General features: G+C 34.8%; 58 protein-coding genes and 1 pseudogene (2 of these 59 only partly in view). 30 read left to right on the top strand and 29 right to left on the bottom strand.

What is annotated here, in order from left to right; all coding sequences use genetic code 11:
• The 6 genes from EAG08_RS14805 to EAG08_RS14780 form a co-directional block, all read right to left on the bottom strand.
• Nucleotides 1-356 carry the beginning of a DUF2207 domain-containing protein gene (locus tag EAG08_RS14805; RefSeq protein ID WP_129536107.1) on the bottom strand. 1,582 nt of this gene lie to the left of the window's left edge, so the window shows 356 of its 1,938 coding nt (coding positions 1-356); it begins with the start codon at nucleotides 354-356; its stop codon lies off the left edge, out of view.
• Between the two features lie 90 nt (nucleotides 357-446).
• Nucleotides 447-998 carry a LemA family protein gene (locus EAG08_RS14800; protein WP_129536106.1) on the bottom strand — a complete coding sequence of 184 codons (552 nt, stop codon included), beginning with the start codon at nucleotides 996-998 and terminating at the stop codon, nucleotides 447-449.
• A 106-nt stretch (nucleotides 999-1,104) separates the two neighbouring features.
• On the bottom strand, nucleotides 1,105-1,419 hold the full coding sequence (locus EAG08_RS14795) for an NIL domain-containing protein (protein WP_228446590.1): 315 nt from the start codon (nucleotides 1,417-1,419) through the stop codon (nucleotides 1,105-1,107).
• Nucleotides 1,420-1,577: 158 nt separating this feature from the next.
• Nucleotides 1,578-2,024, bottom strand: a complete 447-nt coding sequence (locus tag EAG08_RS14790; RefSeq protein WP_262696843.1) for a YiiX/YebB-like N1pC/P60 family cysteine hydrolase — start codon at nucleotides 2,022-2,024, stop codon at nucleotides 1,578-1,580.
• A 183-nt stretch (nucleotides 2,025-2,207) separates the two neighbouring features.
• On the bottom strand, nucleotides 2,208-2,663 hold the full coding sequence (locus EAG08_RS14785) for a DUF1801 domain-containing protein (RefSeq protein ID WP_129536105.1): 456 nt from the start codon (nucleotides 2,661-2,663) through the stop codon (nucleotides 2,208-2,210).
• Nucleotides 2,664-2,763: 100 nt separating this feature from the next.
• Entirely contained in the window at nucleotides 2,764-5,196 is a 2,433-nt protein-coding gene (locus EAG08_RS14780; RefSeq protein WP_129536104.1) for a T9SS type A sorting domain-containing protein, read from the bottom strand.
• 282 nt (nucleotides 5,197-5,478) lie between these two features.
• On the opposite strand from EAG08_RS14780, the gene EAG08_RS14775 reads away from it, so the two are divergent.
• From EAG08_RS14775 to proC, 4 genes are all read left to right on the top strand, one after another.
• Nucleotides 5,479-6,684, top strand: coding sequence for a pyridoxal phosphate-dependent aminotransferase (locus tag EAG08_RS14775; protein WP_129536103.1), 1,206 nt, complete (start codon nucleotides 5,479-5,481; stop codon nucleotides 6,682-6,684).
• 15 nt (nucleotides 6,685-6,699) lie between these two features.
• On the top strand, nucleotides 6,700-7,179 hold the full coding sequence (locus EAG08_RS14770) for a hypothetical protein (RefSeq protein WP_129536102.1): 480 nt from the start codon (nucleotides 6,700-6,702) through the stop codon (nucleotides 7,177-7,179).
• A 48-nt stretch (nucleotides 7,180-7,227) separates the two neighbouring features.
• Nucleotides 7,228-8,241: a UDP-N-acetylmuramate dehydrogenase gene (gene murB, locus EAG08_RS14765; RefSeq protein ID WP_129536101.1), complete on the top strand. Its 1,014-nt coding sequence runs from the start codon at nucleotides 7,228-7,230 to the stop codon at nucleotides 8,239-8,241.
• Nucleotides 8,242-8,353: 112 nt separating this feature from the next.
• Nucleotides 8,354-9,157, top strand: a complete 804-nt coding sequence (gene proC / locus EAG08_RS14760; protein ID WP_129536100.1) for a pyrroline-5-carboxylate reductase — start codon at nucleotides 8,354-8,356, stop codon at nucleotides 9,155-9,157.
• A 36-nt stretch (nucleotides 9,158-9,193) separates the two neighbouring features.
• Here proC and EAG08_RS14755 read toward each other — a convergent pair whose 3' ends face one another.
• Nucleotides 9,194-9,619: a VanZ family protein gene (locus tag EAG08_RS14755; RefSeq protein WP_317126279.1), complete on the bottom strand. Its 426-nt coding sequence runs from the start codon at nucleotides 9,617-9,619 to the stop codon at nucleotides 9,194-9,196.
• 52 nt (nucleotides 9,620-9,671) lie between these two features.
• Between EAG08_RS14755 and lnt the strand changes: the two genes are divergently transcribed.
• Nucleotides 9,672-11,312 (top strand): apolipoprotein N-acyltransferase, encoded by a 1,641-nt coding sequence (gene lnt, locus EAG08_RS14750; protein ID WP_129536099.1) that lies wholly within the window; start codon nucleotides 9,672-9,674, stop codon nucleotides 11,310-11,312.
• A gap of 116 nt (nucleotides 11,313-11,428) precedes the next feature.
• On the top strand, nucleotides 11,429-13,732 hold the full coding sequence (locus EAG08_RS14745) for a GAF domain-containing protein (RefSeq protein ID WP_129536098.1): 2,304 nt from the start codon (nucleotides 11,429-11,431) through the stop codon (nucleotides 13,730-13,732).
• Nucleotides 13,733-13,811: 79 nt separating this feature from the next.
• On the opposite strand, the gene EAG08_RS14740 is transcribed toward EAG08_RS14745, so the two are convergent.
• Nucleotides 13,812-14,993: a Pycsar system effector family protein gene (locus tag EAG08_RS14740; protein WP_129536097.1), complete on the bottom strand. Its 1,182-nt coding sequence runs from the start codon at nucleotides 14,991-14,993 to the stop codon at nucleotides 13,812-13,814.
• A 26-nt stretch (nucleotides 14,994-15,019) separates the two neighbouring features.
• On the opposite strand from EAG08_RS14740, the gene EAG08_RS14735 reads away from it, so the two are divergent.
• On the top strand, nucleotides 15,020-18,733 hold the full coding sequence (locus EAG08_RS14735; protein ID WP_129536096.1) for a metallophosphoesterase: 3,714 nt from the start codon (nucleotides 15,020-15,022) through the stop codon (nucleotides 18,731-18,733).
• Nucleotides 18,734-18,776: 43 nt separating this feature from the next.
• Here the strand turns inward: EAG08_RS14735 and EAG08_RS14730 are convergent, their stop codons facing one another.
• The 8 genes from EAG08_RS14730 to ruvX all read right to left on the bottom strand — a co-directional run bounded on the left by EAG08_RS14730 (nucleotide 18,777) and on the right by ruvX (nucleotide 24,271).
• Nucleotides 18,777-18,998: a hypothetical protein gene (locus EAG08_RS14730; protein ID WP_129536095.1), complete on the bottom strand. Its 222-nt coding sequence runs from the start codon at nucleotides 18,996-18,998 to the stop codon at nucleotides 18,777-18,779.
• A 165-nt stretch (nucleotides 18,999-19,163) separates the two neighbouring features.
• Complete coding sequence (locus tag EAG08_RS14725) at nucleotides 19,164-19,550, bottom strand: hypothetical protein (protein ID WP_129536094.1); 387 nt, start codon at nucleotides 19,548-19,550, stop codon at nucleotides 19,164-19,166.
• Nucleotides 19,551-19,600: 50 nt separating this feature from the next.
• A complete protein-coding gene (locus EAG08_RS14720) occupies nucleotides 19,601-20,470 on the bottom strand; it encodes a hypothetical protein (protein WP_129536093.1) in 870 nt (289 codons plus the stop codon).
• 4 nt (nucleotides 20,471-20,474) lie between these two features.
• Nucleotides 20,475-21,554 carry an FUSC family protein gene (locus tag EAG08_RS14715; protein ID WP_129536092.1) on the bottom strand — a complete coding sequence of 360 codons (1,080 nt, stop codon included), beginning with the start codon at nucleotides 21,552-21,554 and terminating at the stop codon, nucleotides 20,475-20,477.
• Nucleotides 21,555-22,322, bottom strand: a complete 768-nt coding sequence (gene mazG / locus EAG08_RS14710) for a nucleoside triphosphate pyrophosphohydrolase (protein WP_129536091.1) — start codon at nucleotides 22,320-22,322, stop codon at nucleotides 21,555-21,557.
• A 319-nt stretch (nucleotides 22,323-22,641) separates the two neighbouring features.
• A complete protein-coding gene (locus EAG08_RS14705) occupies nucleotides 22,642-23,205 on the bottom strand; it encodes a DUF5606 domain-containing protein (RefSeq protein WP_129536090.1) in 564 nt (187 codons plus the stop codon).
• Nucleotides 23,206-23,285: 80 nt separating this feature from the next.
• The gene (def, locus tag EAG08_RS14700; protein WP_129536089.1) at nucleotides 23,286-23,858 is read right to left on the bottom strand and encodes a peptide deformylase; all 573 of its coding nucleotides are present in this window, start codon (nucleotides 23,856-23,858) and stop codon (nucleotides 23,286-23,288) included.
• On the bottom strand, nucleotides 23,855-24,271 hold the full coding sequence (gene ruvX, locus EAG08_RS14695) for a Holliday junction resolvase RuvX (protein ID WP_129536088.1): 417 nt from the start codon (nucleotides 24,269-24,271) through the stop codon (nucleotides 23,855-23,857). Before ruvX ends, def begins: the two co-directional genes overlap by 4 nt.
• A 114-nt stretch (nucleotides 24,272-24,385) precedes the next feature.
• Between ruvX and EAG08_RS14690 the strand changes: the two genes are divergently transcribed.
• Together EAG08_RS14690 and EAG08_RS14685 are read left to right on the top strand one after the other, a co-directional pair.
• Nucleotides 24,386-24,862: a SixA phosphatase family protein gene (locus tag EAG08_RS14690; protein WP_129536087.1), complete on the top strand. Its 477-nt coding sequence runs from the start codon at nucleotides 24,386-24,388 to the stop codon at nucleotides 24,860-24,862.
• A 230-nt stretch (nucleotides 24,863-25,092) separates the two neighbouring features.
• Nucleotides 25,093-25,743, top strand: a complete 651-nt coding sequence (locus EAG08_RS14685; RefSeq protein ID WP_228446589.1) for an archaemetzincin — start codon at nucleotides 25,093-25,095, stop codon at nucleotides 25,741-25,743.
• Between the two features lie 46 nt (nucleotides 25,744-25,789).
• Here the strand turns inward: EAG08_RS14685 and EAG08_RS14680 are convergent, their stop codons facing one another.
• The gene (locus EAG08_RS14680) at nucleotides 25,790-27,331 is read right to left on the bottom strand and encodes a serine hydrolase (RefSeq protein ID WP_129536085.1); all 1,542 of its coding nucleotides are present in this window, start codon (nucleotides 27,329-27,331) and stop codon (nucleotides 25,790-25,792) included.
• A gap of 75 nt (nucleotides 27,332-27,406) precedes the next feature.
• On the opposite strand from EAG08_RS14680, the gene EAG08_RS14675 reads away from it, so the two are divergent.
• The 5 genes and pseudogenes from EAG08_RS14675 to EAG08_RS14655 all read left to right on the top strand — a co-directional run bounded on the left by EAG08_RS14675 (nucleotide 27,407) and on the right by EAG08_RS14655 (nucleotide 30,684).
• Entirely contained in the window at nucleotides 27,407-27,904 is a 498-nt protein-coding gene (locus tag EAG08_RS14675; protein ID WP_129536084.1) for a metallophosphoesterase family protein, read from the top strand.
• A gap of 126 nt (nucleotides 27,905-28,030) precedes the next feature.
• Nucleotides 28,031-28,525 carry a Smr/MutS family protein gene (locus EAG08_RS14670; protein ID WP_129536083.1) on the top strand — a complete coding sequence of 165 codons (495 nt, stop codon included), beginning with the start codon at nucleotides 28,031-28,033 and terminating at the stop codon, nucleotides 28,523-28,525.
• 18 nt (nucleotides 28,526-28,543) lie between these two features.
• Nucleotides 28,544-29,259: pseudogene (locus tag EAG08_RS14665) on the top strand (DUF3822 family protein).
• 71 nt (nucleotides 29,260-29,330) lie between these two features.
• The gene (locus EAG08_RS14660; protein ID WP_129536082.1) at nucleotides 29,331-29,927 is read left to right on the top strand and encodes an RsmD family RNA methyltransferase; all 597 of its coding nucleotides are present in this window, start codon (nucleotides 29,331-29,333) and stop codon (nucleotides 29,925-29,927) included.
• 28 nt (nucleotides 29,928-29,955) lie between these two features.
• The gene (locus EAG08_RS14655; RefSeq protein WP_129536081.1) at nucleotides 29,956-30,684 is read left to right on the top strand and encodes a hypothetical protein; all 729 of its coding nucleotides are present in this window, start codon (nucleotides 29,956-29,958) and stop codon (nucleotides 30,682-30,684) included.
• A gap of 31 nt (nucleotides 30,685-30,715) precedes the next feature.
• On the opposite strand, the gene murI is transcribed toward EAG08_RS14655, so the two are convergent.
• The 5 genes from murI to EAG08_RS14630 all read right to left on the bottom strand — a co-directional run bounded on the left by murI (nucleotide 30,716) and on the right by EAG08_RS14630 (nucleotide 35,985).
• Nucleotides 30,716-31,546, bottom strand: coding sequence for a glutamate racemase (gene murI, locus EAG08_RS14650; protein WP_129536080.1), 831 nt, complete (start codon nucleotides 31,544-31,546; stop codon nucleotides 30,716-30,718).
• 65 nt (nucleotides 31,547-31,611) lie between these two features.
• Nucleotides 31,612-32,721 (bottom strand): radical SAM family heme chaperone HemW, encoded by a 1,110-nt coding sequence (hemW, locus tag EAG08_RS14645; protein ID WP_228446878.1) that lies wholly within the window; start codon nucleotides 32,719-32,721, stop codon nucleotides 31,612-31,614.
• Between the two features lie 66 nt (nucleotides 32,722-32,787).
• A complete protein-coding gene (locus EAG08_RS14640; protein ID WP_129536078.1) occupies nucleotides 32,788-33,738 on the bottom strand; it encodes a PorP/SprF family type IX secretion system membrane protein in 951 nt (316 codons plus the stop codon).
• Between the two features lie 51 nt (nucleotides 33,739-33,789).
• Entirely contained in the window at nucleotides 33,790-34,854 is a 1,065-nt protein-coding gene (locus tag EAG08_RS14635; RefSeq protein ID WP_129536077.1) for an RluA family pseudouridine synthase, read from the bottom strand.
• Nucleotides 34,855-34,923: 69 nt separating this feature from the next.
• A complete protein-coding gene (locus tag EAG08_RS14630) occupies nucleotides 34,924-35,985 on the bottom strand; it encodes a PASTA domain-containing protein (protein WP_129536076.1) in 1,062 nt (353 codons plus the stop codon).
• A 154-nt stretch (nucleotides 35,986-36,139) separates the two neighbouring features.
• Here EAG08_RS14630 and EAG08_RS14625 point away from each other — a divergent pair, with 154 nt between their 5' ends.
• From EAG08_RS14625 to EAG08_RS14610, 4 genes are all read left to right on the top strand, one after another.
• Nucleotides 36,140-37,129 (top strand): D-alanine--D-alanine ligase, encoded by a 990-nt coding sequence (locus tag EAG08_RS14625; RefSeq protein WP_129537276.1) that lies wholly within the window; start codon nucleotides 36,140-36,142, stop codon nucleotides 37,127-37,129.
• Nucleotides 37,130-37,202: 73 nt separating this feature from the next.
• Nucleotides 37,203-37,667 carry a pantetheine-phosphate adenylyltransferase gene (coaD, locus tag EAG08_RS14620; protein ID WP_129536075.1) on the top strand — a complete coding sequence of 155 codons (465 nt, stop codon included), beginning with the start codon at nucleotides 37,203-37,205 and terminating at the stop codon, nucleotides 37,665-37,667.
• A 76-nt stretch (nucleotides 37,668-37,743) separates the two neighbouring features.
• Entirely contained in the window at nucleotides 37,744-38,376 is a 633-nt protein-coding gene (locus EAG08_RS14615) for a trimeric intracellular cation channel family protein (protein WP_129536074.1), read from the top strand.
• A gap of 5 nt (nucleotides 38,377-38,381) precedes the next feature.
• Entirely contained in the window at nucleotides 38,382-38,915 is a 534-nt protein-coding gene (locus EAG08_RS14610) for a hypothetical protein (RefSeq protein WP_129536073.1), read from the top strand.
• A 59-nt stretch (nucleotides 38,916-38,974) separates the two neighbouring features.
• On the opposite strand, the gene EAG08_RS14605 is transcribed toward EAG08_RS14610, so the two are convergent.
• Together EAG08_RS14605 and EAG08_RS14600 are read right to left on the bottom strand one after the other, a co-directional pair.
• Nucleotides 38,975-39,538 (bottom strand): DUF2892 domain-containing protein, encoded by a 564-nt coding sequence (locus tag EAG08_RS14605; protein ID WP_129536072.1) that lies wholly within the window; start codon nucleotides 39,536-39,538, stop codon nucleotides 38,975-38,977.
• A gap of 86 nt (nucleotides 39,539-39,624) precedes the next feature.
• Entirely contained in the window at nucleotides 39,625-40,116 is a 492-nt protein-coding gene (locus EAG08_RS14600; protein WP_129536071.1) for a dihydrofolate reductase, read from the bottom strand.
• Nucleotides 40,117-40,265: 149 nt separating this feature from the next.
• Here EAG08_RS14600 and EAG08_RS14595 point away from each other — a divergent pair, with 149 nt between their 5' ends.
• The 6 genes from EAG08_RS14595 to EAG08_RS14570 all read left to right on the top strand — a co-directional run bounded on the left by EAG08_RS14595 (nucleotide 40,266) and on the right by EAG08_RS14570 (nucleotide 45,332).
• Nucleotides 40,266-40,874: a LemA family protein gene (locus EAG08_RS14595; RefSeq protein WP_129536070.1), complete on the top strand. Its 609-nt coding sequence runs from the start codon at nucleotides 40,266-40,268 to the stop codon at nucleotides 40,872-40,874.
• Nucleotides 40,874-41,302 carry a TPM domain-containing protein gene (locus tag EAG08_RS14590; RefSeq protein WP_185145166.1) on the top strand — a complete coding sequence of 143 codons (429 nt, stop codon included), beginning with the start codon at nucleotides 40,874-40,876 and terminating at the stop codon, nucleotides 41,300-41,302. Before EAG08_RS14595 ends, EAG08_RS14590 begins: the two co-directional genes overlap by 1 nt.
• Nucleotides 41,283-42,104 carry a TPM domain-containing protein gene (locus tag EAG08_RS14585; RefSeq protein ID WP_129536068.1) on the top strand — a complete coding sequence of 274 codons (822 nt, stop codon included), beginning with the start codon at nucleotides 41,283-41,285 and terminating at the stop codon, nucleotides 42,102-42,104. The genes EAG08_RS14590 and EAG08_RS14585 overlap by 20 nt, the downstream gene beginning before the upstream one ends.
• A 307-nt stretch (nucleotides 42,105-42,411) precedes the next feature.
• A complete protein-coding gene (locus EAG08_RS14580) occupies nucleotides 42,412-42,813 on the top strand; it encodes an NTF2 fold immunity protein (protein ID WP_129536067.1) in 402 nt (133 codons plus the stop codon).
• Between the two features lie 113 nt (nucleotides 42,814-42,926).
• Nucleotides 42,927-43,439: an NAD(P)H-dependent oxidoreductase gene (locus EAG08_RS14575; RefSeq protein WP_129536066.1), complete on the top strand. Its 513-nt coding sequence runs from the start codon at nucleotides 42,927-42,929 to the stop codon at nucleotides 43,437-43,439.
• Between the two features lie 9 nt (nucleotides 43,440-43,448).
• Complete coding sequence (locus EAG08_RS14570) at nucleotides 43,449-45,332, top strand: monovalent cation:proton antiporter-2 (CPA2) family protein (RefSeq protein ID WP_129536065.1); 1,884 nt, start codon at nucleotides 43,449-43,451, stop codon at nucleotides 45,330-45,332.
• Here EAG08_RS14570 and EAG08_RS14565 read toward each other — a convergent pair whose 3' ends face one another.
• Complete coding sequence (locus tag EAG08_RS14565) at nucleotides 45,333-46,133, bottom strand: head GIN domain-containing protein (protein WP_129536064.1); 801 nt, start codon at nucleotides 46,131-46,133, stop codon at nucleotides 45,333-45,335.
• Nucleotides 46,134-46,414: 281 nt separating this feature from the next.
• Between EAG08_RS14565 and EAG08_RS14560 the strand changes: the two genes are divergently transcribed.
• Together EAG08_RS14560 and EAG08_RS14555 are read left to right on the top strand one after the other, a co-directional pair.
• The gene (locus EAG08_RS14560) at nucleotides 46,415-48,559 is read left to right on the top strand and encodes a M3 family metallopeptidase (protein WP_129536063.1); all 2,145 of its coding nucleotides are present in this window, start codon (nucleotides 46,415-46,417) and stop codon (nucleotides 48,557-48,559) included.
• Nucleotides 48,560-48,837: 278 nt separating this feature from the next.
• The gene (locus tag EAG08_RS14555; RefSeq protein ID WP_129536062.1) at nucleotides 48,838-49,215 is read left to right on the top strand and encodes a YchJ family protein; all 378 of its coding nucleotides are present in this window, start codon (nucleotides 48,838-48,840) and stop codon (nucleotides 49,213-49,215) included.
• A gap of 61 nt (nucleotides 49,216-49,276) precedes the next feature.
• Here EAG08_RS14555 and EAG08_RS14550 read toward each other — a convergent pair whose 3' ends face one another.
• Together EAG08_RS14550 and EAG08_RS14545 are read right to left on the bottom strand one after the other, a co-directional pair.
• Entirely contained in the window at nucleotides 49,277-49,777 is a 501-nt protein-coding gene (locus tag EAG08_RS14550) for a peptidylprolyl isomerase (RefSeq protein ID WP_129536061.1), read from the bottom strand.
• 102 nt (nucleotides 49,778-49,879) lie between these two features.
• The gene (locus EAG08_RS14545; protein ID WP_129536060.1) at nucleotides 49,880-50,131 is read right to left on the bottom strand and encodes a VF530 family DNA-binding protein; all 252 of its coding nucleotides are present in this window, start codon (nucleotides 50,129-50,131) and stop codon (nucleotides 49,880-49,882) included.
• Nucleotides 50,132-50,685: 554 nt separating this feature from the next.
• Here EAG08_RS14545 and EAG08_RS21410 point away from each other — a divergent pair.
• From EAG08_RS21410 to EAG08_RS14530, 4 genes are all read left to right on the top strand, one after another.
• Entirely contained in the window at nucleotides 50,686-50,856 is a 171-nt protein-coding gene (locus tag EAG08_RS21410) for a hypothetical protein (protein WP_164998579.1), read from the top strand.
• Nucleotides 50,853-52,058 (top strand): exonuclease SbcCD subunit D, encoded by a 1,206-nt coding sequence (locus tag EAG08_RS14540; RefSeq protein ID WP_129536059.1) that lies wholly within the window; start codon nucleotides 50,853-50,855, stop codon nucleotides 52,056-52,058. The genes EAG08_RS21410 and EAG08_RS14540 overlap by 4 nt, the downstream gene beginning before the upstream one ends.
• A 2-nt stretch (nucleotides 52,059-52,060) precedes the next feature.
• Complete coding sequence (locus EAG08_RS14535; protein ID WP_129536058.1) at nucleotides 52,061-53,401, top strand: AAA family ATPase; 1,341 nt, start codon at nucleotides 52,061-52,063, stop codon at nucleotides 53,399-53,401.
• Between the two features lie 119 nt (nucleotides 53,402-53,520).
• Nucleotides 53,521-55,098, top strand: coding sequence for an AAA family ATPase (locus EAG08_RS14530; RefSeq protein WP_129536057.1), 1,578 nt, complete (start codon nucleotides 53,521-53,523; stop codon nucleotides 55,096-55,098).
• A 58-nt stretch (nucleotides 55,099-55,156) separates the two neighbouring features.
• Here the strand turns inward: EAG08_RS14530 and EAG08_RS14525 are convergent, their stop codons facing one another.
• Together EAG08_RS14525 and EAG08_RS14520 are read right to left on the bottom strand one after the other, a co-directional pair.
• A complete protein-coding gene (locus tag EAG08_RS14525; protein ID WP_129536056.1) occupies nucleotides 55,157-56,176 on the bottom strand; it encodes an LLM class flavin-dependent oxidoreductase in 1,020 nt (339 codons plus the stop codon).
• 208 nt (nucleotides 56,177-56,384) lie between these two features.
• On the bottom strand, nucleotides 56,385-57,671 hold the 3' portion of the coding sequence (locus EAG08_RS14520) for a S9 family peptidase (protein ID WP_129536055.1). 855 nt of this gene lie beyond the right edge of the window; 1,287 of the gene's 2,142 nt are visible here — the last part of the coding sequence; the start codon falls outside the window, past its right edge — the gene reads right to left on this strand; the stop codon is at nucleotides 56,385-56,387.

The raw sequence follows: 57,671 nt of genomic DNA, 5'->3' as shown, positions 1-57,671 counted from the left end.
TTTCCGAAATAAATTTTCAGAAAGCCATCTTCATATTCTTCATGATAATCTTCATCAACACTATTTTTCTTTACAGAAATAATGTTGTACTGTACTTTCTGAGTCGTATTATTAATATTTCTGGTTAGCGGAAGTGAACGAAAGATGCCTCGTTTTATTTTATCTCCCAGACTGTGAACCTTTATCTTCTCAGTAACCGTGATGTTCGCATTTTTATCAACATCAATATCAGCGTGAAAATTCATAATCCTTTCCCGTCCGTCGATAATAGACAATTGATCTGTTCGGATCGGCTCTTCCTGAGCAAAATTTAAACTAAAAAATAAAAGGAAAAGTAACTGTAAGAAATTTTTCATACATAGATTTTATTATTTGGTGGGTCGTATGGTATCGCCATTCCTGATTGGTATTTATGAATCTAAACCAAGTCAAAGCGATTTCATTTCTTAAAATTTTACTGTCGGAACTTCTCTGTCTGCAATATTTTCAAGCTCAAAGAATTTGGCTTTTTCAAATTTGTACATGTTGGCAATCACGTTGCTTGGGAAAGACTCTACCAACGTATTGTTTTCTCTTGCCGTTCCGTTGTAGTATCTTCTTGATTTTTCGATATCATTTTCAATAGAACTCAATTCTGCTTGCAATTGCTGGAAGTTGGTATTCGCTTTCAAATCCGGATATTGTTCGGCTACTGCAAATAAATTTACCATTGCCTGGTTCAGATTTTTTTCTGCCGCTTCCTTACCTTCTACAGAATCTGCTCCAACAGCCAAATTTCTTGCTCTTGTAACGTTTTCAAGAGTTTCACGTTCGTGAGTTGCATATCCTTTTACCGTTTCAACCAAATTCGGAATCAGATCGTGACGTTTTTTAAGCATGACATCGATACTGCTCCATGCTTCCTGAACGAGATTTTTTAGTTTTACGAGACGGTTATAAATGGAAACTCCGTAAAGGACAATCAATACAAGAACTCCGATGATAATAAGTGCAACCATAATTTTGTAATTTATTTTAAAATAAAAATAAACTTTTTATCGGAGAATTGAATAAAAAAAGCGCTCAATAAATTGAACGCCCCTCAAACTATATGGACTTACAGCTTTATGAATACTTTCTGCAGGTATAATCGACAGTGGTATTCAGAAGTTTATTTTTATTCAGGAAAAATTCTAATTGCTCAGATTCTTCGTTGGTTGCATTAACGTGTAACTGAAATGAACCAAAATTTGCTCCGTTCATATACTCCACATTTGCGCTCAGTACTTTGTAGCAGATCCCCATTTGTTGGTAGATTGCATTCAAAAGATGGTCAAACTTCATTTTCCCATTCAGTTCTACTTCGATGATCAAATCTTTTTGATAAGGTGTACATTTTTTGGCAAAGCCTGCAAATTTGGCGCAATCATAACTAAACAATTTTTGATTAAACAATACTTTCTGAATTACATATTTTGAAATATTTATCTGTTAATTCTTTGACAAAAGTATAAAAAAATATTAGTCTACCAAATTAGTAGAGTAATATTTTTTAATTTTAACCTAAAAAAAGAAAAGCATTGCAACTCCTCTTCTATTTATAGTTCTTTAATATGTTGTATTTTATCTGAAGCGGCCAATCCGTTGGGATTACACCCGGGTTCACCTTCCGGAACTTTGAGATTTTTTTTAGTATAAAACTCCTCCCAAAATGCATTGGTTTTTCCGGTTTTGGGATCAACGAAAGTCATAGGTTCTAATTTAAAAATATGATTCTCTCTAAATGACCTTTCAATATAATCTGAACAGTAATAAGAATTTTCGTCTAATATATAATTGAAATTATAAGGCTTACCCAACATAGCATTTGCTTTCTCGATTGCGTCAGGGATTGTATTCTGAAACTCCGGCTTCAATCTGTACACCATCACTTTTTGTCCGTCGTTTGCCTGATCTTTTAGAAATTCATCTAAATTTTGCTTCTGAGAACCACCTTTTGGAGCAGCATGAAGTACGAAAACTCCGGTTTTATCTTTTTGTAAAATTCCGATATGATCGAAGGATGCGTTTTTTTGTTTTGAGTGACGTTATTAATTGCCCCCGATAGTCCGCTTTCTTTTGCGGTGACGAAAAGTAAATCTCCATTCTTCAAACCTGAAGTATGAGAATTTTTACAACTTAAAACAAAAAGAAGAATTACAAAAAGGGAAATAACTTTTAGTAAAGATCTATTTTTTAAAATTGGTTTCATAAATATTGATCCATTCATCTACAGTCATTTTATTACTCAGCTCAGCGATTAATTCAAAAGGAATTTCATCCATCTTCTTAAAACGGATGCATGATTTCCCCATATCCAGCTTTCTCTTTGAATGTTTTGGAAATTCTGCTACAAACCAATCAAGAAGATCAGGTTTTGCATAAATCCCCATGTGATAAAGGGCTATGAAATTCTTCTGCGAAGCCAATCCCATAAAAGGCAGCGGCGAACCCGGCGTACAATGATAACCCGCAGGAAAAGTTTCTAAAGGCACATCCCAGCCAACCATACCGTAGCTGACACCTTTGGTAAAACCATTTGGCAGATTTTCAGTGATGGTATCAAATAGCTTTGTGAAAACCTCCTGCCTTTCTTCAGGAATTTTGGATATATAGTCTTCTACAGACGAAGCAGGAATTTGCATTGCTTTTAAGTTTAAGCTTCAAAATAACAAAAATTTGAGCACATAAAAAAGCAGCCATACTTTCGTACAGCTGCTAAAAAAATAATTCAAAAAAAATAGTTTACTTTTTGATGGCTTTCACTGTATTCTGAGAACCGTCTTTGAAATACATTGTAATCAAATATAGTCCAGAATTTAGTGTACTTAAATTGATTTCCTTAGTAGGATTTTCAATTACTTTTAATGTTCTTCCAGCTACATCAGTCACTTTAACTGTTTTAATATCTTTAAATTCTGAGATATTAACTGTGTCATTGAATGGATTCGGATAAACTTTGATATCTTTTTTAACAGTAGAAACTTCTGAAGTTGCTAAAGTGGCATCATAAGCAGAAATTCTAAACTGTCCGTTTGTAGAATTTGAATAATTCCAAACACCAATCAACAACGTAGCTCCGGGAGTTTGCCCCGTTAAGGAAACAAAAGAGAAATTTCCGTCTGTTGAGCTATCATCATCACAGCCAACCTGCGTTAAGCTACCACAAGATCCTGTATAGACACCTACCACTGTATCTGAAACAGAAGACCCCGAAACAGACTGCGTCTCTATCGTAAGAGTTCCACTTGCTGGAACGACTACAGAATACCAAGTATCATTGTAACCTGTACCCTGGCAAGTGTGAGTAGCAGTAGTATCTGAAGTAGATGATGCCCCTACAGTTGTTGCAACCACCGGATTATTTCCGAATGTTGCTCCAGGAGTAATAATTACAGGTGCAGAGCATTCATCATTTATAGCTTTAGTGCTAACAGTAGAGCCTATCCAAATACTCACATCAGTGGTTGTACATTTTGATCTTACCCATAAGTAATATGTTGTACTAGGGGAAGGAAGAGATATTATAACAGAAGTTCCTGAAATAGATGTTCCACTCCCCGTAGGTGCAGTATTGGTAGTTGTATAAGCATACTCATATCCACTTGCAGGAGCAGAAGAAGGCGCAGCCCAGCTTAATGTAGCAGAGTTTGCTGTAACAATAGAAGTTGTAACAGCTGTCGGAGGGAAACATGATGGAACAGCCTCCCAAACTACATCATCCCAATAATAACCTTTTCCATCTGCAGTATTACGTACTGCCAATCTTGCATTCGCAGGAACTGAAGACGGAACAATCACAGTATATTCAGGATTAGTACTTGTATAGTTTGTGTTTGCAATACTTAATGCCTGTATCAGAACGAAAGTACTTGCATCTGTAGGATTTGTAACATAGCCTACATTCAAAGTGCCTGTAGCAGCACTAACTCTTGCTTTTAATTTCAACCAATGAGTACCTGCATTAATATTACTAAATTCGGGTAAAACAACCGTACTTGGCGTTTGAGAAGAAGTATTTGTTTGATAAATATTTCTTGTTCCTGAAGCAGGTGTAGTTCCGCTAATCGACATTGTACCATTAACAAAATTTCTTACCCAACAATCCGGAAGCGTTGTACCTGTACCATAAGAATCGAAATTCTCAGACAGAGAAGTCACAGGACCACAAGCAGTCTTGAATGTTCCTGAAAACGACCAAACACTTTGACCTGTCGCATTGCTGCAATTAGTTTTTACCCAATAATAATATATGGTATTAGAGGCAAGGCCAGCAATAGGTGTAGATGTTCCGGTTATATTATTCAATTGAGGTGTTGTAGCTGAAGTAGGCGTTGTAGCACTGGTACTGTAATACACCCCATAAGAGGCAGCTTGTGTACTTGCAGAGGCAGCCCATGCCACAGTAGCGCCAGTAGATGTGATCGCTGGAGGAGCTTGAAGCACTGGAGGAGCACAATCTGAATAAGCATCTGCAGAGAAAGCAAAAACATTAGGAAACCCGTTGGTAGTAGAAGTTTTTGTTATCGTAACACTTTGAATCAACTTTGTCTGATTAGCTGCATCAATACTAATAGCAGCCTGATACATTCTTGGATTTGTACCACCTGCTGCATCCAAAGCATCAGTAATTCTACTTATCCTTCCCAATCCTGTAATTGCAAAATCTGCTCCACCATACCAATCCGGAACTGCAATTCCGGCAGCCTGCTGATTGGTTCCGTCACTGAAATTAACTGTAACAGTGAGAGTGGAAGCAGCACTACCGCTGGTAGAAAGCATATACAGTTTTGTAGCAGCTTTAGGAACCGTAAAAGCTAAAGTACCCGTAAGATTAGTATTGGAAAGTCTCAGTGAATTGGATGCACTTAAATTCCCCAATTGGTAACTTAATCCTGGTGTCGATGCCACAACTGAATTAATAATTCCATCCGTAGGAACTCCATAAGTAATAGCAGTAGATCCTGATGTCAATTTAAAATCTCTAGCTACGAAGACAAAAGAATCTCCATCTAAAATTGTACTTGTAGAATTTAGAGAAGGGCCAACTCCATTGGCTATTACATCTTCGTTATAACCTGATGATACTGGCATTGTCTGATAATTTTGAGCTATAAGACCCGAAGAGGACATCGCAAGCGCTAAACTAGCGAATCCAAAAAATAGATTTATTTTCATATTATTAATTTAAACTTCGCTAATTTAAAAATAAATCACAATAAAACAATTTAAATTAAACAAATCACAAAATATTAATTTATTTTAACATAAATAAAACAAATTAAATAACTGGTAAAAATAACAAAACAACACCAAAATAAACAAATAAAAAAGTTTAATTAACAAATAAAAGTAAAACTTTAAACATTATTTAATATTAAATTAAAATATTACATTCCAGCATTTGCATTTTACTTATTAAGAATTTAATCTTATTTTTGTGCATACAAATTTTAAACAATGCCGAATATCTCAAACAGAGCACAACAGATGCCACCTTCACCGGTAAGAAAACTGGTTCCATTCGCCCTTCAGGCAAAACAAAGAGGAACAAAAGTTTATCACTTAAATATCGGGCAACCCGATATCGAAACTCCGGAAACCGCTCTTAACGCTTTAAAAAATATTGATTTAAAAGTATTAGAATACGCTTTATCAGAGGGAAACATTGAGTACAGAAAAGCATTGACAGAGTATTACCACTCTTTAGATTTTACAGATTTAACGCCAGACAACTTCATTGTAACCAATGGCGGATCTGAAGCTTTGAATTTTGCAATTTCCACATTATGTGACGATGGTGACGAAGTGATTATTCCGGAGCCTTATTATGCAAACTATAATGGTTTCACAAGCACTTTTAACGTAAATGTGGTTGCAGTACCTTCTACAATCGACACAGGATTTGCATTACCTCCGATTGAAGAGTTTGAGAAAAAAATCACCGCAAAAACGAGAGCAATCGTTATTTGTAATCCCGGAAATCCAACCGGATATCTATATACAAGAGAAGAACTTCAGCAATTGGCAGATATTGCTTTAAAATATGATATCGTCATTATTTCAGATGAAGTTTACAGAGAATATGTTTATGATGGGAAACAGCAAATTTCTATGTTGGCTTTTCCTGAATTAAGTGACAACTGTATTATCATCGATTCAGAATCTAAGCGTTACTCAATGTGTGGAGTAAGAATCGGATGCTTATTGACTCGTTCTAAAAAAATTCATGATGCCGCAATGCTTTTTGCACAGGCGAGATTGAGCCCTGTACTTTTAGGACAAATCGCTGCAACTGCCGCTCACCAAAATGACGGAGCCTACATCAGAGCGGTAAGAGAAGAATACACTCACAGAAGAAACGTTTTGGTAGATTTATTAAACGCAATTCCGGGTGTGATTTGCCCGAAACCTAAAGGTGCTTTTTATTGTGTAGCAGAACTTCCGGTGGATGATACAGAAATATTCGCTCAGTGGTTATTAGAAAAATATTCTTTAAATAACGAAACCATCATGGTTGCACCAGCTGGCGGATTTTACAGCAATCCTGAATTAGGAAAAAAACAGGTAAGAATCGCTTACGTTCTTAAAGAACAGGATTTAAGAAAAAGTGTTGCGATATTGCAGGCTGCGTTAGAAAATTACAATTCAGACAAACGTCACTAACAAACTACAAATATTATGTCAACAGTAAAAACAAGCGCTTTAAGAGTAATCTTATCCATGTTTTTACTGTTGACATTTTTTTCTTGCAGCGAAAAAAGTTTTGAAAATAAACCCTCATCAAAAGATACTGAAGAAATTACCTTCATCAGCCTATCAAATGTTGGCGGAGAATTAGGAAACTACAGCAGCTACAAAATCACTCAAGATTCTATTCATTTTGAGGGTGGAATGACAGCCAATCAAAAACATAATGAATGGCACAGAGCAATTACTCCTCAAATCTGGAAGAACCTGATTTCTTCTATTAAAATCAAAGACTTGGGCTTAATTGAAAGTTCGCCCAGCATTCAACCAATTGACGGAATTGATGAAACTTTTCAGATTAAGACCACAAAAAAGTCTCATGTTTTTGTGAATGCTTACAGCGATACCCATTACAGACAATTTGAAGAATTCAAAATCAAATTAGAAAACCTTTCACCTGAGCAACCATAAATTTACAATCTATATTTTAGCTTAATAATTCTAAATATTTTCTTTTCAATGCACGAAAATTTTTCTTTAAAACCTTACAACACTTTCGGTGTAGAAGCAAACGCCAGATATTTTGCAGAAGTAAATTCTATAGAAGAATTAACACAAACCCTTAAGCAAGCAAAAAATCAAACACTTCCAATTCTTTTCCTCGGAGGTGGAAGCAATATTTTGTTAACGAAAAATTTTGAAGGATTAGCAATTCAGCTTCATTTAAAAGGAATTTCGGAAGAAATCACCAACGAGAATGAAGTTTTAGTAACCGCACAAGCTGGCGAAAACTGGCATGAATTCGTGCAATTTTGTTTAAATAAAAATTATGGCGGATTAGAAAACCTTTCTTTGATTCCAGGAAACGTAGGAACTTCACCGATGCAAAATATCGGTGCATACGGAACTGAAATAAAAGATGTATTTGTAGAATGTAAAGTTTTAAATTTAGAAACACTTGAAGTCGAAACTTTAAACGCGGAACAGTGCAGATTTGGGTACAGAGATTCTATTTTTAAACAGGAAGGAAAAGGAAAGTATGTGATTTTGGAAGTAAGTTTTAAGCTTACAAAAGAAAACCATTTAATTAAAACAGAATACGGCGCTATACAATCTGAATTACAAAAATTAGGTATTGAAAACCCTACCATTCAGGATATTTCAATAGCCATCATCAATATCAGACAAAGCAAATTACCCGACCCGAAAGTCATTGGAAATGCAGGAAGTTTTTTTAAAAACCCAACAATTCCTTTAAATCAATTTGAAGATTTAAAACAAAAATTTGACAACATTCAAGGATATCCGAACGGCAATTCTGTGAAAGTTCCCGCAGGCTGGCTGATCGAACAATGCGGCTGGAAAGGAAAACAAATCGGAAACGTGGCTTCACACAAATTACAATCTTTAGTCATCATCAACGCAACCGGAAACGCAACCGGAAAAGAAATTTTTGATTTTTCTACAATGATTATTGATTCTGTGAAAGATAAGTTTGGGATTGAGCTGGAAAGAGAAGTGAATATTCTTTAAAAAGAAGATTTAAATTTCATTTTAAAAGTCAGAATTCACTATTTTTAATGATTATTAGCCTTCGTGTTTAAAAATACCCGAAAGAATTCAACATTAAAAAAACGACACACAAATGAAAATCGCCATCATTGGAGCCGGAAATATGGGCTTATCTTTTTCTAAATCTTTCCTGAAATACGAATTGATAAAACCCGAAAACCTTCAGCTAATCACGAGAAATCAATCGAAAATCTCCAAAATATCAGAAGAATTTCCAAAATCGAAAATTTCAATTTTTGATGATGTTGAAGAATTAGATGCAGATTTAATTATCATCGCAGTAAAACCACAGGACTTTCAGCAAGTTGCGGAAAATTTTAAATTTAAATTAAAAGAAAACCAGATGATTCTTTCCATCATGGCAGGAATCAAAATCGGGAAAATTCAAAAACTACTCAACCATCAATCGGTTGTAAGAGCAATGCCCAATTCCCCTACTCTTTTGGGAATGGGAATCACAGGCTACACCTCTGCAGAAGGAATTTCTTTCAATGAGTTAATGAACGTCGAAAGGCTTTTAAACAGCACCGGAAGATCCGTCTATCTTGAAAATGAAGATTTATTAGACGGCGTTACCGCACTTTCCGGAAGTGGACCCGCTTATTTCTATTATATCGTTGACGCCATGATCAAAGCCGGAATCCAGATGGGAATTGATGAAAATCTTTCTAAACTTTTCGTGAAGCAAACAATGCTTGGCGCTTATCATTTAATCAATAATTCCGAAAAAAACTTGGAGGAACTCATCAAAGATGTAGCTTCTAAAGGCGGAACCACCGAAGCTGCTTTAAAAACATTTGAAGACAATAATTTCAAAGAGATTTTACAAAAAGGAATTTTAAATGCCGAAAAAAGGGCTAAAGAATTGAATGGATAAGAAGATTTTAGTGTTTTAGCAAAATTAAATCATTAATTATACAACTAAACTTTTAAAACGTAATTCAATAAACCTACAAATCTGCCAACCCAAATAAACTCCAAAAGTATTCAGGATAATATCATCCACCTCAAAAATGCCCAATCTTGAAAAGTATTGAAGAGCTTCTACAATCACAATAGCAGAAACAAACGCTATAACAGTATTTTTCAAATCTTTTACCTGAGGAAATACCCATCCCAAAAAACCAAAAGGAATAAACATTACGACATTCCCTAAAACAACACGAATAATATCCCACCAACGAATTGTATTTTCAATGTAGCTCAATGTTGAAAATAAGGGCTCAATTCTGATCACATTTTCATTATATTGAAATCTTCCCATCCCGAAAAACATCAGATAGAGCAGAAAAATTGTATAGGGTAAAATGATGAATTTATAAAATTTCTTTAACATCATTTGCAAAGTTATTCATTTCAAAAGCATTAAATTTGTGTGTTAAAATAATTTAATGAAATACGTTTTACTTACGCTCATTTCAGCGATGCTTTTGTCCATCTCGTGGCCTACATACGGAATTCCGTTTTTTATATTTTTCGCCCTCGTTCCTCTTTTGATGATGGAACATGGCGTTTCTAAATTTTCCAATTTCAAAAGAAAAAGCTGGGTAGTTTTCGGGCTCTCCTATTTATGTTTTATTATTTGGAACATTGTCACCACAGGCTGGTTGTACGGTTCTAAAAACCCCGACGGAAGCCACTCTATGATGGCTGTTCTGATTCCTATTTTAGCCAATTCATTTTTATATTCTTTGGTCTTTCAATGTTATCATTGGTACAAAAATGCTCAGGGAAGTTATTGGGGATTGGCATTTTTCGTGGCGATTTGGATGAGTTTTGAAAAATTCCACATGAATTGGGAGCTCACATGGCCTTGGCTGAATTTAGGAAATGTTTTTTCAGATTATCCTGAACTAGTTCAATGGTACGACACTTTAGGCGCAACCGGCGGAAGCTTCTGGATTTTATTAATTAATGTTCTGATATTTTATACGATAAGAGTTTTTGAAGCCGGACGAAAAAGAAAAGATTTAATAAGAAACTCTTCGATTGTTGCTTTGCTGATCATTCTTCCGATGATTATTTCTTTGGTTAAATTTAATAATTTTGATGAGAAACCAATTGGCCAGATTAACGTTTTGATGCTGCAGCCCGCACTTGATCCGTACGCAGAAAAATATTCTAAAGACAGCATTACTATCGTCAAGGAACTTCTTGTCCTTGCCGAGCAAAACACCAAAGGAAAAATAGATTATTACATTGCGCCGGAAACTGCAATACCGGGAAGAGGTTCTATCTCTGAAACTGCATTTGAAAAAAGCGTACTTCTGAATGATGTGAAAAGTTTTCTGGCAAAACATCCAGGTTCTGTCTTTACCACTGGAATTTCATCGCATCGATTTTATAAAAGTGATAAAAATTTACCTAAAGAAGCTTATCAGCTGAATCCTCAACTATGGGTTGAAAGCTACAATTCTGCAGTACAGATTATTCCCAATCAAAAAGTAGAAGTTTATCATAAGGGAAAACTAGTTCCTGGTGTTGAAATATTCCCATACATGAGTGTTTTAAAACCGCTTTTAGGTGATGCTATGATTGACCTTGGCGGAACTGTAGCATCTCTCGGAATAGATGAAGAACGAGTAGCTTTTTCAAATCCTTTCAACAAAGGAAAAATCGCTCCGATTATTTGCTATGAAAGTATTTATGGCGAATTTGTAACTGACTATGTAAAAAAAGGAGCGAACTTTTTAGCAATTGTTACCAACGATTCATGGTGGGGCGTTACGGAAGGTCACAAACAGCTTTTATCTTATGCAAAACTGAGAGCGATTGAAACGAGAAGAGAAATCGCAAGATCTGCAAACAGTGGAATTTCCGCACATATCAATGCAAAAGGTGAAATTCTGGAAGATACTTTTTATGGTGACCAAACCGCATTATTTGCTAGGGTGAATCTTTATGACAACGAGACATTCTATGTAAAAGCTGGAGATCTTTTGAGCAGATTTTCATTGTTTTCTTTAGGGTTTCTTTTGTTTTACTTTTTAATTAAACGATTCCAGAAGAAATTAGAAAAAAAGAAAGCTTAGATTTTTTCGAACTCTCAACCTGTGAAATAAATTAATTTTAATTGATAATTCACTCCTGCGAATTCATCTTTTAAAAGACCTTTTTCATACCTTTACCTTCACAATTTTTTCACATTTTGGCAAATCTTTACAAGAAAGAAAGTCCGTTTCAGGTTTTTATATCGTTCAAAAAATATTTGGATGTGCTTGAGCATATCAGATATAACGACCGATTGGAATACCGTGCCAATTATGCAGAATCTTTGATTGAGAAAACCAAAAATTTCAAGGAATTACGAGATGGTTTTCAGGATCTTGCGGTGTTTGAAAAACATAAAGACCTCATAAGACTTTTGCTGGCTGATCTTTTTCCGACAGGTTTGACGAAAAATGAAATTAAAGCCGCCGGAATTCCTTTAACGAATCTTACATTCAATTATACTGAAAGGTTTCAGAATATTCTGAATGACGCGGGAAAAGATTTCGAGATTGAATTCAGAGACATCAGCGATGATGAATATTACGTATTTTGCTGCTGCCTCATTTTGCAGACTTATCTGAAAAGAGACATCAGAGTCACCATTCCTTTTTATTATGATATTCCCGACAAAAACGGGATTATTAAGCATTATAAAATTACAGTCAACTCAGACTTCAGCTACGTTTATCCGGCAGAAGGAACAAAAATTCCTGCGGATGATGTCATCGATATGCTGCTTGAAAATCTGGATGATATTCATCTTTGGAAAAAACATTTCCCGTCAGAATCTTGGATTTTAAACGGATTCAGCATTATTTCCCTAGTCGATTGTACCACAGAAGTTGCTTTATCGGATCTGAAATCTACGCTTATCAAAGTTGATCTTGAAAACCCTTCACCGGACGAAAATCTGAAAGAAATTTTCAAATCCTATTTTGATGTTGCCGAACTCAATTTTGGGTTGATGCTTTTTAACAATAAAAATAAAAGGCTCGAAAAACTACCAATCTATGACAGCGTGTTCACCAATTATCTCTTAGATTTTTGGTTAAACACATTTGATGAAGAGGCTCGCAAAACTACCTTTGAAAACGTCACGTACAACTCAAAACCCGTTGTCATTTCTGATGTTGATAAAATAGATGAAGAAATCAAAAAACTGCCTTCATTTAATATTTTGAAAGATCACCAGATCAACAGCTTCATGGTCATTCCGATTATGAAAGATGGTGAACTGCTGGCTATCATGGAGTTTACTTCACCTACCGCTAACAGTTTGAATGGTTTAAAACTGAAAAAACTCGAGTTTGTAGCAGACATGATTATTTTCTCTTTGAGCAGATTTACTTATGAAAGAAATAATCAGATTGAAGCCATCATTCAGCGAGAATACACCACGATTCACGACAGCGTAATCTGGAAATTCAGAAATGAAGCGGAACGGTATTTCAATGCTTATTTATCTAAAAAAATATATACTTTAAAGGAGATTTCGTTTAAAAATCTTACCCCATTATTCAGTTTTTCAGACATCCGTTCTTCGTCAGACAAACGATTTAATCTGATGCTGGAAGATCTCAATCTGCAAATAGACGGACTTCATGAAGTAATGACCATGCTCAATTCTTCAGACGCCAAAAAACATTTATTGGCACTTGAAGTTTTTGAAAATGAACTCAACAACGAAATAAAAGCTGATACAGAGCAACGTTTTCAGAGAATTCTACGGGAAGAAATTCATCCCTATTTACAAGGTCAGCTTGAGATAAAAAGCGATGAAAATATTAAAGATAAAATCAAAAATTATTTCAGTCAGGTCTTTACACAGAATGATCTGTTTTATGCCAACAGAAAAAATTTAGATGATTCCATTACGCTTCTAAACCGTAAACTGGCGGATATTTTAGACCAAAAACAAGTGATTGCGCAGGAAATTTTCCCGCATTATTTTGAGAGGTTTAAGTCTGATGGTGTCGAACATAATCTTTACATCGGACCCAATATCGCTCCCGACTTAGCCTATTCTACAAAAGTCGTTCACGAACTGAGATACTGGCAGCTGGAAACCATTTGCACGATGGAACATGAATTTCATTTATTCAAAGAAGATCTTCCAATCTCGCTGGATATTGCATCACTGATCTTTGTTTATAATGAAAAAATAGACATCCGTTTCCGAATGGATGAGAAACGTTTTGACGTAGATGGAGCTTTTAATTCTAATTTTGAAATCATTAAAAAGAGACTTGAAAAAGCTCACATTAAAGATTCTACTGAGAGGTTAACCCGTCCAGGAAAAATCACAATTGTTTATTTCGGGATGGAAAATCAACGTGAATATCTTCAATATATCAACAGACTTCAAAAACAAAATGTTCTGAAAGCTGATGTTGAATTTTTAAGAGTTGAAGATCTTCAGGGAATTACCGGGTTGCTGGCGATCAGAGTTTCTTTTGTATGATCTAAATTATTTGTTATATCATCTTTTCGATCTAAAAAAGTTCCCCTTTAAATATACCCAAATTTAGAATTCTCATTAATTACAAACTAAGAAAAGCATACGCAAAAGCAAGTACCGAAGAGATAATTCCTGCCATAAAAATGGTGTAGGTGATAGAAAGCAATTTATATTTTCTGTCTAAAACTTTCCCAAGGAAATACAAATCTTTCACCATAGAATCGTAAATATAATCTCTGTCTTTGATGAGATCATGCATTGAACTCAGATAATGGTCAAATTTCATCTGATGGAAATTTCCGAAGAATAAAAGATTCACTTTTCGGTCTTCAATATCCTGATTGGTAAAAGTAGTTTTCGTCACATTCGGTTTTGTAGAAAGAATGGCAAAAATGATCGTCATAACGCTCGAAATCAACAGGAAAAAAGTTGGGATAATCAAATGTGCATTTTTCGGAGTATCTAATTTCGGAACCAAAACAGACAAACAGACCGAAATGATAATCGCATTTACCGAAAGCAAAATATTTGCCTTGCTATCTGCAATATCACTCAATCTTGTATGATTATTTAAGGTAACTCTGAAAAGCGTGTCTACACTTCTGTCAGACTTTTGGTCTTTATCTTTCTTGGAGTCAGAATTTTCTTTCTTAGGTTTTTCTTCTTTTTCAATTTTATCAATCTTCTTTTCCAATTTTTTTACGTTTTTCAGTTTCAGCGGCTCCCAGTTTTCTTTGGCGTAATCTGTAAAATATTTGTGCTTGTTTTTCAGAAAATCTACATTCATCACGTTCCATTCGTCATTAGAAAAGCACATTCCGCCGGTCAATTCCCATTCTTTACGAAGAGCTTCTGCAGTATCATTATAAAATGGACTTGCAAAGTGACTAAAATCCGCATCTTTCATAATTTGCTCGAGAAAATTTTGAGGCTGATGATATTTTTCGGTAGAAAGAATCAGTTTTGAAACTTCATCAATATATTCTCGTGAAGCATTCTCACGAAGCAGAAATTCTGTTACAATTTCCACTCCTTTTTTCTCATGACCTTCTGCATTACAATCGGTAAAACCAACGTCATGAAACCATAGTGCAAGTAAGATTTTTTCTCTGTCTGACTCAGAAACTTCAGAGTGACTGATAATCTCTTCAGCCTTGTTGACAGCGTATGTGGTATGTATAAAATTATGATAAAAATATACAGAAGATAACTTATCTTTGAATAAGTTTTCAACGTAATCTTTGGCTTTGTTTAAAACGCTCATTTCTGAATTTTTCTTAATGTAAATGTATGAATTTATCCTTTAAATTTGATCGAAAAATATTCTCGGCGAGTGCGAGAGTTATCCTTCTTTCCGGATTTTTGTTTTCGTGTGCAACCTATAACGTACAAAAAGGAAAAAACGTGCATGAAATACAAAATTCTGACATAAGAACTGAAAATGATTTTAAAATTTTCCTCGTTGGTGATGCCGGAAACGCAGATGAACCGCAAGCGCAGCATACTTTAAATTTCATTAAAAATAAATTAGATTCGGCCGATAAAAATTCAATGCTTCTGTTTTTGGGAGATAATATTTATCCGCTGGGAATGCCAAAAGAAAGTGATAAAGGGTATCCTTTGGCCAAACAAAAATTAGAAAATCAATTATCGATTACCAAAAATTTTAAAGGAAAAACACTGGTAATCCCAGGAAATCACGATTGGTATCACGGTGTGGAAGGTTTAAAAGCTCAGGAAGAGTTTGTAAAATCTTATCTGAATGATAAAAAAGCTTTTTTACCTAAAAACTCCTGTCCGATTGACGATATTAATTTAACTAAAGACATCAAACTGATTGTTCTTGATTCTGAATGGGCTCTTATAAATTGGGACAAATATCCGGGGATCAATAAAGGCTGCGACATCAAGACGACAGCCGATTTTTATGCCGAGTTTAAAGATTTAATTACAAAAAATCAGGATAAGAGAATCATTGTGGCCGTACATCATCCCGTCATCAGTTCGGGCGTTCATGCAGGTTTCAATTCTGCAAAATCTCACCTTTCCTCTTTTCAGGGTAAACTTCCAATTCCGGGAGTTGCAAGTTTAATTAATGTTTTGCGAAGTTCTTCCGGAGCGAGTATGGAGGATATTAGCAATGCGCATTATGCAGAGTTTGCCAATAGAATCAAAAGTATTATTCAGGATAAAGAAAATGTGATTCTGGTTTCCGGGCATGACCATAATCTACAATATCATGAAGACAAAAATATCAAGCAAATCATCAGCGGTGCGGGTTCTAAAACCGATCCTTCGACAATTGCTCAAAAAACAGATTTCTCCTATGGAGGAAGCGGATTTGCAGTTTTAAATCTCAGAAAAGATTTAAGTTCGGATGTTGAATATTTTTCGACCAAAAACAATAAACTTGAAAAGCTGACTCAGATTGCAGTTCTTAAAAAACCAGAAGAGTTCCAAAATAATTATCTGGATAATTTACCCGTAACCGTAACATCTACGATTTACTCCGAAAGACAGACTAAAGCAGGAAAATTCTACTCTTGGCTTTGGGGAAATCATTACAGAAAATACTACGCACTTCCGATTGAAGCCAAAACAAAAAATCTTTCAGACATGAATCCCGGATATTCTCCTGTCAGAGAAGGCGGTGGAAATCAGTCGAACAGTCTGCGTCTTAGAACCAACGACGGACAGGAATTTGTGATGCGTGGAATCAAGAAAAGTGCAGTCCGTTTTCTGAATGCTCAGGCTTTCAAGAAAAACAGTTTCGGAAGCGAACTCAACAATACATTTCCGGAAAGATTTTTACTCGATTTTTATACCACAAATCATCCTTTTACAGGTTTTGCGGTTAATAATATGATTGACAAGTTGGATATTTTCCACAGCAATCCTGAATTATATTACATTCCAAAACAAAAATCTTTAGGACGATACAATCAAAATTACGGTGACGAACTGTATATGATTGAAGAACGTTTTTCTTCAGATCCGAAAACTTTGCAGTCATTGGATAATGCATTAGACATCGTTTCAACTTCAGATGTTCTGAAAAATATGCGAAAAGATGGTAAATATTCAGTAGATCAGGATCTTTACATCAGAGCAAGAATTTTTGACATGCTGATCGGTGATTGGGACAGACACGAAGATCAATGGAAATGGGCAGAATACAAAGTTGGTGATAAAGTGATTTACAAACCAATTCCGCGTGACAGAGATCAGGCATTTAGCAATTACGATGGGGCAGCTTTTAAAGTCTTGATGAATATTCCTGCAATCCGTCACATGAAAACATTTAAAGACGATATAAAAAGCGTACGATGGATGAACATGGAGCCTTATCCTATGGATTTAATTTTCCTGAAAAATGCGAATCAGGAAGACTGGACGGCTCAGGCAAAATACATTCAGAAACATTTATCAGATACCGATATCGACCGTGCATTTGATAATTTACCTAAAGAAGTTCAGGACGAAACCATTACAGATATTCAAAGAAAACTGAAGCTGAGAAAAGGCAAATTGGAAGATTATGCAACGAGATATTTTGATGTTTTGCAGGAAAAAATTCCTTTAACGGGAACGGTAAACAAAGATAAATTTGTAATCACAAAAACAGGAAATTCTGTTGAAGTAAAACAATATCAATTAGACAAAAACAAAGGTGAAGAGCTGGTTTTTGAAAAGAAATATGACGATACCAAAACCAAAGAACTTTGGATCTACGGTTTGGAAGAAGATGATATTTACGAAGTTTCAGGAGAAGGAACATCGAAAATAAACATCCGATTAATTGGTGGTTACAATCATGACACCTACAATGTAGAAAATGGAAGTAAGGTAAAGATTTATGATTTTAAATCACAGAAAAATACCTACAACGCAAAATCCGCAACTAAACATATCAGCAATGATTATGACGTCAACACCTACAACTGGAAGCACCCGAAATACAATTTCTTTGCAGGTTATCCAATGGCCAATTTCAATCCTGATGACGGCGTGATTCTAGGAATTGTAGCAAACTATACAGTCAATAATTTCATCCGTGACCCTTTCACCCAAAAACATAGTTTAAGCGCTAATTTTTATACTGCAACTGGCGGATTTAATGTTGGTTATAAAGGAATTTTCAAGAAGGCAATCGCTGGTTGGGATGCAGGAATAGACGCCACCTACACCACTCCGTTTTTTGCAAGAACATTCTTTGGTTTGGGTAATGAGAGTTTGAATGATGCTGATGAAGACAACCGAGACTACAACCGAGTGCGAATTTCTCAGTTTAAATTTGCGCCATCCATTTCAAAAACGAGCTGGCTGAATCTGAAACATCAGTTTCAGTTAAATTTTGAACATGCTAAAGTGCAGTTCAATGATGACCGATTCATAGCTGTTTCTCCAGATGTAAATCCTGAAGTTTTTAATGGACAACAATTTGCGGGCGCAAACTATACGTTTAGTTTTAAAAATTTAGACAATAAAGCCTTCCCTACTTTAGGTTTGGAAATGATTTTAAATGCAGGCTGGAAAGCCAATCTATCAGAATTTAATCAAAACTTCGCCAACTTCAACGGAACTTTAAATCTATTCCACAGAATTGATAAGCGAGGAAAATTTGTATTTGCCAACTCGAGCAACGCAATGATTATTAACAATAATAATTTTGAATTCTACCAAGCTGCAGCCATCGGCGGAAACAACGGAATGCGTGCTTACAGAAATGAAAGGTTTGCAGGGAAATCATATTTCGCCAATAATTCTGAAATCCGCTGGAATTTCGGAAGAGTAAAAAACAATATCGTTCCTACGAACTTGGGAATTTTAGTCGGCTACGATTTAGGAAGAGTCTGGAAAGACGGTGAACAATCCGACAAATGGCATCAAGGAGTCGGTGCAGGTTTCTGGATGAACATTCTGGAAACGTTCTCTGCGAGAGTGGATTATTTTACCGGGGAAGATGGCGGAAGGATTTCCGGTGGTGTGGGGTTGAGTTTTTAGAGTTCAGTACAATTTATGCTCTAATTAGTAATCAGAATTTATATTAATTAATAATCACTTGGCCATTGGAATCATAATTATAAGTCCATTCACTACTACCATTTCCTGGAACTGATTGTGGATTTTGAAGATATTCAATAGTGTAAGACATTTTTCTGTAATTGTTTGCCGACAAACTTTTGACAAAAAAATTTTCATTCATCAGATATAATTTTTTATACGGATTTTTAGCAGTATCAAAATTAGAATAATATATTGTTGTCAATTTGTTACTTACATTACTTGATTTTTCTAACTTCTCACTTTTTATGAGATTTTTGGCAGAATTAAAATAGTAAGTATCATAAGTATCCCAAGAGTACCTTTTTGTATGAACTAAGATTTTATCTGCCTCATAAGAAAAATTTTTCTCTGCAATCAGTTCATTATACTAGCTGTACATTTCAGACTTTTTCAATCTATCATTATCAAACGTGTTAATGACTTTTTTAATATCACCATCAGTCTCAGAATGTTCAATAATAACTTGATTAGCCGAATAAGATAATGTTGAATACGGGCTATTAGAAAACATTTCAATTCCATTATACTGTTTTACCAGTTTTCCGTTCATTCTCTTTAGCTTTCCATTTTCATAAAAGAATTCATAATACCAATTAGAGTTTAAACTCCCTACTGTTGGCAACTCTGCATAATATGTAAGAATCTTGTTGGGTTCTAATAATGCTGAATCATTGAACTGATTTTCTGAAGAGTCATCATTTCCACTACAAGAAGTTAAGCAGAGAATAAATAAAATATAAAGGTATTTTTGCATAAAATTGTCAATTGGATGCAAAGATATTATTTTAAATAACTTAAAAAAGTTTACAATTTAAAATTATACACATTCCCTCCCGTTTTCTTATCCTTTTCATCAGCAATTAACAACGTTTTATCATCAACAAAAACGACCGCTTCCTTTTGCGAATTATGATTCAATGGTATTTTCTGGACTTTGGCTGTACTAAAATCATTTGCGGTAAATCCGGAAAGTAAGTTGATATTTTTATGATTCAGCAAAGCAATCTGATTTTTTGAATTGATGGTTGCTGAAGTAATTGCTGCATCGCTGTAACCTCCTTCAAGTTTCAATTTACCAACCAATTTCGCTTCAAAATCACCTTCTTTATTAGGAATCTGGAAAACCAGAAAAGTTCCGTCAAAACCTTTGCTTCTGTTTTTGGTGAACAGGTAAAAACTGCCGTCTTTCTCTACAAAAGCTTCACAATCGTACAGTAAATTTGATTTTTTAGGCGGAAACTCAGTCTGTCCTTCGTAATGAAATTTCGTTGTCTGAATAACCTTTGTAGATTTCTGAGAATCAGTTTTTAAATCTAATTTTAAAATGGAAAGATTTTGTCTGTCGTTTTCATTATTTCCGAAATCTCCGATGTAGATATTTCCGGCTGCATCTTTTGTAATATCTTCCCAATCATTGTTTTCAGCGTTTTCCACCAAAACGTCAGCGATTTGCTCGCCCTTTCTGTTCAGCCCGTACACTACATTTTTATTTCCTGCATCTTCGATGGCCCAAATGGTTTTCTGATCCTGCGAAAGAGCAATCCCAGAAACTTCTTTCAGTTTTTTGGGAAGTGAAAATTCTGTTTTCAAATCGTCCTGTGATTGGGTTACTGAATCCTGAGCTTTCGGATTACAACTTAATAACATGAAAGCGAATACAACAAGAATGCGCATAATTTTATTTTTTTAATTTTTTAAACTGAAAAAAAGAATACCTAATATTTTTCTCCAGTTGATTGATGATTTGCTGATGATGTAGAAAAAAACCGGCTGCCAATCCCATCAAACTTCCGATAATCGTATCGAGTAATCTCGCCTCCATGAGATTTTCAACATCATGATGAATAGGACTTCCCGCTTCTATTAAAAGTAAGGTAAGTGGTGTAATAAAGATCACGGCCAAACCATAATTTCTCACAATCATTAATTCTACAATGAACTGTAAAACTACGATAATTCCTATCATTAGAATCTTTTCAGGATCAAAAAGTAGAATCAGCGAAGCTAAACCGAGACCAATAAAAGTTCCGAAAATCCGGTGCATATTTCTTTGGCGTACATGCTCGAAATTCCGTCCCTGAATAATGGCAACGGTGGAAATAGAAATCCAGTACGTATTCTGAAATTTTAAAAGATGACCGACAATTAATGTCAGCATCATGATTAAACCAATAATCGTACTTTCTACAAATTTGGTATATCTTTTTTTCTTAAAAACTCTTCGGGGAACAGTCACCACTTCACTCTTTTCAACAAAAACGGAATAAATAAAAGCCAACGAACATGATAAAATGGCTCCCATTGCGACTAATCCAACTCTCATAGGAATCATTTCCAAATCAAACTGAAAAGTACTTGCCATTGCCGCAAGCATAATGAAGAAAAAATTTCCCGGCGGTGGAATTTTAAAATAAGAAGTAATAAAATGTGACAGAAAAGAAACAATCCCGAAGGACAAAGCCGCCATATAAATATTAAAGCTAAAAAAAAGACTGATGGTAAAGGAAAAAATAATTCCGAAAGCGCAGACCGCCAGATGAATCATTCGCTGACTGATCGGTGCTGTAGTGAAATACAAGATCGTCAACGCACCCAAACTCGACAGACTTCCGTAGTTTGGTTTTCCGGAAAACCAGCCCAGCAAAAGCGGCGTACCAATGCACAAAGCCGCAAGAAACGGAAAATGCCATTTTCTTTCGGTTTTCTTAATTTCAATCAGATATTGAAATCGGTTTTGTGCTGAATGATCGGTTTTCATTTATTCAAAACGTTTTGCTTTTTCCCAGAGAACATCCATTTCTTCCAAAGACATTTCTCCCAATTTTAAATTTTCTTTTAATGCTAAATTTTCCATCTTTTGGAATCTTGAAATGAACTTCAAATTGGTTCTCTCTAACGCAGAATCTGGATTTAAACCAGAAATTCTGGCGTAATTGATTAATGAGAAAAATACATCTCCTAATTCCTGTTCTTTTTTATCTGAATCGGTTTCATCATGAAATTCCTGAATCTCTTCATCGACTTTTTTCCATGCATCTTCCGCATCATGAAATTCAAAACCAATTCCTTTCACTTTATCCTGAATTCTGTACGCTTTTACCATACTCGGTAAACCTTTCGGAACTCCGCCTAAAATAGATTTATTTCCCTCTTTCAGCTTCAGTTTTTCCCAATTCTGTTTTACCTCTTCTTCATCTTTCACTTCGACATCACCATAAATATGAGGATGACGGAAAATCAGTTTTTCATTTAAAGAATTAATAACATCAGCAATATCAAAACTCTGTTTCTCCGACCCTATTTTAGCATAAAAAACCAGATGCAGAAGTACATCACCGAGTTCTTTTTTAATTTCAGTTAAATCTTCCTGCAATAGCGCATCTGAAAGTTCATACGTTTCTTCCAACGTCAAATGACGAAGCGTCTGAAGCGTCTGTTTCTGATCCCACGGACATTTTTCACGAAGGTCATCCATAATATCCAAAAGTCTTCCAAAAGCTTCGAGTTTTTCCTGTCTGGTGTTCATAATTGAGAATTAAAAAGTGGTACAAATTTAAGTAAATCTTTATTAGTTCTTTTGTCTTGAAACAAAAGAACCAAAAGTTCAAGACTTGGAAACTTCCGCTAAAAATTAAAAGTCAATCCTAAAATTCCCAAAACTTGCGCGAATTCTAAATCAATTCTTTAGTTCAAAATTGATATCGCGCTTCAAACAGTGGGAATTTTTTAACGGATTAACTTTTAATTTTCTTAACGCTCCATTTTTCTAAGTCAAATTTTTTAGCCCAAAAACAAAAAACCTCATCATCGCTGATAAGGTTTTGTATAAATTCAGATAAATTAAATTATCCCATTTTTCTGTGTGTACTTTTTGTAGCTGCTTTTGCTCCTGTACTTGCTTTTACTTTTGGAGTTGCAGGCTTGTCAGCTTTTGGAGCTGCTTTTTTCGGAGCTGCTTTATCTGCAGTGATATCACCTTCTGCGCTTTCTCCTTCTACAGTTTCAGGCTCAGCTTTTACGAAGCTTTCTGGAGTAACATATCCTGCTTTGTGAAGGATATTATACCATTGAGCTAATTTTTTGATATCAGAAAAATATACTCTTTCTGTATCGTAGTTTGGAAGTGAAGCTCCCATAAATTCTCTCAACTCATCTTCAGTAGATTTGTGAGAAATTGTTTCTTTGTACTCGTAGTTTTTAGCAATATTTTCAAAAACTTCAAATAAAGGAACTTCTTTATCGAATGTAAACATTGCAATATTATCTAACAAGCTCACTTGACTTGAGTTACCGATGCTTACCTTCTTTTTTGTTGTAACGTCTTCAATAATAAATCCGTTTTTCAATTGCGAAACTAATTTGTAAAGACCTGGTTTACCAGAAATCGAAATTATTTTTTCTAACAGCATAATCTTATTTTTTTTAAATTTTTAGCAATCTGCTCAAGACAAACTGCAGTTTATTATTTATTTACTTATTTTCTATTTTACTATTTTGGAAATCTCATTTTGTAGCTGATCGATACATCACCTTGAGAAATTTTAACCAATTTACCTTTTACCAATTTTTTCTTTAAAGAGCTTAAATGATCGGTAAACAGCGTCCCTTCAATATGATCATACTCATGCTGAATTACGCGGGCTCTAATATCGGAAAAAGTTTCTTTATGCTTAACAAAATTTTCGTCATAATATTCTATAACGATCGTACTTTTTCTTTTGACATCTTCTCGCACATCAGGAATCGAAAGACAGCCTTCATTAAATTTCCACTCTTCCCCCGATTCTTCAAGAATCTGAGCGTTGATGAATACTTTCTTGAAGTCTTTTAACTCTTCAGCAATATCTTCATAATCTTCATCGCCTGCCAAAGGCGAAACATCTACGATAAACAGACGGATGTCTAAACCAATCTGTGGTGCTGCAAGACCTATACCATTGGCACTATTCATCGTATCAAACATATTGTCGATGAGTTCCTGCAAACCAGGATAATCTTGATCTATTTCTTTTCCTACTTTTCTCAAAACAGGATCTCCAAAGGCTCTAATTGGTAAAATCATCTTGTTCTTTGTTCTAAAAAATTTTGCAATATGATGGTTGCACTTACTCTATCTATTAATCCTTTCTCCTGTCTCTGTTTTTTACTTTTTCCGCTTTGGGAGATAAAAAACGAAGCCATTTTTGACGTAAATCTTTCATCCAAACGATGAACCTGAATATCGGGAAACTCTTTACCGAAAAGTTCTATAAATTTCAGAATATCCGTTTCCACCTCAGAAAGATTTCCCCGCAAATCTATGGGAAGACCTACTACAATGTCTTCTACTTTGTTTTCATTGAAATATTTTTTCAAAAATCCCATCAAAAACTTTGTTTCTACAGTCTGCAGTGCACTAGCAATAATCCTCATATCATCGGTCACCGCAATACCACAACGAGCCTTTCCGTAGTCTATCGCAAGGATTTGTCCCATAAGTCTGCAAATTTAAGAAATTTTAATGATTTTATTCATAACGCAGTTTTTTTTATAAAATGATGTTACATTCCATATTTTTTTTTATAATTTTAATATTCCAAATTCAGAACTATGAAGAAACTCATCTTGGTAAGACACGCCAAAAGCGACTGGCCGGAAGAAACCGAAGACTTCGACAGACCATTGGCAGACAAAGGGTTACAAGATGCCTTGAAGATGTCTAAATTCTTAAAGAACAGCAATGTTGCTATCGATTATTTGGTCTCAAGCCCTGCGGTGAGAGCACTGAATACCTGCAAAATTTTTAATCAAACCTACAGGCTCAATTATATTACGAACGAAAAATTATACAATCCTTCTGAAAATAATTTTCAATCGGTGATTTATGATTTGAATGATAATGTCGATTCGGTCGCATTTTTCTCACACAACAACGGAATTTCAAATTTCGCCAATTCTATTTCGGAAGATATTTTTCATTTTCCAACGTGTGGTGTTGCGGGTTTTGAGATTAACTGCGATTCGTGGTCACATTTTGATGGTGCTGATAAGAAACTTTTGTTCTTTTATGAACCGAATAAGCTCTAGCTATCTTAATTTTGAAATTTAAATTTCTATATTTTTCTATTCTGATTTTTATTTTTTCATGTCAAAATAAAGAGAATACTTATTTTCAAAGTATTGCTATAAATGATGTAAAACTATCACGTCCACGCTCTAGCGAATGGAGATATAATCACAAAGAAAAATTTCAGACGTTTGACGATTTTCAAAAATTAAAAAAGATAAAACCTGAAGCAGAAAAAAATATAATTTATTTGCAGCCTATTGGAGAATTTAATGATTTACAAGAAAAGCAAATTGAGCTTACGAAGGAATATTTAAAAATCTATTTTCAGCTGGAAACAAAAATTCTTCCAATTATTTCTAACGAAATCTTCCCAAAAAACGTCCGAAGAATTTCTAAAAATGAGCAGGAGCAAATTCTCGCAGGTTATGTTTTGGACAGTGTTTTAATTAAAAGAAAACCAAAAGATGCAGCTGTTTTAATGGGAATTACAGAAAAAGATTTATTTCCAAAACCTGAATGGAATTATGTTTTCGGACTGGCTTCATATCAAAACGGTGTAGGCGTAACTTCGATGTACAGATTTGCTGATGGAAATTTATCTGAATCTAATTTCAACCAAAGTCTGGAAAGATTAATAAAAATCAGCTCGCACGAGATTAGTCACATGTTTGGAATCAGCCATTGTCTGAACGCAAACTGCGTGATGAACGGTACGAACAGCCTTAGTGAAACGGATGTTCATTTCGCAAGAGCTTGTTCGCTTTGTCAGTACAAACTCAATTCAAGTTTAAAATATGATGATAAAAAACGCCTGCTTGAGTTGAAGAAATTCTTTGAAGCAAATTCTTTTAACGCGGAACTTTCAAGAACAGAAAAAGATTTAAATTTAATTCAATAAAAAAACGGACTAAAGCCCGTTTCCTTGATTTTATTTCTAAAATTAATTATTTTCTTTTCAAATCTAAATCATCAAAATCAAAACTAAAATCTGTAATATCTGAAATTGCTTTCATCTTTGCAGATTCTGCTTTTCCATTTTCATCGTAGCTGAAAATAATATAGGCATCAGCATCATAGCTTCTGTCATCCCATTTGATAATAAATGAATTGTTTGAATAAGGAAGCAGTTCACCTTTCAACCTTGGAGAGTTTTTACAAGAAATTCTGTACGTACTTCCTTGCTGAGCAATTTCTACGTCACCAAACCATACATCATTATATTTCCCAACAAATTGTTCTGCTTTTGGCTGAAGGTTTTTATCTTTTTTAAATGCATCAGATTTCGCAAAGGCTTCTTTCTTTTGTTTTTCGTATTCTGCGTTGGCTTTTGACATTCTTTCACCGTAGGTTTTCAGCCAATTTCTGTCGGCAACGCCTAAATAAGAATCTTTCAATGTATTCGTAATCGTGTTGAAAGCTGCACCAGACTGTTGATTGGTTAAAACAACAATCCCTAATTTCATATCCGGAATTAGAGTAAACTGAGTCACTGTTCCTATCAATCCACCTGTATGCTGAACTTGTTTATGACCTTTTACATCACTTAAAAACCAACCCAATCCGTAACCGTAAAAACCTGTATCATAAGGATTTTTCATCGCAACCGGACTTGCTATCTGCAAATTCCAAAGCTGCTGAATCTGTTTGTCTGAAACCAATTTTTTTCCGTCTTTGGTTGTAAATCCATTTAAAAGAAATTCTGCCCAAGTCGACATGTCTTTGATGTTGCTCATGATACCTCCAGCAGCGTTTGCTGTTTCATTCCAATCGTGAGGAACAGCGATTACTTTTCCGTCTGCTGGTGCGTGAGCATCTATTTTATTAGCAACAGCTTTTGCCCTGTTGTAACTTCCGAAACTTGCATTCATTCCAACAGGTTTCATAATTCTCTGTTCGATAAATTCTGCCCAAGTCAATCCGGAAACTCTGTGAATCACTTCTCCTGCAACGATAAACATCACATTATTATAATCTAAAGTTGTTCTGAAAGGATTTTCAGGTTTTAAATATCTTACGTTATGAACAATGTCGTTAACTGTTAAGCTTCCACCTTCGGGAAAAAACATTAAATCTCCTTGTCCAAGACCTAAACCAGCTCTGTGTGTAACTAAATCTTTTATGGTTACATTTTGAGAAACGTAAGCATCGTTCATCTGAAATTCAGGAATGTATTTTGAAACTTTATCATCCCAGTTCAGTTTTCCTTCATCTGCCAAAATCGCTAAAGCGGTACATGTAAATGCTTTTGAATTGGAAGCAATTCCTACCAAAGTAGTGTCATCCATTGGCTGCTTAGACGTCAAAGACCGTACTCCAAAACCTTTTGAATAAATTATTTTACCGTCTTTGATTACACCAACCGACATTCCCGGAACATCGAAAGTTTTTAAAGTATTTTGAATAAGTTCATCCAATTTTTTTTCTTCAACCTGCGCAAACGAGATAAAAGAGACAAGAACAAAGAATAGAGATAGCTTTTGCTTCATTTTTTTAATTTTTCCAAAGTTAATCAATTCGGGATTATTGAGTAAATTTGCTTTTTAAAGAAATTCTCATCAGCAATGACCAAAATCCTCCTCCTCTCCGATTCCCACTCATACATTGATGACAGAATTTTAGATTATGCAAAACAGGCTGATGAAATTTGGCATTGTGGTGACTTTGGAAGTTTTGAAATTATTGAGCAATTGGAAAAAATAAAACCTTTAAAAGGTGTTTGGGGAAATATTGATGGAGCAAAAATCCGTTCTGAATTTCCGGAAGTGAACCGTTTTCTATGCGAAAAAGTGGAAATTCTGATGATTCACATCGGCGGTTATCCCGGGAAATACACACCGTTAGCACAAAAAGAAATTTCTGAAAAAGCACCGAAGTTATTTATTTCAGGGCATTCTCATATTTTGAAGGCGATGTATGATCAGAAAAACAATCTGTTACATTTGAATCCGGGAGCTTGCGGAAAGCAAGGATGGCATAAAATGAGAACAATGATGCGATTTGTGATTGATGGTGAGGAAATTAAGGATTTAGAAATTATTGAATTGGGTTCAAAGATTTAATTGTATTTGATAAATTTCCGGCATATTTGTCATTCCGGAGGAATCTAAATTTATTTTTTTAAAAAAATAGTGCTGAGATTTCTACAGAATGACAAACTTTAAGTAGATATTTTGTTAGAAAAGATTATGAAAATAGGCGATAAAGTTTCGGTGGTAGATGAAGATTTGAGCGGAGTAATCACTTCTGTGAATGGAAATATCGTAGTTTTCAAGGATGAATATGGTTTTACCTATCAATATCCTAAGGAAAAACTGGTTCCAAAAAATGCTTCTATTTATGAAAACATAAAAGTGGTACAAAAAGCAGAACCAAGAAAAGTAACTTCTAAAAAACACGATAAAAATCCTTTGGTTCTTGACTTACATTTTCATAATTTGGTTAAAAATCCGAATGACTACGACAGTTTCGAGAGATTGTTTATGCAGAAGGAAAAACTCGTTCAGACGATTAATTTCTGCAGAAAAAATCATTTGAAAAGATTGGAAATTGTTCACGGAATCGGAGACGGCGTGCTTCAGAAATTAGTTTTGGACGTGCTTGAAAGTCAAACCGGTCTGGATTTTTACAACAAAGAAATTCTTCACCATCAATCGGGTGCGGTAATGGTAGAATTTCACTAAATTTGCAGCAATTGTTATATGAACGTACTTACTTTACTTTTTACCAAAGACGGGCTGATCTATCAGATTTCCAAGAACAAAAATGTTTTGGAGGAGAAGTCTTATCTCGTGAATGAAGAATCTCCCGCAAATTTCATTGCTGATAAATTGGAGGAAGCTTTGCTGAAACAGAGATACGACGAAGTTTCTGTGATCTCGGCGCTCAATCATTTTACTTTAATGCCGGAAGGTTTTTCTGAGCACGATGCTGGTTACGATTTAATAGCCTTTAACGCGCCTGTTGATAAGGAAAATGAGGAATTGATGCTTTCAGTAAATAAGAAATTTCACGTACAGTTTTACTATACTTTTCCGAAGGAATTTTATAAAAAAATTAAGGATCTTTCGATTCCTGTGAAATTTAATTTTTCGGGGGAGAAGTTTTTAAACTCAATTTATAATAAAAACAATAAAGAAATTCACATCAATCTTTATCATAACCAGTGTGAGTTTTTTGCAATTGCCAATAAGAAAGTGATTTTATACAATAATCTTGATGTCAACTCAGAAGTAGATTTTCTTTATTTCGTTATGTTTACATTAAGTAAGATCGGTTTCGGAATCAACGACACTAACTTTTTGTGTACGGTGAAACGACAGAAAACGAAACATTCATTTCAGAACTTCAGAAGTTTGTGAAGAACATAAAGATTGTTTTTGATAATATTCCGAATAAGAATTTCATTCTAAATTAGATTATAGAAAGCAGATTTTAGGATTTTATCCTTTTTTGCTATCTATTAACTACACCCTAAAATCTAAAAAAATGTACAGAATAATTGCCGGCAAGTGGAAAGCCAAAAAAATAGCAGCTCCCAAAAACTTTGACGTAAGACCGACCACCGATTTTGCGAAAGAGGCTTTGTTCAGCATCATTGAAAACAAATACGATATGCAGGCGAGCTCTGTGCTTGATCTTTTTGCAGGAATCGGCTCGATTACTTTTGAATTTGCTTCAAGAGGCTGCAAAGATGTGACTTCGGTTGAATTAAACCCTAAACACACTTCATTTTTAAATTCTACAGCTGCAGAATTGGGATTTAGCCTAAATGTAAGCGTGCAGCGTGGCGACGTTTTTGATTGGCTGAAGAAATTCAGAAACAAAAAATCTTACGAAATCGTTTTCTCAGATGCACCATTCGAGACCGAAGAGAAAAAGTATATGGAACTGATTTCTTTGGTTCTAAAAAATAAATATCTAAAACCCAATGGAGTTTTCATCGTAGAGCATCAAAGCAGAATGAAGCTCGATCATCCCAATTTGGTTGACAGCAGAAAATACGGAAATATAACGTTCAGCTTTTTTGAACCTAATCCGGTGGAAGACGAAACCGACACTGATAGTATTGAAATTACAGAGTAAGAAAAAGAGACAAAAAATCCTTTATTATATGATGAAGAAAATAATTTTATTTCTTGGCCTTGCTTTATGTTTTACTTCTTGTAGTAACAATGATGATATTTCTGATAATATTGAGCAAGAGACCTATTTAGACTTATCTAATGCCACTATATCTCCAGCTAATTATACTGTATTGGCTGGTTCGGATATTAATTATTTAATTACCAAAAACAATAAAGTTTTAAATAACAAATTATACCAATGGTCATTATCTAATTTTAATTTGTGGGATAACCCAAATAATGAAGATCCAGGTTCTTTTCACGCAAAGCTAATCGGAAATTTTGAAATTTCTGTAAATGATGGAAAAGGCAATTTTTTGAAAGCAAATTTGGAAGTAAAACCCAACATAACATATTTCCCCGTCATTCCCTACTTTAGAAAAAATGGTACAAAAAATGAAATCAAAAGTAATGTTACATGGTCTCTCGAACTTGAAAATATAAACTCATTGGTGTTTAGAACAGGAGATTACAGAATGACATATTATTTCACAAACTCATCAAACACCTTGAAATTTATAAGATTGACTAAAGTCGATAGTCAGATAGATTTTAAAGAAACAAATATCAGAAAATATAATGATGAAAGGTTTTCTATGCATAATACAAATTCATGGAATGCAGTAAATCCCGTAGACGGTAACACTTATTATATCATTTTTGGTGAAGAGTCTGCCAATGGTAATAGTTATTATTATAATCAATTCGATTTATAAAGAAATGCCGTTTTGTGAAAACGGCATTTCTTTATAATACTTTCAATTCCAAATCAATACTTTTTCCGAAGAATTTTTTTGAAATTTTCTCAAAGTTTTTGGTAATATCCGAAAGGTAAAACTGATAAGTCGCCTTTGGATTGTTGGTATTGAGAAGATGATATTTATCTAAAATAATATTCAGGTGGTTCGCAACAATATTCGGAGAATCTATAACACGAACGCGGTTTCCATAATATTGTTTGATCTCGTCAATCAATAACGGATAATGCGTACAGCCTAAGATCAACGTTTCAATATTTTTAAGCTTTGCATTACTCAGATAATTGTAAATGATAGAATGCGTAATCGGATGATTTTTAAAACCTTCTTCAATTGCCGGCACCAGCAACGGCGTTGCCAATTCATCCACTTTTATGAACTTATTGTGCTTGCGGATGCTTTTCTTATACAGGCCTGAATTTACAGTAGCTTTCGTTGCAATCACACCGACATTATTATGAATTTCATACGCTACTTTTTCCGCAACAGGATTGATCACGTCAATCACAGGAACTTTTCCGGCAACGGCTTGCATGACTTCATTCAAAGCATTTGCTGTAGCGGTATTACAGGCAATAACGATGGCTTTGCAGTTTTGTTCCAATAAGAAATTGGTAATTTTCGTAGAATATTCTATAATTGCTTCTTTGGATTTTTCACCGTAAGGAAGATGTTTGGTATCCCCAAAGTAAATAAGATTCTCATGGGGAAGAAGTCTTTTGATTTCTTTAGCAACCGTTAAACCACCCACACCGCTATCAAAAATTCCGATAGGCTGTTGAGGCGAAAGATGCGAATAATCTTGTTTTTTAGTTTTCAAACGAAGTGAAATTTAGTGCAAAAATACTTAAAGATTTTAAATTGTAGATTTTAGATTCTATTTTTTTAAACCTGAAACAGATCTGAAGCAATTCCGTCTGCCATAAACCAATGTTTTTCAGGAATTTTGAGGTGATTATTCTCTTTCATTAAAATTCCGTCAGCGATTTTCTGTTGGAGTTCTTTATGAAATTGATCTAAAATATCTTCTTTAAACTTATTTTTTAAACTTTCGAGATCAACGCCCCAGGTTGTTCTCAATCCGATCATGATCATTTCGTTAAACTGATCTTTCGGAGAAAGAATTTCTGTCTCTTTAGCCAAAAGTTTGGAGTTTAATTTTTTGATATACTGTTGATTGTTGGCAATATTCCAGCTTCTTACATCAAATCCGTTGTAAGAATGTGCAGAAGGACCAATACCCAGGTATTCATTATACTTCCAATAGGCAGAATTATGTCTGGAATGAAACCCTTTTTTCGCAAAATTAGAGATTTCATAATGCTCAAACTCATGATCTTTAAGAAAATCAATCATATAATAAAACTCTCTGTTTTGCTCTTCTTCCTTAGGATTTGAAACTTTTCCATTGGCAATCCATTTTTCTAAAGCGGTTTTGGGCTCGACCGTCAGTGCGTACGACGAAATATGGGGAACTTCAAGCGCAATGGTTTTGTTTAAATTTTGCTTCCAAATTTCTAAATTAGAAGTCGGTGAGCCGTAAATTAAGTCAATACTTAAATTTTCAAAGCCAAAATCCTGAGCTCTTTTGATAGAACCTTCGGCATCAGAAGCATTATGTGCACGGTTCATCAGCCTTAAATCTTCATCAAAAAAACTTTGCGTTCCAATTGACAGTCGATTAATCGGAGAATTTGATAGCTGTCTTAAAAAGTTTTTATCTAAATCATCCGGATTTGCCTCCAAAGTAATTTCAATATCAGCATTAAAACTGAAATATTTTAAGACCTCATCAATTAAAGACTTGATTTCGTCTCCAGAAAGTATGGAAGGCGTTCCGCCACCAAAGTAAAGTGACTGCAGATTTTTGCTTTGAAGCTCATCTTTGCGGAGAAAAATTTCTTTTTTCATTGCAGCAATCATTTCATCTTTAAAATTCAAAGACGTAGAAAAATGAAAATTGCAATAGCTGCACTTCTGTTTGCAGAAAGGAATGTGAATGTAGATCATAAAAAAGCTCTGAAAAAATTCAGAGCTCAAATTTATTTAAATTAAATCAGATTAATATCTAAATCCTCTATGATTAATGAAGTTATCAAAGTTATAACCTACACCAAGCATAAAGCTGTTTCCACCGTACTCCTGGATGTCAGACATTCCAAGGTTATAAGTAGCTCCAATCATGAATTTGTTGAATCTTACTTTTACAACTGGTGAAATACTCAACTGCTGGTTGTCAAATCTGTTTTGAACACCTCTGTAGCTTACCCCGAAAGAGAAAGCATTAATATCGTTAGAGAATGTAGCCATCAAGTTTAAATCCATCATTCTGGTAGAATTCGTATTTAAATTGATTAAAGCTGAAGGAGTAATTGCAATATTGTCTGCGATCTTCCAGTCGTATCCTAAGTTTAAGAAGAATTTGATTGGCGATGGCTCGTAGTTGTTTACGATAGATTCGTCATTGCTTAATGCAATATCGTTTACGGAAATACCTCCAAATAATCCTTTATAAGTAGCCGCTAAACCGAAGTTTGCATATGCCATAAAGATATTACTTTCGTTTCCTTGCAATAATGGATCGTAACCGTCTTCTGTGTTAATTTTAGAATAATCAAAATTCATATTGTAAAAGTTTACACTTGTACCAAAAGAAAACTGATCTTTTCTTTCACCATCACTGCTTAAAGGGATGAAGTAAGAAGCTCCTGCTGTAATACCTCCCGCAGAAATAGGACCGTTGCTATCTCTAAAAACGGAAATACCCGCTCCCACTCTATCAAAAATATTAGCGTTAATCCCCACCGACTGAACGTTTGGCGACTCGCTAAATTTTGAAAATTGTTGTTGATAGTTTAGATTAAGCTGTACATAGTCCGTTTTACCATATTGTGCAGGGTTGAACAGGAACTCACCATCTAAAAGATATTGCTGATAGTATGGTAATGATTCTTGTGCTTTGTACGCATTAGACAAAAGAGCTAAACATACGATAGCATATAGTTTTCTCATAACAAATCTTGATTTCAATTCAACAAATATAAAAAAATTCTCAATATATTTTTAGTTTTCTAAATAATTTCTCCATTTTTTTACGGCATCCGTCATATCTTGGGGCATTGGGCTCTCAAAATACAATTCCTTTTTGGAAGTGGGATGTATAAATCCTAAAGTATGCGCATGAAGTGCATGTCTCGGTAAAACATCAAAGACATTTTTCACAAAGTGCTTATACTTAGGCATATTAACTCCTCGAAGGGCGACATTTCCTTCATATCTTGCATCATTAAAGAGTGTATGACCAATATGTTTGAAATGCGCACGGATTTGGTGGGTTCTTCCGGTTTCCAATTTACACTCTACCCAAGTCATGTATTTAAATCTTTCCAAAACTTTATAATGCGTTACGGCGTGCTTCCCCATGCTTCCGTCCGCATAAGTGTACATCTGCATTCTATTCTTAGGATGCCTGCCTATGTGACCCGTTATGGTGCCTTCGTCTTCTTTTACGTTGCCCCAAACAAAAGCCCAATACAATCTTTTGGTTTTTCTTTCAAAAAACTGCTTGGCAAGAAAACTTAAAGCATATTCGTTTTTGGCAATGACTAAAAGTCCTGAAGTATCTTTATCAATTCTGTGAACCAATCCTACTCTATCCAAATCTGATTTTTCTCCTTTCTTATCAAAATGAAAAGCCAAAGCATTCACCAAAGTTCCGTCCCAATTTCCAAATCCTGGATGTACAACCATTCCTGGTTCTTTATCTACAACGACTAAATCGTCATCTTCATAAACAATATTAATAGGAATATCCTGCGGAATGATTACGTTCAATCTCGGTGGATGGGCAAGCAATAAAGAAATCTGATCTCCCGGCTTTACACGATAGTTTTGCTTTACAGGGTTTCCATTGACCACAACATTCCCGGCTCTGCAGGTTTGCGAAATTTTATTTCTTGAAGAATTCTGACGGAAGTTTAAAAGAAATTTATCTATTCTTAAAGGTTCCTGCTTGCCATCAACGATAATGTTTACATGCTCATACAAACCTTTGTTTTCCTCATCAATATCTACATTGTTGGGATCTAATAATTCTTCGTCTAAAAAATCTTCGTTATCTTCTGTCATTCTATTCTTTTTACATAAAAGGCCTCAACATTTTAAAGTTGAAGCCTGAGTTTTTAATAAATATATTTTTTATTGGATATTTACCTTCTTAGCTTTAGGCTTATCAGCCACAGGTGTTGTCGTCGATTTAGCCTTATTGTCTATACTGCTTGTAGTGGACTTAGACTTCACTTCAGTAGTTTTTGTAGTACTTACAGGCTTAGAAGTTGCAGAAACTGTCGTCTTCGGACTAGCCGGCTTTGGTGTAACTGCAGGTGGCGGCAACGTGTTCACTGGCTCATCCTGAAAATTAGGAACTTCTTCATATCTTATCGGAGGAAGCGTGGTATCAACTCTCATTCTGTATGTAGAATTCAACTGATCAATTCTGTCTCGGAGCTCTGCAGGAGTTTTCTTACTCGCCCAGAGGTCTATTTGCATCCCCTGATCTCGTGCATCACCTGCCGCAGGATCTTGATAATATACTATGTCAGACTCATCCTTTCCACCGTCTTCATGCTCTACAATTCCTACTTCAAAAAGATTTCTGGCAATGTAAGCTTTTGCTTCTTTTACGGTAAGACCTACAACATTAGGTATATTAATGTTTCTCATAGGACCAGACCCAATTACAACATCAACAGTAGAAAATCTAGGTAAAAGTGATCCCGGTTTTAAAGAATTACCTTTAAATAAAATTCTAAGAACCGCATCTTTTTGAATACTCGGCTCAAAGATAGTATCACCAACCTTCAATCCTACCCTATCAAGTCTTTGGAATGCCAATCCTGAATATTTATTGATAACATCAGGAACAATAACAGGAGCCCAGCTTTTAGGATTCACCATCAGCTGAATTGCTCTTCCGTCTTTCACACGAGATCCGGGTGCAGGATAAACTTTCAAAACCTGAAGAGGTCTGAATTTTGGATTATACGCAGCGCTGTCTACTTCGTAGTCTAGCCCGTTGTCTTCTAATATTTTGACGGCGTCATGTACAGATTTATTAATAACGTTAGGAACAGGAATTTCCTGACCATGGTTGGTATGATACTCTAACCAACGAAACGTAAGCCATACCAATCCCACAAAAATTGCGATTGCTACTAGCAAATTAACTAAAACTTTCCAATTGAAAAGTGATTTAAGCATACTTAAAAATACTTGAATTATAACGGCAAATATAACTAATAATTTTTGATTGCACTTTTTATTTAACAGAATTAGCATTTGTTTCAAATTTTCTGAAATTCAATTCGTGCGTGATATAATTTCATTAAATTTGCCTTAAATGATACAAACGGATATGAGCAAAAAACACGTTGCCGTAGTTATGGGAGGCTATTCTGACGAATATAAAGTTTCCCTGAAAAGTGGACAATTGATTTATGATTCTTTAGACAGAGATCTTTATAATGTATATAAAATTGTCATTCTTAAGGATGAATGGTATTTTTTAGATGAAAATGAGAACAAACTTCCCATTAATAAAGGAGATTTTTCGGTTAATTTAAATAATAATGAAACTTTAAAATTTGACGTCTGCTTCAACATTATCCACGGAACTCCCGGTGAAAACGGAATTTTACAGGCATATTGGGACGCAATCGGACAAACCTATACCGGTTGCGATTTTTACCAAAGTGCTTTGACGTTTAATAAAAAAGATACTTTAGCTGTTTTATCTAAATATGGAATTCCGTCTGCGAAAAGTGTTTATTTAAGAAAAGGAGAAGATATTAACGTTGATGAGATCATTGAAAACCTTGGACTTCCTGTTTTTGTAAAACCCAATCAATCCGGTTCTTCATTGGGAATTTCTAAAGTTAAAGATCAGTCTGAAATGATTGCCGCAACAGAAATTGCTTTTAAAGAAGATGATGAAATTTTGATTGAAAGCTTCCTCGACGGAATGGAAGTTTCTGTAGGTGTGATTGATTTCAAAGGTGAAACTATTGTTTTGGGAATTACAGAGATTGTTCCTCAAAATGAATTCTTCGATTATGAAGCTAAATATGAAGGTGCTTCAGAAGAAATTACTCCTGCAAGAATTGACGCTGAAACCACAAAAAGAGTGGAAGAAATTGCAAAAAGAGCCTACGATTCTTTAGGAATGAGCGGTTTTTCAAGAAGTGAATTTATTTTAATGGATGGAATCCCATATATGTTGGAAATGAATACCAATCCAGGATTTTCACCAGCAAGTATTCTTCCTCAACAAGCAAAAATCTATGGAATTTCTATTAAAGATCTTTGCGGAAATGAGGTTGAAAAAGCTTTACAAAAAAGAAACTAAATATTAGAAGTTAGATATTAGAGTACATAACAACTCATAATTGATAACCCATAACTTATAACTTTATTTGCGCATGAAAATTGCTGTTTTTCCAGGGTCTTTTGATCCTATTACATTAGGACATTACGATATTATTGAGAGAGCTGCGGCACTTTTCGACAAGGTGATTATTGCCATCGGACAAAATTCTCAGAAGAAATACATGTTTCCACTTGAGAAAAGAATGGAATTCATCCAAAATTCGGTCGCTGACTTTCCCAATGTTGAAGTAGATCATTTTGAAGGACTTACGGTCGATTATTGTTTCGAAAAAAATGCTCAGTTCATCCTACGGGGCTTAAGAAATCCTGCAGATTTTGAATTTGAAAAAGCAATAGCTCACACCAATCGTACTTTAGCCCACAAAAAACTAGAAACCGTTTTCTTACTGACCTCATCAGGAAAATCATTCATCAGCAGCAGCATCGTGAGAGAAATTATCAATCATGGCGGCGAATATGAATTGCTGGTACCAGATGCGGTGCGCGTTGAAAAATAATCATTTAATGATAGTTGATAATTGATTCAAGCCTCAAATTTATCAGTTATAATTCATCAATCATCACATATATCCAATGCACGAACAGCTCAATTTTGCTATAGAAATTCTCGGGACGATCTCATTTTCGATGTCGGGGAGTTTTGCTGCAATGCAGAAGCGGCTTGACCCGTTTGGTGTTTTAATTATTGCCTTTGTCACTTCTGTTGGCGGCGGAACGGTGAGAGATTTACTTTTAGACATTCCCGTTTTTTGGATGCATGATCTTTTGATGTGCGGTTTGATTTTGGCGACAAGTGTTTTTTCAATGGTATTTAAATCAATTGAGAAAAACTTTAAAGTCACTTTATTTATTTTCGACAGTTTCGGGTTGGGATTGTTTACGATTATCGGCGTTCAAAAAGGCTTGAATGCAGATATCCATCCTTTGATTTGTATTGGCTTAGGAACCATCACTGGATGTTTTGGTGGAATTATTCGGGATATTTTATTGAATAGAATCCCATTGATTTTTAGAAAAGAAATCTACGCAAGTGCTTGTATTATTGGCGGATCAACATTTTTATTGTTAACCCATTTCACTACACTTTCTTATACTTTCATTCAGATTTTCACCATTTTAATGATTGTAAGCGTCAGAACTTTAGCAGTGAAATATCATTGGCAGATTCCTAAATTCTATGGATACGAAAGTAATTCTGAAATGTAGATTAAATGAATATAGAAGTTAAAGTTTTTACTATAGACATATCTATGAATTTTGAAATTACTGAATTAAATGATTCATATGATATAATTCTAAAATTTTTAGATGAAATAATTGACAGTGAATCTTATTACGACCAACAAGATGATTTGTTTGAGAAAATATATAAACGAATAGAAAATAATCAAAATGAAAGTCTGGAAGAGTATATTCAGAAGTTAAATAATCTTAGCAAAAAACATTTGAAATATAAAATTCTTCAAGGGAAATTAATAAAAAACGAATTTTCGGGTTACAATAATTTATTTCATATAATCAATAATTACAAACCAGAAAGCTCTGAAAACAACGAGCGCATAAGACTCAAAGCCATGCTCGATGGCTACACAGTGATAATAAAAAACAGTTTAAATACTTTTGAAGTAAAAACTCCAACAGAAGATTCACACCCAATTTTAATGGAATTTCTAAACAAAACAACAGAATTCCTTAGAGAAAAATACCCGATTGATTCCCAAAATAAGATGATTATTCATTTTTGACATAAAAAATGCACCAAATCGTTTGGTGCATTTCTCTTTTATTTAAATGAGTTGTTTTATTAAAACTTCCCTCTATTTCTCATATGAGGATTGTGAATATGCTTCTGCATAGTCGGCATTTTCAACTGATCTTTCATCATTTTGATTTGATCAGCCATCATTCCCGCCGTGTCAAGTGCTTTAGCTTCATCCAAAAGTCTTTGTCCCTCCTGTCTTCTTCCTTTAGAAATTGCGCCAGCTGCCAAATTCAATGTAGCCATCGCTCTGTCGTGCTTCATATTCAGACCATATTCCAACGCTTTTTTCATCAAAGGTTCAACTTTCGTTGGATGATCCTGAGCCAAAACTAAACCTTGTAAATAATGATAATAACCGTATTGGGTTTTGTGAAGCTCTGTTTTATAATCTTTAATATTATTTAAAAACTTTGACGCTTTTACCATATCCTGTTTTCTCAGTTGCCAGAATGCCAAAAGGATATTTTCGTTTTTAAAGAAAAGAAAAATTGGAACAGCAGAAAGAATAATCAGTACAGCTCCCCAACCCCAATTTCTATTAAAAATTAGATATATTCCTATTCCAATAAAAATAGCAGCAATTACGAATTTTATGTATTTATTCATTATTAAAATTTAGAAGTGCAAAGATAATAAATTTGGTTGATTGTTCATTGTATATCATTGTTAGTTAAATGATCAACTATCAACATTTAATGTTCGATTTTCTCATACGTCTGAAAGCTGAAATCATATTGGTTTTTATCATCTTTTTCATGAAAAACCTCTTCCGTTAGCTTCCAAATTTTCGGATCAATTTTAGGAAAAAAAGTATCGGCCTTCAACTCAGCTTTCACCAAAGTAACTTCAAGCTTGTCAGCAATTTCCATTGTTTGTTCGTATATATTTCCGCCGCCAATGATGAAAACATTTTCATCGATTTTCTTTGCAAATTTCACAGCTTCTTTAATGCTTCCTACAATTAAAATCCCTTCTTCGAACCAGTTTTTCTTTCTGGAAATGACAATATTGGTACGGTTTGGAAGTGCTTTACCTATGCTTTCATAAGTTTTTCTTCCCATGATGATCGGGTGTCCCGATGTGAGGTCTTTAAAATGTTTTAGATCTTTCGGGAGATGCCAAAGCAATTGGTTATCAGCACCAATTTCGTTTTTCTCGCCCATTGCCACCACTATTGTTGTCATTCAATTTATTTTCTGCAAAATTAGCACATAATTTGTATATTTGGGTAGCACAACAAAATTTTAAATTATTAAATCTTCATCATTGAAGACCTTTTAATTTGAAGATTATTTAATTCAAATAATTATTAGAAACAAATAAACACTTAAACATGAAAAACAAAGGTTGCCTGAGCGCCGGAACCATCGGTATTGCTCTACTTATTATCGTTGCTGTATTATTTTTCTGGGGAAAAAGCGGATACAATAAATTCGTAACACAGGAACAAAACGTCAACACAAAATGGTCTAACGTTGAAACGGTTTATCAAAAAAGAGCCAATTTAATTCCGAATTTAGAAAGAACAGTAAAATCTTATTCAAAATTTGAGCAGGAAACACTGACGAAAGTTGTGGAAGCTCGTTCTAAAGCTACTTCTATCAACATCGACCCTACCAATATGACTGAAGCTGATATGGCAAAATTTCAGGCAGCACAGGGAGAATTATCCGGTGCTTTAAGTCGATTGATGGCAGTTGTTGAATCTTATCCAAATTTGAAAGCAGATCAGCAGTTTATCAATTTCCAGAGAGAATATATTGCGATTGAGAACAGCATTCGTTCAGAAACTGTTTATTATAATAAAGCAGCGGAAGAATACAATGTTTCAATAAAAACTTTCCCAAATAATATCTTGGCAAATTTTACCAATTTCAAAGAAAGACCACAGTTTAAAGCGGCTGCAGGCGCTGAAAAAGCACCGGACGTTTTCACAGAATAATGAGCCATTATCTAACAGATCAACAGATAGCTTCCCTCGTGGAAGCTATTCAGTCGGCAGAAGATCATTCTACCGGAGAAATTCGTGTGCACATTGATTCTACCACCGAAAATAACAATGCAGAGACGGCTTACGAAGTTTTCAACGAATTATGTAAAGACAAAACTGCAGAAAAAAATGCGGTTCTCTTTCATATTAATTTTGAAAAGAAATACCTTACTATTATTGGTGACACTGGCATTCATGCAAAAGTGCATCAATCGTATTGGGATCATCTGCACGACTTTATCACTTCAGAATTTGCAAAAGGCAATTATCACAAAGCTTTAAAAAGCGCTATTCTCGAAACCGGTCTCGAACTCAAAAAACATTTTCCGGTAACGGGAGAAAACCACAACGAACTTCCCAATGAGATTACGTTCTCTTAAAATATTATTTTCATTTGTATTCATTTGCTTGTACACTGTCGTATCAGCACAATACACTATTCCTGAAAAACCTGCCGTTTTATATCCAATGTATGATGAAGGTAATTTGCTGACGCAGAAGGAAAAAACTGAACTCAACAACAAGCTCATCAAATTTGCAGATTCTACCTCAACGGAAATTGAAGTAATCATCATTCCATCAACCAAAGGCGAAGACATCAATTATCTGGCAACGATGTTTGGTGAAAAATGGGGAATCGGACAAAAAGACGTTGACAACGGGATCGTTTTTTTAATTGCCACGCAAGATAGAACTATGTCAATCCAGCAAGGGCGGGCGGTTGAACAATATCTAACGGCATCAGTTGCCGGACAGATTATAGATTATATCGTGACCCCAAATTTCAAACAGGGAAAATGGTATGAAGGAATCAATGGCGGAACGACGGCCATCATGGATGCGGTTCAGGGAAAGTTTAAACCATTGGCCAATCATAAAAAATCTGGCGATATCAATGTTTCAAAACTCCTTCTTATCGGATTTGTGATCTTCATTATTCTTATCTTTCTTTTCAGAAACAAAGGCGGTGGTGACGATGACGGCGATATCATGATTAGCCGAAGAGGACGAAGAAATTACCCTGGCGGATTCTTCCCTTTCCCTTTTCCCGGCAGTTTTGGAGGAGGAGGCTTTGGCGGAGGAAGTTCCGGAGGTGGCGGCGGTTTTGGAGGCTTCGGCGGTGGCGGAAGTTTTGGAGGCGGTGGCGCTTCGGGGGATGGTAATTTAATTATTGCACCATGAAATACTCCTTACTATCAATTGTATTAAACTCTATTGTAATTTGTTCATTAGCAAAAATAAATCTTTCAATTTATGACCATTATGTGACGGTTGATGGAAAAACAAAAGCTTTTTTGGAATTATTGAATTACAATACGCCTATAAATATTATTTCCTCTTAATAATTTTGGTTTCGGTTGTCTTTTTAACCTACGCTTACAAAAAGAATGAAAAGATATTCGTCAAAATCGCAGCATTAATATCATTATTACTTGCAATTTTATCCATATTTATAAATTCCTGGGAATTGTTTATTTAGTGTAAGCTTATGAAAACAACACATTTTTTTCTTACTCTTATTTTAACCCTGTTTTCATGTTCTGAAAAAACATCAAATTCAAAAGATGAATTAAGTCAAACTCAAATTTACACCGAAAATAAAGATTCTGAATATGCTAAAGAGGAATTAGAAAACGCAAAAATCAATAATGAATTTTCTCCAACGAAAGCAATCCTCAATTCAAAAACAGCTGTGGAAATTGCCGAAAATATTTTATTTCCGATATATGGTAAAGACAATATTATCAAACAAAGACCTTATGATGTAAACTTCATTGATGGATATTATATTATTAACGGGACTTTTCCAAAACCAACTATTGGAGGAACTTTTCTTATAATTATCAATTCCAAAGATGGAAAAGTAATTAAGCTTACTCACGGAAAATGAATTTTAATTTAAAAATTATTAATTTCATTTTCCCTCGATTAAAATTTCATTAAACCTATCAAAACCGTTCATATTTTACTCAATTTTCATTATATTTACTGAAAACAGGTTCTATGAAGAAAACGCTGGTAGTTTTTGCGCATCCTTATCTGGAACACTCAAACTCAAACGTAGAGTTGATTAACTTCTACGTTCGTCACCAGCATTTTACCTTACGCGACCTTTACGAAGAATATCCTGATTTTCATATTGCCGCTTTTCGTGAACGAAAAAGGTTGAAAAATTACGACCGATTTATCTTTCAGTTTCCAATTATATGGTTCGGAATGCCACCTTTGCTGAGACTTTGGATTGACGAAGTTTTCGACAGAAATTGGCTCAACGAAGAAGAAGACAATCCTTTGGAAGGCAAAGAAGTCTACATTGTTGTAACCACTGGCGGAAAAGAAAGATCTTTCAGCAAAGAAGGAACATATGGGTACACTGTTGAAGAACTGATCAGCGGATTGATTGTTTCTTTAAAAGTTTTCAAAGCCAACATCAAAGACATCATTATCGTCTACGAAGCAAATAAACTTTCAAAAAAGAAATCATTTTACAAAAACAAAAATTCACAGAACTATTAAATCAATAAGATGGAATCTACTTTAGCCATGAATACCCTGCTTTTCTTGGGCGTTGCCATTATAATGGTTCCGCTGGCGAGAAAATTAGGTTTAAGTTCGGTCATCGGCTATATTTTAGGTGGAATTATCATTGGCCCTTACGTTCTCAAACTGACAGGAAAAGACGTTAACGACATCATGCACGCCAGTGAATTTGGGGTTATTATGCTTTTATTTTTGGTCGGATTAGAATTGGAGCCCAGAAAATTCTGGGAAATGAGAAAGAAAATCTTGGGTTTAGGTCTTACCCAAACAGTTTTGACGATTTCATTATTATTTTTAATTTTCATCACATTCGGCTGGAAAACCGATAAAGCTTTCGCCATCGCAATGTGTTTTGCACTTTCCTCGACAGCCATTGTTCTTCAGACTTTACAGGAAAAAAACAATTTTAAAACAGTCGCTGGTGAGGCATCATTCTCTACCCTTTTGTTTCAGGATATTGCAGTGATACCTATTTTGGCAATTTTGCCTTTGCTGGCACATTCTAAAGCAACTCAGAACGAAAATGAAGTTCAGGTTTTAATCCAAAAACTTCCGGAATGGCTGCAGGCCGGAACGGTCATCATGGGCGTTGTCATATTAATTCTATTGGGAAGATATGTTTTCGTTCCCTTTTTAAGATATGTTTCAAAAGCGGGAATGACAGAATTATTGACTGCCTCCTCCCTTTTCTTAGTCATCGGAGTTTCAGAATTAATGGTTTCTATCGGATTATCTCCGGCATTAGGAGCTTTCCTGGCAGGTGTAATGTTGGCCAACAGTGAATTTCGGCATGAGTTGGAAGCACAGATTGATCCGTTTAAAGGATTGCTTTTGGCGGTTTTCTTTGTGAGCGTTGGTTCAACGATGAATTTTAATGTTATTACAGCTGATCCTCTTTTTATCTTTTCGACAGTTTTTGCTGTTCTAGCCGTGAAGTTTACCGTTCTTTTTGCAATTGGTAAATTTTTCAAAATGGATAATCCTCAAAGCTTATTCTACGCATTTGCGCTTTCGCAGGTTGGGGAATTTGCATTTGTATTGATTAATTATAGTTCAGATTTGTATCTCTTTGGGGCAGAATTAAACGCTCAAATGATGGCAGTGACGGCGATCACCATGTGTATCACTCCATTCCTGTTAATTATTAATGATAAAATAATAACGCCAAGATTCATTAAAGAAATTCCTGACGACCAAAGTGATTTTAATATTCTTGAAAACAATATTACACAAAAGAAAATTATCATCGTTGGTTTTGGTCATTTCGGAAGTACTGTTGGACGCTTATTGAAAGCTAATAAAATTTCCGCAACCGTTCTCGACAGAGATTCTGACCGTGTGAAGTTATTGCGAGGATATGGTTTTAAAGTATATTACGGCGACGCCACGAGAATTCCCGTATTAAGAGCTGCCGGAATTGAAGATGCAGAAATTTTAATTCTTTGTCTTGATAATTCAGGTGACAACAAATTTATAGCAGAATTGGTGAGTGAACATTATCCTGATGTGAAAATATTTGTGCGGGCAAAAAACAGAATTGATGCTTACACTTATTTAAATAACGGAATCGACAATATTTACCGTGAAACTTTAGGCACAGCCGTTGATATGGCAGTTGACGTTCTTCACGAAACCGGAATGCGAAAGTATGCAGCACGTCGTCTTGGTCAGCGTTTTATGGCTATTGATAAAGCTTCTATCAGAAAACTGGCAAAGTCTGATGACGATGATGAAATCCGTTTGTTTACAACAAAAGAACTCCTCCAGAGAGAGGAGGAGCTTTTAGCTTATGATAATCTTAATTTTGATGGCAAAAATTGGGAAGGTTCTTCATCAACCGCCGAAGAAGACGATGAGGAAAAAGATTAATTATTGAATAGAAACGCTTCCACCGCTGCTTTCTTCTTTTTTCACGGTCGTTACATTTCCTTTTTTATAAACATTCACGCTACCTCCTGAAGACGCCGATCCCTCAACCGTCGAACTTACGCTTATTTCTACACTAGCACCGCTTGAGGCATCTGCTTTCAGGTTTTCTACAATCACATCTTTTGCCGAAATACTACTTCCTGATGATGAAGTGAGATTAGCATTTTTACTTTTTCCCGAGATGGTTACTTCCCCAGCCGATGAAGCTTCAACATTCAGATTGACCGCCCAGATATTTCCTTTAAAAGTTCCGCTGCTTCCTGCATCAATTTCCATTTCATTCGCTTCCAGTTTTCCTGAAATATGACCCGCACTCGAAATTTCAATATCCGTTTTATCTTGTGTAAACTGATCTCTTACTACAATAATCGCAGCCGAATTAGCCTCCAGTTTAGAGAAATCTTTGGCGTAAATTTTCGCTTTCACATTATTCGTATTCATCACGCGGAAACCCGTTTTATAATGAATATGAAGTTCGCCGCCACTGTTATCAACCAAAACCTCATCGATGATATTTGCAGGTGCAGAAATCACTACTTTTTCGACATCAGATTTAATAATTTCAGCTTCAATTGCCTGAGAAACTTCAATTCCGTCAAAATTTCCGCTAAATTCTTTTTGTTTTAAAGGTCCGTGATCTTTATTGGTAACATCAGGAAGCCACTTTGATTTTTCAGATTTTTCATTACAAGCTGAAAGAACAATAAGTCCTGAAAAAAGTAAAATTGTAGGATATTTCATGGTTTAGGTTTAATTAATTTCGTTTGTATATTATTAATAACAACTAAAATATAAAAAATATTACATCTTTAAAAATAATTCATTACAAATACATTAAATGCTTATTTACAATAGGTTTTGACATTCATCTTAAACATAGATATTTAATAAAACTAAAAAATATCATTAAACAGCAATAACCAAAATAAAAGCACAAAAAATTTATCAAATAGTTTTAATATCTTTAGACTTTAATAATAAAATCACCTATGAAGATAGGCGATAGCATATATAATCTATCTATGAAAAACATTTCATCAGTATTGTTAGTTTCTGCTTTGGCTTTCAATTCTTCTTGTACTACCACAATGAAAACAAACGACATAAAACAGGAAATTCCTGTCCCTGATTCTTCGCTTTCTTCCAATCCGTTTATGAAGAAAAGCAAGCTTCAATACGAAACCCCGGAATTTGATAAAATTAAAAACGAGCACTTTAAACCCGCTTTTGAATTCGGTTTAAAACAGCACGATGCAGAGATTTTAAAAATCGCCAACAATTCTGAAACTGCAACTTTTGACAATACAATCGTCGCATTGGAGAAAAGTGGTGAAATTCTGAAGAGAGCTTTAATTGTTTTTTCAAACCTAACAAGTGCGAATACAAATCCTACATTACAGGCATTAGACGAAGAATATGCTCCTATTTTTGCAGCACATTCTGACAAAATGTACCTGAATGAAAATCTTTATAAAAGAATTAAATCAATCACAGAAAACGGTTTAGACTCTGAAAGCAAAAGATTATTACAGTTTTACAAACAAAACTTTGAAATTGCAGGAGCAAATCTGTCTTCGGCTGACAAAGAAAAATTAAAGCAGGTCAATCAGGAATTGGCTTCCCTCTCCACTCAATATTCCAACAAATTATTGGAAGCAAGAAAGCAAGGGGGTGTTTTCTTTTCTGAAGCAAAAGAATTAGACGGACTTTCAACCGATGAAATTGAGGCTGCTGCGAGCGATGCAAAAACTGCAGGGCAACCCGGAAAATATCTTTTAGCTTTACAAAACACGACACAGCAACCTCTTTTGCAAAATCTTAAAAACAGAGCAACAAGAGAAAAACTATTTAAAGCATCTTGGCAAAGAGCTGAAAAAAGCGACGGTAATGATACAAGAGAAACAATTGAAAAATTAGCAAAATTGAGACTTAAAAAAGCTCAGATTTTAGGCAAAAAAAGTTTCGCAGAATGGAAATTACAGGATCAGATGGCAAAAAAACCTGAAGCTGCCGTAACATTGATGAACCAAATTGCAACTCCTGCTGTAGAAACAGCAAAACGTGAAGCAAAAGATATTCAGGATTTGATCGATCAGCAAAAAGGAGGTTTCAAAGTAGAACCTTGGGACTGGAATTTTTATGCTGAACAGGTGAGAAAAGCAAAATTTGATTTAGATGAAAATCAAATTAAACCTTATTTTGAAATCACAACCGTTTTGGAAAAAGGAGTTTTCTTCGCTGCTGAAAAATTCTACGGATTAACGTTTAAGAAAAGAACAGATCTTCCTGTTTATCATCCAGATGTTGTAACGTACGAAGTTTTCGACCATGACGGAAAATCTATCGCAATCTATTATCTTGATTTCTATACAAGAGATTCTAAAAGCGGTGGAGCATGGATGAGCAACTACGTTGAGCAATCTTATTTATTAGGAACAAAGCCTGTAATCGTAAACTGCTATAATTATCAGAAACCGGCTCCGGGAAAACCTTCATTAATCAGTTATGATGATGTTTCTACAATTTTCCATGAGTTTGGTCACTCTATTCACGGAATGTTTGCAAGCCAGAAATATCCTTCCCTTTCAGGAACTAATGTTCCGAGAGATTTTGTAGAATTCCCTTCTCAGATTAATGAGCATTGGGCTTTAGATCCTGTTGTTTTGAAAAACTATGCTTTACATTACGAAACGAAACAGCCTATTCCACAAGCTTTGGTTGATAAAATTAAAAAAGCAGCAACTTTCAATCAAGGGTATATGACGACTGAATTGGTTTCTGCTGCTGCTTTGGATATGGATTGGCATTCTGTAACAAGCGAAGGACAATTACTTCCTGTTTTAGATTTCGAAAAACAATCTTTAAATAACCACGGATTTACTTTGGCAACCGTTCCTCCAAGATATCACACACCTTATTTCGCACACATTTGGGGTGGTGGATATTCTGCAGGATATTACGCTTATTTGTGGTCAGAAACTTTAGACAATGACGCATGGGAATGGATTTCAAAGAACGGTGGCTTGACACGAGAAAATGGTGACCGCTTCAGAAAATATATTCTTTCTGTAGGAAATTCTGTTGATTTGAATCAGGCATTCAGAGATTTCACAGGACATGATCCGGATATCAAACCGTTGTTGAGAAGCAGAGGTTTTATTAAATAAATTTTAAAGGCATTCATTGATTTGGATGCTTTTTTTATTAGACAAATTGTACGAATTTATCTCTCGCAGATTTTGCTGATTGAGCAGATTTTTTACCACAAGAATATGTGGGATCTGTGGGAGGAATATTTTGTACCCCACAGATTTACACAGATGCTTACATTATAATTTTTGTTATAATTTAATCTAGATCATCAGCAAAATCTTCAAGAGTCATAGATTTGTGAAATTCGTGCAAAAATATTCGTGTACATTTGTGTTTTAAAATTTCAAAAAAAATGAACTGTCCCTGCTGCTCCGGAAAAACCTACGAAGAATGCTGCAAACCCTTTCACACCGGAGAAAAAAATGCTCCGACTGCCGAAGCGTTGATGCGTTCAAGATTTTCTGCGTTTGCCATTCCTAATGGAAAATATTTAATGGAAACAACTTCACCCGGTAAAAGGCAATTTCACAATACGAAAGATTTGCAGGAATGGGGAGAAATCAATGAATGGACAAAACTGGAAATTGTAGACAAACCATCTCTTACCAAAGTTGAGTTTAAAGCTTTTTACACCGATGAAGACGGACAAAAACAGGTTCATCACGAATTATCAAAATTCAAAATGATTCAGAACCGCTGGTTTTATGTTTCAGGAGAATTTTTAGACTAGTTATTTAACAAAAAAATGTCCGATCAAAAATCGGACATTCATATTTTATTCTAAATATTTCTTAGTGAGCTTCGTTTCCGTCAATGCCGTGAGCATGACCGTGAGACAATTCTTCTTCAGTCGCAGGACGGGTATTTAAAATCTCAACCTGAAAATCTAAAACTTTCCCAGCCATTGGATGGTTAAGGTCTGCAATCACAACTTCCGGAGTTACTTCTACCACAAAAGCCTGGAAATTATTTCCTTCGTTATCCGTTAGAGGCAAAATAGCTCCTACTGGCGGAAGTCCACCTTCACCGAACATATCGATTGGCAATTGTGCAATAGCATCTTCTTGTTTTTCACCGTAAGCTTCTTCCGGCTGAATCACAAAAGCAGCAGTATCACCAGCTTTCAAACCGTGGATATTTTGTTCAAATTTAGGAATCATCATTCCCAAACCATATAAAAATGTAAGCGGATTTTCTGCAGTTGTTTCTTCTACAAGGATTTTGCTTCCGTCCTCTTCGATAGTGTGAAGAATATACTTTACAGCTACCACATGATTGTTATCAATAGTCATATTTCTTTTTTGCGTGATTTTTTTCACGATTAAACGGCACAAATATACTGTTTTTGAAAGAATTGATTCATTAAATATCCGTAAAGAATCATCTTCAACATACTATTTCCTATTTTTTGATTCTTCCTTTTTTTTCTGTCTCAAAACATACAGATACAGGCTTTCAACTTTCGTTCTGGCCCAATCTGTCTTTCTCAAAAACTTCAGTGACGAATTGATACTCGGGTTATCTGTAAAACATTTGATGTTGATCTGCTTTCCCAACTCCTCAAAGCCTTGATAATATTCTACCAATTCTTCGAGAATGGCATCGAGGCGTTTTCCGTGTAAAGGATTTTTTGATTGCTGTTCCATGCTGTAAAAATAGAAATAAAATTGTATTTCGTTATAAACAGGACTGTTTTAACTTAATGTAAATCGCATTTAGTTACAAACAAGGTTGAAATAAACCAACTGCAACTGCATTTTGTTACAAACAGGGTTGTTTTAAACAAAAGTATTTTGCATTTGATTACAAACAATATTAAAACAAACCAATTGCAATTGCATTTGGTCACAAACAGCAGTGTTTTAAACAAAAGTATTCCGCATTTGATTACAAACAACTTGAAACAAACCAACTGCAACTGCATTTTGTTACAAACAGGGCTGTTTTAAACAAAATACGCCTCCGGAACTTACAAACTAGGTTGTTTAAACAAACGTAGACCTACAGCAGTTCCAAACAGGTTGTTTTGAACTACCGGAGATTTTATTCTATTCTCGAAATAGTTAAATAAAAATTCTTTTTGAATAAAAAAACTGTAGAATTAAATATTGAAATACCATCTGAAACAAAGTTTTCTCTACAGAATAGATTAATTTAGCAATACCAATTTTAAAGTAAAATTTACCTAAATAAAGTTGAGATGAGTAGAAATACAGATGCAAATAAAAAAACATACAATAAGATAATCGCTAACAAAAAGCGAAAAATTCAGGAAGCTGAACTGAAAAGAAAAAACCGTTTGAAGGAAATGCGTGAAAATACGAAAGCTAAATTAGCCGCAGAAAAGGAACAAGAAGACCAAATAAAATGAAAATCCTCCACACCGCCGATTGGCATCTCGGTAAACGTCTCGACCGTTTTTCACGTCTGGAAGAACAGGTTTTGGTAATGAACGAAATCGTTGAAATCGCAGACCGTGAAAACGTTGATCTGGTTTTGATCGCCGGAGATTTATTCGATAATTTTAATCCTAGTGTAGAAGCCACAGAACTTTTTTATAAAACTTTAAAACGTTTATCATTAGATGGAAAACGTCCCGTTATCGCTATTTCCGGGAATCACGATTCACCGAGTCTGATTGACGCTCCTGATCCTTTAGCCCGTGAATGCGGAATTATTTTAATTGGTTATCCAAAAGCTGCCATCAATCCTTTTGAATTGGAACATTTTAAAATTTCTAAATCAACAGAAGGTTTTATTGAGTTGGAATTTAAAAACCAAAATTTTCCTATAAGAATTTTGCATACACCTTATGCAAATGAGATTCGTTTAAAAGAATATTTCGGAGAAAATAAGGAAAAAGAACTCAACAATGTTCTGAGAGAAAACTGGAAGCAAACTGCCGATAAATTCTGTGATGAAAACGGAGTCAATCTTTTGATGACTCATTTGTATATGAACAAAAAAGGCACACCCATTTTGGAAGAACCCGAAGGTGAAAAACCTATAAAAATCGGAAATGCAGACCTTGTTTTTTCAGATATTATTCCACATCAGATTCAATATACGGCTTTGGGACATTTGCATGGTTTTCAGAATATCGGAACGGAAGAAAAACCTGTAGTGTATTCGTCTTCGCCTTTGTGCTACAGCTTTAGCGAAGCCGGACAGACAAAATATGTTTCCATTATTGAAGCTGAACCTAATAAGCCAGTTACCTTTGAGAAAATCGCTTTACAAAACGGGAAACAACTCGTCAGAAAAACATTTGATTCCATTGAAAATACGATTGAATGGCTGAATGAAAATCCAAATACCTTAGTTGAACTCACTCTGGAAAGCGAAACGTTTTTAAAAGCCGATGAAAGAAAACTCATTTATCAATCTCATTCCGGCATTGTGCATTTGATTCCGAAAGTTAAAAATCAGGATTTTAACGAAAATCAGCTTCGTGACATTAATTTAAATCAGGATATTCAGGCATTGTTTAAGGATTATTTTAAATCTAAAAATAACGGACAGGAAGTCAATGAAGAACTCATCAATTTGTTTAACGAAATTCTAAATCCGTAAAAATGATTCCAATTCAATTGACTTTAGAAGGTCTTTACTCATATCAGGAACGCCAGAAAATTAATTTTGAAAATCTTACTGAAGCTGGTTTATTTGGAATTTTCGGTTCGGTAGGTTCCGGAAAATCTTCTATTCTGGAAGCCATTTCTTTTGCATTATACGGCGAAACAGAACGTCTCAACGCAAGAGACAAACGTGCTTACAATATGATGAATTTGAAATCAAACAAATCGTATATTGAGTTTGATTTTATTAATTATGAGAATAAAAAATTCCGGGCGACGAGAGAATTCCGACGTAATTCTAAAAATTTCGAAGATGTAAAAACTCCCACAGTAACCTTTTACGAATGGAAAAATGAAAGCTGGATTCCTCTGGAACATTCCAATGCGGAAAAAATAATTGGATTGAGTTATGCGAATTTTAAGCGAACTATCATCATTCCGCAAGGTCAGTTTAAAGAGTTTTTAGAGCTTGGCGCAGCAGACCGCACGAATATGATGAAGGAAATCTTCAGTCTGCAGCGTTTTGATTTACAGAATAATGCTTCAGCTTTACATGCAAAAAACAGATCAGAACTAGATCAGTTGGAAGGTCAGCTGAAAGGTTTTGAGGAAGTGAATGAAGAGCAAATTTTGGTTCAAAAAGAAAATTTAAAAACTAAACAGCAAAAATTTGAAGAGGTAAAAATTCAGTTTAAAAATATTGAACAAAAATACCAGCAGCTTAAAAATTTAAAAACAGATTTTGAATCGCTGAAACAGAAAAAAACAGATTTTGAAAAACTCAGCATTCAAAAAACAAACATTGACGAATTAGAAACTAAAACTGAACTTTTTGATAGAGTTTTCAGAATCTTCACACCGATTATTACTGAAAAAAATAAGCTTCAGAAAGAAATTTCGGAGCAGTTGAAAAATAGAAAAACCCAATTTAAAAATTTACATGAAACTGAAGTAAAATTTGAAAATATTAAAGATAAACTTTTGGCAATTCAGCCAAAGTATGAAGCTTTACATCAATCAAAAATTCAGGAGAATGATTTGAGTCTGATTCTGCAAATGCTGACATTTTCGGACGAAATTGAAACCCTAAAAGAACGAACAAAAAAAGGCTCAGAAAAAGTAAAAGAAGTTGAAGAAAACCAAAAATTAATTCAGGAAAAAGCTCAAAAACTTTCTAAACAAATTGATTTATTAAAGCCTAAAAAACTAGATTCTACCTTACTTTTAAATGTCGGAAACTGGTTTTCGGAAAAGAAAAAAATAGAGGAATCTTTAAAAAGTCAGTTTGAAAAAATCGATGCAAAAAAGTTGAAACTGAAAGAATCTCAGAAGAACTAAAACCTTTTGAAATCAATCTTGAAACCTTTAAAAATGATTTTAAAACTCTGGCTGAAGTTTTAGAAACTCAGAAAAAAATACTTTCTGAAAAGCGAAATCATCTTGAAGTTCAACAAAAATTGGCACATTTTGCCAATAAACTCCACGACGGAGAATCTTGTCCGCTTTGTGGTGCTTTAGAGCATCCAAATATTGTAGAATTTGAAGATGTAAATTCAGAATTAAACGAGATTCAGAAAAAAATTGAACATATTGAAAATCAAAAAGATCAAATTCAAAAACAATCTTTAGAAATCGAAAAAATACTTGACCGAAAAAAGATTTTTGAGGAACAATTGAAAGCGGAAGAAGAGATTTTAAAGCAAATTCAAATCAACATTGAAGAACATTTAAAAAGCTTTAGCTGGACAGAATTTAATGCTGAAAATCAAAATGATTTTGAAGAAAAACGTCAGCAATCTTTCTCAATAGAAAAACAAATCGATGAACTCAATCAAAAAATCGGTTTGGAGCAAAAAAACCTTGATAAGGAAAGAGAAAATCTTGACAATTACAATAAGGCTTTAGAAAAATTCAGGCTTGATGAGGCGAAAAAAGCAGAACAGATCAAAACGAACGAAGCTAATTTAAAAGCTTTACAATGGATTGATTATAGAGAAAAAACAATTGCTGATGTTGAAGAAATTTACATTAAACTTTCACAATCTAATCTTGAAACAGAACAGAATTATCAACAATTAATCAAAGAAGAGAAAGAAATTTCGCCAAAATTAGCCGAGCAAAAAACAATTTTTGATCAATTGGAAAAGCGAATTTCTGAATTGGAAAAAGAAATTTCACACAATGAAAATATTTTAACGAAATCCTTAGTTGAGAACAATTTCAATAACGAAAATGCTGTTAAAAATATTCTGCTACAGGAAATTGATGTTCAGGAAACGAGAAATATTATTCAGCAATTCAGAATTCAATTTGAAATTGTGAAAAATGATATTCTTAATCTGGAAACCAAACTCAGAGACTTTTCATTTGATGAAGAACAGTTTGCAGAAACTGAAAATCAGTTTAAAACTTTTGAAAATGATTTAAAAAATGCAAATGATTCTGTAGTAAAAATTACGACAGAAATCGAAAGACTGGAAAAAGAATTCAAGAAAAAAGAAAATCTTTTAAAAGATTTAGCACAACTTCAAAAACGCTCAGAAAACCTGAAAATAATGACCAATCTCTTTAAAGGAGCAGGTTTTGTGCAGTACGTTTCTTCTATTTATCTTCGTCAATTATGCGACCACGCCAACGTCCGTTTTCATCGAATGACAAGAAATCAACTAAGTTTACAGTTGAACGAAAGCAATGATTTTGAAATCGTCGATTATCTGAATGAAGGCCGAAGCCGCAGTGTAAAAACGCTTTCAGGCGGACAGGCTTTTCAGGTTTCATTGAGTCTTGCATTGGCTTTGGCAGAAAGTGTACAAACCAATGCACAATCGGAGAAAAACTTCTTTTTCATCGACGAAGGTTTCGGAACTCAGGATGTAGAATCGGTTAATATTGTCTTTGAAACGCTCATGAATCTTCAAAAAGAGAACCGAATTGTGGGAATTATTTCGCACGTGGAAGAGCTGAAAGAGAAAATTCCGGTTTCACTACATATTACGAAAGATGAAGAAAGAGGAAGCTTGATTGAGATTGTGTAATTAAAAACCCTTTCGGCGTTTGAAATGCTGAAAGGGTTAGCTTTAGTATCTTATATTATTATCTTACTTTTGGGGCAACTTTTTCGCCAAATAATTCTATTGACTTCATCATTATATCGTGAGCAGGATCTCCAATATCCATGTGACCGATAAATCTTGTAATCCCGAAAATTTCTTTCATGTAATTTATTTTATCAGCAACATGATCTGCATTCCCAATAAATAAAGCACCTTCTCTGGCTTTTCCACCATCGTACTGCATTTTTGTGTACGGTGCCCAACCTCGGGATTTCCCGATTCTGTCCATCTGAGATTTGTAAGTGTCGAAATATCCTTCAATCACATTTTCATCTTCACTTACAAAAGTATGCGAGTGAATCGCAATCTGCATTTCAGATTCATCATGACCTGCCTTACGGTATTCTTGTTTATAAAATTCGATTAGATTTTTAAACTGAATTGGCATTCCGCCAATAATTGCCACCACTAAAGGCATCCCTAATTGTGCTGCACTTAAAACAGATTGCGGAGTTCCGCCAACGGCTCTCCAAATTGGAAGTTTTCCGTTATTTTTCGCTCTCGGATAAACCGTTTGATTCTGCATCGGTGCACGAAGTTTCCCTGACCACGAAACGTTTTCTTCCGAATTTATTTTTAATAACAATTCTAATTTTTCGTCAAATAATTCTTCGTAATCATTCAGAGAATATCCGTACAAAGGGAAAGATTCGATGAAACTTCCACGGCCTACATATATTTCAGCTCTTCCGTCTGAAATTAAATCTAAGGTTGAAAAATCTTCATATACTTTTACAGGTTCAGAAGAACTTAAAACTGTTACACCACTCGCCAATTTTATATTTTTTGTGATGCTTGCTGCAGCAGCCAAAACCATTTCCGGTGAAGACACTGCATAATCTGCACGGTGATGTTCTCCCATTGCGAAGACATCAATTCCTATCTCATCCATTAATTTTACCTGCTCAAGAATTTCTCGGATTTTGATTCCCGCATCTCTATATTTTCCAGTGGTTTGGTCAAAAGCCAAGTCGCCAAACATTCCTATTCCTAATTCCATATTGTTGATATTTATAGGGCAAAATTAGGGTAATGAATGATTAAAAACGTTGATGTTTGATAAGAACGTACATTCAAACACTAATGTCACAAATGCTTTTCACAAATTTCACAATTAAATACTGGTATCGTTCGTGAAAAAATTAGTATCTATTTGTGTTTAAGTTTAGAATAAAAAAATCCAATCTAAAAATAGACTGGATTTAGATTTATTTCTTCAAATTCTGATCAAAATAATCTGTCACTTTCTGCATCAAATGCACTCTGTCTTTACCGATCACGTTGTGTGGATGTCCTGGATATACGAAATAATCGAGCTGTACTCCGTTGTCAACCGCAGACTTGATGAATTTCATCGAATGCTGCCAAACCACTACATCGTCCTGCGCACCGTGAATCATTAACAGTTTTCCTTTTAAATTCTGAACTTTATCTAAAAGATTTGATGTCGCATAACCTTGTGGGTTTTCCTGTGGAGAATCCATATATCTTTCGCCATACATGATTTCGTACATGCTCCAGTCGATTACAGGTCCACCTGCAACACCGACCTTGAAAACATCCGGCTGACGAAGCATAAAGCTTGTCGTCATAAAACCACCAAAGCTCCATCCGTGAATTCCCAGTCTCTCTGAATCTACGTATGGAAGTGATTTTAGATATTTTACACCTTGTAATTGGTCGCTCATTTCAGTTGTACCTAAATTCCTGAAAACTGCCTGCTCAAATTTCATCCCACGGTTTGAAGACCCTCTCCCATCCATTGTGAAAATGATGTAACCGTTTTGTGCCATGTATTCGTACCAAAGATTTCCTGAAGCCGGAAAACTGTTGGTAATCAACTGCAAATGTGGACCATTGTACAGATAAACGATAACAGGGTATTTTTTATTAGGATCAAAATTGGTTGGAAGAATGATTTTTCCGTACAGTAAAGTTCCGTCATCAGCTTTTAGATTGATATTTTTAATTTCAGGACGCTGGTAGTTTTTCAACGGATTTTCTGAGGTCAGAAGATTCGTCGATTTTAGGGTTGTTGTATTGATGATGTTGGCAACTCTCGGTGTATTTGTATTGCTGTAAGAGTCAAACAAATGATTTCCGTCACTGCTGAGAACTGCTGTGTGCATTCCTTCTGCATTATCTAATTTCTGAGTTTTGAAGGTCGCCCAGTTGATTCTATATAAATGCCTTTCTGTAGGACTTTCCTGAGTAGAAACGTAATAAATTTCTTTTTTCTTTTCATTAAATCCTAAAATATCGGTTACTAGCCAATCTCCTTTTGTCATTTGAGCAATCAAACCTTTCTCTAAACTGTAATGGAATAAATGATTGTAACCCGTTCTCTGACTTTGCCAGATAAAATCTGTATTAGAATTTGGGAAGAACATTAAAGGATGCTGTGGCTCTACATATTTGCTGTCGGTTTCTTCGAATAAAGTTTTCACTAAATTTCCAGTCACAGCGTCATACTGATTCATTTTTAAATGATTCTG

This window comes from Chryseobacterium sp. 3008163, from assembly GCF_003669035.1.
GTDB lineage: Bacteria > Bacteroidota > Bacteroidia > Flavobacteriales > Weeksellaceae > Chryseobacterium.
Note: the sequence above shows the minus strand (reverse complement) of the source record. Positions and strands in the feature narration are given on the sequence as shown.

What these genes read in the sequence shown, in the direction of transcription:
- EAG08_RS14785 (WP_129536105.1), bottom strand. Translation starts at nt 2,663, where the DNA reads ATGCAAATTCCTGCTTCGTCTGTAGAAGACTATATATCCAAAATTCCT.
- def (WP_129536089.1), bottom strand. Translation starts at nt 23,858, where the DNA reads ATGATTTTACCAATTAGAGCCTTTGGAGATCCTGTTTTGAGAAAAGTA.
- EAG08_RS14775 (WP_129536103.1), top strand. Translation starts at nt 5,479, where the DNA reads ATGCCGAATATCTCAAACAGAGCACAACAGATGCCACCTTCACCGGTA.
- EAG08_RS14640 (WP_129536078.1), bottom strand. Translation starts at nt 33,738, where the DNA reads ATGAGAAAACTATATGCTATCGTATGTTTAGCTCTTTTGTCTAATGCG.
- EAG08_RS14675 (WP_129536084.1), top strand. Translation starts at nt 27,407, where the DNA reads ATGACCAAAATCCTCCTCCTCTCCGATTCCCACTCATACATTGATGAC.
- EAG08_RS14660 (WP_129536082.1), top strand. Translation starts at nt 29,331, where the DNA reads ATGTACAGAATAATTGCCGGCAAGTGGAAAGCCAAAAAAATAGCAGCT.
- EAG08_RS14575 (WP_129536066.1), top strand. Translation starts at nt 42,927, where the DNA reads ATGAAGAAAACGCTGGTAGTTTTTGCGCATCCTTATCTGGAACACTCA.
- EAG08_RS14525 (WP_129536056.1), bottom strand. Translation starts at nt 56,176, where the DNA reads ATGGAATTAGGAATAGGAATGTTTGGCGACTTGGCTTTTGACCAAACC.
- EAG08_RS14580 (WP_129536067.1), top strand. Translation starts at nt 42,412, where the DNA reads ATGAAAACAACACATTTTTTTCTTACTCTTATTTTAACCCTGTTTTCA.
- EAG08_RS14715 (WP_129536092.1), bottom strand. Translation starts at nt 21,554, where the DNA reads ATGAAAACCGATCATTCAGCACAAAACCGATTTCAATATCTGATTGAA.
- EAG08_RS14625 (WP_129537276.1), top strand. Translation starts at nt 36,140, where the DNA reads ATGAGCAAAAAACACGTTGCCGTAGTTATGGGAGGCTATTCTGACGAA.
- EAG08_RS14780 (WP_129536104.1), bottom strand. Translation starts at nt 5,196, where the DNA reads ATGAAAATAAATCTATTTTTTGGATTCGCTAGTTTAGCGCTTGCGATG.
- EAG08_RS14540 (WP_129536059.1), top strand. Translation starts at nt 50,853, where the DNA reads ATGAAAATCCTCCACACCGCCGATTGGCATCTCGGTAAACGTCTCGAC.
- EAG08_RS14615 (WP_129536074.1), top strand. Translation starts at nt 37,744, where the DNA reads ATGCACGAACAGCTCAATTTTGCTATAGAAATTCTCGGGACGATCTCA.
- EAG08_RS14590 (WP_185145166.1), top strand. Translation starts at nt 40,874, where the DNA reads ATGAGCCATTATCTAACAGATCAACAGATAGCTTCCCTCGTGGAAGCT.
- EAG08_RS14535 (WP_129536058.1), top strand. Translation starts at nt 52,061, where the DNA reads ATGATTCCAATTCAATTGACTTTAGAAGGTCTTTACTCATATCAGGAA.
- EAG08_RS14735 (WP_129536096.1), top strand. Translation starts at nt 15,020, where the DNA reads ATGAATTTATCCTTTAAATTTGATCGAAAAATATTCTCGGCGAGTGCG.
- lnt (WP_129536099.1), top strand. Translation starts at nt 9,672, where the DNA reads ATGAAATACGTTTTACTTACGCTCATTTCAGCGATGCTTTTGTCCATC.
- murB (WP_129536101.1), top strand. Translation starts at nt 7,228, where the DNA reads ATGCACGAAAATTTTTCTTTAAAACCTTACAACACTTTCGGTGTAGAA.
- EAG08_RS14770 (WP_129536102.1), top strand. Translation starts at nt 6,700, where the DNA reads ATGTCAACAGTAAAAACAAGCGCTTTAAGAGTAATCTTATCCATGTTT.
- mazG (WP_129536091.1), bottom strand. Translation starts at nt 22,322, where the DNA reads ATGAACACCAGACAGGAAAAACTCGAAGCTTTTGGAAGACTTTTGGAT.
- EAG08_RS14560 (WP_129536063.1), top strand. Translation starts at nt 46,415, where the DNA reads ATGAAAAACATTTCATCAGTATTGTTAGTTTCTGCTTTGGCTTTCAAT.
- EAG08_RS14570 (WP_129536065.1), top strand. Translation starts at nt 43,449, where the DNA reads ATGGAATCTACTTTAGCCATGAATACCCTGCTTTTCTTGGGCGTTGCC.
- EAG08_RS14545 (WP_129536060.1), bottom strand. Translation starts at nt 50,131, where the DNA reads ATGGAACAGCAATCAAAAAATCCTTTACACGGAAAACGCCTCGATGCC.
- EAG08_RS14595 (WP_129536070.1), top strand. Translation starts at nt 40,266, where the DNA reads ATGAAAAACAAAGGTTGCCTGAGCGCCGGAACCATCGGTATTGCTCTA.
- proC (WP_129536100.1), top strand. Translation starts at nt 8,354, where the DNA reads ATGAAAATCGCCATCATTGGAGCCGGAAATATGGGCTTATCTTTTTCT.
- EAG08_RS14655 (WP_129536081.1), top strand. Translation starts at nt 29,956, where the DNA reads ATGATGAAGAAAATAATTTTATTTCTTGGCCTTGCTTTATGTTTTACT.
- EAG08_RS14690 (WP_129536087.1), top strand. Translation starts at nt 24,386, where the DNA reads ATGAAGAAACTCATCTTGGTAAGACACGCCAAAAGCGACTGGCCGGAA.
- EAG08_RS14565 (WP_129536064.1), bottom strand. Translation starts at nt 46,133, where the DNA reads ATGAAATATCCTACAATTTTACTTTTTTCAGGACTTATTGTTCTTTCA.
- EAG08_RS14605 (WP_129536072.1), bottom strand. Translation starts at nt 39,538, where the DNA reads ATGAATAAATACATAAAATTCGTAATTGCTGCTATTTTTATTGGAATA.
- EAG08_RS14720 (WP_129536093.1), bottom strand. Translation starts at nt 20,470, where the DNA reads ATGCGCATTCTTGTTGTATTCGCTTTCATGTTATTAAGTTGTAATCCG.
- EAG08_RS14550 (WP_129536061.1), bottom strand. Translation starts at nt 49,777, where the DNA reads ATGACTATTGATAACAATCATGTGGTAGCTGTAAAGTATATTCTTCAC.
- EAG08_RS14610 (WP_129536073.1), top strand. Translation starts at nt 38,382, where the DNA reads ATGAATATAGAAGTTAAAGTTTTTACTATAGACATATCTATGAATTTT.
- EAG08_RS14705 (WP_129536090.1), bottom strand. Translation starts at nt 23,205, where the DNA reads ATGCTGTTAGAAAAAATAATTTCGATTTCTGGTAAACCAGGTCTTTAC.
- EAG08_RS14635 (WP_129536077.1), bottom strand. Translation starts at nt 34,854, where the DNA reads ATGACAGAAGATAACGAAGATTTTTTAGACGAAGAATTATTAGATCCC.
- EAG08_RS21410 (WP_164998579.1), top strand. Translation starts at nt 50,686, where the DNA reads ATGAGTAGAAATACAGATGCAAATAAAAAAACATACAATAAGATAATC.
- EAG08_RS14585 (WP_129536068.1), top strand. Translation starts at nt 41,283, where the DNA reads ATGAGATTACGTTCTCTTAAAATATTATTTTCATTTGTATTCATTTGC.
- EAG08_RS14670 (WP_129536083.1), top strand. Translation starts at nt 28,031, where the DNA reads ATGAAAATAGGCGATAAAGTTTCGGTGGTAGATGAAGATTTGAGCGGA.
- EAG08_RS14630 (WP_129536076.1), bottom strand. Translation starts at nt 35,985, where the DNA reads ATGCTTAAATCACTTTTCAATTGGAAAGTTTTAGTTAATTTGCTAGTA.
- EAG08_RS14800 (WP_129536106.1), bottom strand. Translation starts at nt 998, where the DNA reads ATGGTTGCACTTATTATCATCGGAGTTCTTGTATTGATTGTCCTTTAC.
- EAG08_RS14600 (WP_129536071.1), bottom strand. Translation starts at nt 40,116, where the DNA reads ATGACAACAATAGTGGTGGCAATGGGCGAGAAAAACGAAATTGGTGCT.
- EAG08_RS14680 (WP_129536085.1), bottom strand. Translation starts at nt 27,331, where the DNA reads ATGAAGCAAAAGCTATCTCTATTCTTTGTTCTTGTCTCTTTTATCTCG.
- EAG08_RS14740 (WP_129536097.1), bottom strand. Translation starts at nt 14,993, where the DNA reads ATGAGCGTTTTAAACAAAGCCAAAGATTACGTTGAAAACTTATTCAAA.
- EAG08_RS14755 (WP_317126279.1), bottom strand. Translation starts at nt 9,619, where the DNA reads ATGATGTTAAAGAAATTTTATAAATTCATCATTTTACCCTATACAATT.
- EAG08_RS14555 (WP_129536062.1), top strand. Translation starts at nt 48,838, where the DNA reads ATGAACTGTCCCTGCTGCTCCGGAAAAACCTACGAAGAATGCTGCAAA.
- EAG08_RS14725 (WP_129536094.1), bottom strand. Translation starts at nt 19,550, where the DNA reads ATGCAAAAATACCTTTATATTTTATTTATTCTCTGCTTAACTTCTTGT.
- ruvX (WP_129536088.1), bottom strand. Translation starts at nt 24,271, where the DNA reads ATGGGACAAATCCTTGCGATAGACTACGGAAAGGCTCGTTGTGGTATT.
- coaD (WP_129536075.1), top strand. Translation starts at nt 37,203, where the DNA reads ATGAAAATTGCTGTTTTTCCAGGGTCTTTTGATCCTATTACATTAGGA.